The organism is Shewanella marina JCM 15074 (genome assembly GCF_000614975.1).
GTDB classification, from domain to species: Bacteria; Pseudomonadota; Gammaproteobacteria; order Enterobacterales; family Shewanellaceae; genus Shewanella; species Shewanella marina.
Map to the genome: position 1 here is coordinate 1 of NZ_BALM01000034.1, position 40,480 is coordinate 40,480.

Consider the following 40,480-nt stretch of genomic DNA (forward strand, 5'->3'; position numbering starts at 1 on the left):
TTAGCAAGCTATAGCGGCAGTAATGGTGATCGAGATATCGATGTCAGTCATCAAGCCACATGGAGCATCGATGATGCGACAGTCGGCAGTTTAGGTGATAACGGTCTCGTGACCGCGAACAACAAACAAAACAGCGAATTAGTGTTAACCGCTAACTTTGCAGCGTTAAGCGATACCGCTAACTTTAAAGTCAATAATGTGACCTTAGAGAGCATTCGTATCGCACCAGAAGATGTCAAGTTTGATGAGGTGTTGCCGGTTGATTTATCGGTGAACTATTTGGTGTATGGTCAATATTCAGATGGTATTGAGCGGCCAATTAATGCCAGTGAAGTGACATGGAGTGCCTCTGTTAATGGCTTAGTGACCATTAATAATGACGGTAATGTACTGGGCTTAGCGGCTGGTGAGTTAGCCATTCAAGCGCAATATGTAACAGATCAAACCCACAATGCCACAGATGATTTACGAGTCAGTGACTTGGATTTATGGGATATCTATTTAAGCCCGAATCCATACACCACACCAGCAGGTACTAGCGTTCAGTATCAGCTGGTTGGTGCATATTCAGATCATAATTTGTATCCGGTTCCATTAGCAGATGTGGCGCAGTGGGGCTCAAGTATGCCAGAAGTGGCATCGGTATTAGTGGCTGAAGGGCAAGCACAAACGGAGCTGGAAGGTAGCACGGTGATTTCTGCTTGGTATAACGGTTATGTGGCCAATGCCGATCTGCATGTGACCCCTAGCTGTATTCCGGGTACCTTTGGCCGCGCGGCAATAGCCGTCGATACAACACTGTTTACCCCAAAACGTGCTGACTTTAAGGCGAAGTTAATATCGGGGTCTGATATTACGATTGATTGGGGTGATGGTAATAGCCAAGTATGGAATACGGGGACAGCCGTCCATTTATATAATAATGACTATCAAGGTGATGTGGTGTTTACTTGGGACGCTTGTAATCCAAGTCAATTAGAAGATTTAGAATTAAGACATAACTGGACAGGAGATATTAGCCAGCTAAATCAATTACCGTTAGTGGGCGGCGATATATACCTGCAAACAAATATTTCTATAGATGGCGACGCATCACAGCTAAAAGCGCCTGTGACTGGCGATTATTATACTAATACCTCATATACATCAGGCTCACTGGATAAGATTGCCGTAACTGCGACAACAATGAGGGTGTTAGGCAGTGAAACATTGAATGTAAGCGCGATTGGTGAACAAATGCAGTTAATACGTATGTTTGCAAATGTTTCATTAATTGGCACTGCAGCTGAGTTACCACAAAATGCGGTATTGACCAATTTAACAACAGCGCCTAAATCACCAAATAATGAGAATTTTTCTTATCATATGGCTAATTTGCCAAGAACAATTATTAGACAGTTAAATATTACAGGCGGTGCTGTTGGAACGGGCTTAATTGAAGATATCCCTGCTGGTTTTGGTAGTGAGCCTAATCCTGAATTAGGTGGCAGTGTTTATTTAAGATTAAGTTCTAGCTCATTAGGTGAAATTACGGGTGACTGGAATAATTATGATTGGTCGACTTGGATCCAGCCGACTGATCGATTCCAACTTGATGGTGCGGTAATTCCCTCAGGAGATATCGGACAGGTGTTAAGTGCGGGACCTAGTGTCACTCATTTCTATATTCATGGCATCTCTAATGGCCAGTATGCCAATATTTATGGTAATGCCGATAATATGACGATTAGTAATAAACAAAATATGAGAACCTTTCATATATTAACCCAAGGCGAGATTCACGCTACGGGTACTAATGGTCCCAGAGCGACTGAAAATTTTTACTTTAATACCAATCATAGTAATTCGTCATATACAGCAACCACTTTAGAGCTATCAGCAGCTACGCGTGAATTAGTAATTACAACTTCAAATACCCTTGTAACAGGACCCGCGGAAGATATTACTGCCGATCCATCATATCAGTTTAGTATTGAGTTGAATGATCCAGCAGGTAATCTTACTGGTAGCTTTAATGAGCAAGGTAAGAATGCCAGTAACTTATGGCGTATCTTTGGAGCCGGAAATAAAGCAACTGTTGATCTTGCCAAGGTAGGTTTTAATGCCAAACATATCTATTTTTATGGTAATAAAGATGGTGTTAATGGCGGCATTGCGACTATGTCACAAGCGGTCACTTGGTCAAATGTGCAATTTGTTCGGGTTGAAATGATTGATCAAGTATCCATGAGTAATTTACTTGAGTCGATAAAAACTTCAAGTGTTAATAATGGTGAGGTTACATTCTTCCAACCAGTAGCTCCTACAGATACGACTTTAATTAATGAAGTTAAAGCTAAGGGCTGGAAAGTTTTCCATAACAGTACAGAGTTATAAAATTGGATAACTAATAAAAAACCAGTGCAGATAGGCACTGGTTTTTTTATGTTTTTGATTGCTTAGTGACATCAATTAAATTGCTATAATTAAGCGATAATCATTCTGATTACTTTATTATAAAGCCACATAAGAAAGTGCCCGTTTATTAACGGGCGATTTTAGGTATAACCTGAGTGTGATTACAAGACGCCGCGTTTCATCTGATCGCGTTCGATTGATTCAAATAGTGCGGTAAAATTGCCTTCGCCAAAACCTAAATTATTCTTACGTTGGATGATCTCAATAAAAATTGGGCCAAATAGATTTTTAGTAAAGATTTGCAGTAAATAACCATTTTCATCACCATCGACTAGGATCTGATGATGTTTGATTTTTTCTCTATCCTCAGTTACTTGAGGTAACTTATCAAAGATAGTGTCATAGTACTCAGGAATAATATCTAAGGTTTGTACGCTAGTACCTTCCATTGCATCTAATGAGGCGACAATATCACGGCTTCTAAAGGCTAAATGTTGTACGCCCGGGCCATTATATTCATTAAGGTATTCATCGATTTGGTTATTGTTGTTGCCTTTACCTTCATTGATTGGAATACAGAAGCTGCCGTCTGGTGAACGCAGAGCATAAGAGATTAGGGCGGTTTGTACGCCACTTATGTCAAAGTAACGCACTTCGGTAAAGCCAAAGATATCTTTGTAGAAGTTAGCCCAGTGTTCCATGGTGCCTTTGTAGACATTATTAGTAAGGTGGTCGACCTCTAAGAAACCTTTATCTTGAGTTATGACTGGATGGGCTAAATCTTCGAAATCATTAAGGTAGATATTGTTGTTATCACCATAAGTATCGATAAAGTAAATTAGACTATCACCAATGCCATAAATTGCAGGATAAGGCAGATCTTTTGCTGTATCTGGCGCAGGTTTAGCACCACGTTCAACCGCGGTTTTAAAGGCAAAATCTGCGTTTTCGACGCGCCAGCCCATAGAGGTAATGGCTGGGCCGTGGCTTTTGGCAAACTCAGCTGAAAATCCCTGACGCTCTTTATTCAACAGAAAGTTAATGCCGTTTTGTTTGTAGTAGAGAATCTCTTTATCTTTAGCTTTTTTCAGTAATGAAAAACCGAAATCGATAAATACATCATGCATAAAGTTGGCATTAGGGCTTGCAAACTCCGTAAATTCAATACCGGTTAACCCTAATGGATTTTGTGTATCTGCCATGTTGTCGTCCTCTCTAATTTAAGCAGTATTCCGTTATCTGCTTATAAAATGTGTTTGTGCTCGTTGGTATAAGATTATTTTTCTAACCATGAACTGTTGTAATCTTTGCTCATGCATTGCCGCACATGTTCAGTGAGGTGTAATGGTGCAAAAGTATCAACCATTACTGCATACTCATAAGTTTCTGTTTTACCTATTGATGCTTCGGTTTTTCCCGGTTGAGGGCCATGTGGTACGCCTTTTTGATGTAAGGTCATATAGCCAGCTTCAATGCCTGTACGACTCATAAAGTCGCCATCTACGTAATAGAGCACTTCATCACTGTCAATATTGCTATGGTAATAAGGAGCAGGAATAGCTTGTGGATGGAAGTCATATAGGCGCGGTACAAAATTGCATATCACGAAGTTATGGGCGGTAAAAATAAGATGCTCTGATGGTGGTAAGTGAATTTGGCCTACTTTAGGGGCGTAATCTTGAATATTAATCGCCCATGGGTACACAAAACCGTCCCACCCTGCTAAATCAAATGGATGCCATTCTAATTGGCTGATTTGATAACGTTCACCATATTTACTGTAAAGTTGGAATTGTCCTTTTTCTACAATGGCATCTGCGAGTTCAGGGGTACGAATATCTCGTTCGCAATAGGGCGCTGACTCAAGCAGTTGGCCATATTCGTTACGGAAATGCTTCGGGATCTCCACCATAGAGTTGGCTTCTATGACAAATAGTCTGACATCATCATATTGATCAAATTTAAGTTGGTAGGTGGTGCCTCTTGGGATCACTAAATAATCCCATTGCCTGACATCAAGTTTACCGTATTCGCTGAGTAATGTTCCTTGGCCTTGATGCACAAAAACAATCTCATCACTATAAGCGTTACGATAAAACAAGTCGGTATCTTCAGTTACCTTAGCGGTATACATGGCGACATCGTTATTGTAAAAGATTTGATTTCGGCTTGAAAAAAAGTGTCCTGATTTATCGGCTAAACGGGAATCGATTTTATAGTTTTGGATCAGAGTGTCTTGCCATTTATTACCGTGTTCAACATTGACTGCTTCGACAGACAACACTTTAGTCGGCATGTTATGGTGATATTTATTGGAATAAATATTTGAAAAACCGTGGGTTGAAAACAGTTCTTCACGATAAAGTTCGCCATTATCCTTGGCAAAAGTGATATGACGCTTATGTGGAACTTGGCCTTGCTTAACATAAAAAGGCATATCGGCATGTCCTCTATGACAACTGACTGTTATTGTTATGTGAATATAATATCAATTTAGTGGTTCACTTTAATAAAAAAAAGAATAATAATTACCTTAAGATGTTCAATTTTTTAGATTGTATAGATAGCGTTACGGAGTCTAGATGCGAATAGATATTGATAGTTTTCAGTTGCTTCAAGTGTTAGTGGAGGAGGGAAGCTTTGCTAAGGCGGCTGAACGTTTACATAAAGCGCAATCAGCAATCAGTTACCAAATAAAAAAATTAGAGCAACATTTAGGTGTTTCACTATTTAGTCGTGAAGGCTATCGCGCAGAACTTACCGCAGAAGGTAAGGTGATTATGGCTGAAGGACAAAAGCTGCTGCAGCATATGGCAAATATTGAGCATTTAGCCCAGCGTTTTAGCCAAGGTTGGGAGCCGAAGTTGGAGTTAGTCATTGATGGCGCATTGCCAATGGAACCCATTTTAAGTGCGCTTAAACGCATGGCTGAGCTGAATTTACCCACTAAAATTCAATTAAAAGTCGAGTTTTTGACTGGGGTACAGTATCGATTTGAGCAAGATAAAGCCGATATCATGTTGGTTAAAGATTATCTTGCAGGGCCGAGTTATCATCAACAAGCTTTACCAGAAATTACCTGTATGTTAGTCGCTGCACCAAGTCATCCATTAGCGCAAATGCAGCAGATAAGGCTTGATCAAATGCAGCAATATGTCGAACTGACTATTCAAGATTCCGCGCCTGAACCAAGTTACCAAGATGAAATGCAGTTTCATGGTGAGAAGGTGTTTTATTTGTCGGGATTTTCAATGAAGAAGAGCGCCTTATTAATGGGGCTTGGTTATGGTTGGATGCCTGACTTTGTTATTCCAAATGAGATTGCCGCTGGTACGCTACAAAAAATCGACTTTATTGGTGGTAACTTATCACGATTTATTCCACAGTTAGTTTCTAATTTAGAACGGCCATTAGGTAAAGCTGGGCAGCTGTTTACCGAGATCATTATGGATGAGTTTGAAAAGATGCAGCATCTGAGTGCCGAGCTTGGTTAATTATATACCCAAACTACCTGAAGTTGCTATTTTCAGAAGCTTTAAGCAAGTTCAGTTCTAGGCACATCTATGCTGGAATGGTAATTCCCTTTTAAGTCGATGTAACAACGAATTGGGCTTGCTTAAAGCTTTCTTGGATGGGTTTTAACGCTTTTTATGCTGCGTTATTGATTTTGATAAGGGAGTAACCATTAACTTCAATCAATGCCTTGTCTAAAATACGTTAAACTCCCACTGAATCCTGCAACTTCAAATAGCTTGGGTATACTTATCACAAAACATTACAGTATCAGTTTGTATCAAAATGAGTTTAGCCGTAATCTAAACTCATTAAATATAAGAAAGGATAAGATTATGCGCTGCCATGAAGTTGATTATGAGATTATCGGTAATAGTATGCCATTGGTGGAGGTGGAATTAGATCCGCAAGAAACTGTTATTGCTGAAGCTGGTGCCATGGCTTACATGGAAACGGGAATTGAGTTTGAAGCGCGTATGGGGGATGGCTCACAACCTGAAAGTGGTTTCTTTTCAAAATTAATGAGTGCGGGTAAACGGGCTATTAGTGGCGAAAGCATTTTTATGACCCACTTTACTAATCAGGGCATGGGTAAAAGTCGAGTTGCATTTGCAGCGCCTTATCCGGGCACTCTGCTGGCGCTAGATTTATCCCAATATGGTGAGCAAATTACCTGCCAGAAAGACAGTTTTCTCGCTGCGGCCTTAGGGACAGAAGTGACCATGGCGTTTCATCGCAAACTGGGTACAGGCTTTTTTGGCGGTGAGGGCTTTATTCTGCAGCGTTTAAAAGGTGATGGTATGGTGTTTATTCATGCTGGCGGCACCTTGATTAAAAAAGAGTTAAAAGGTGAGACACTACGTGTTGATACTGGCTGTTTAGTCGGCTTCACTGATGGTATTGATTATGATATCGCTCGTGCCGGCTCACTTAAATCGATGGTTTTTGGTGGTGAAGGCATGTTTCTTGCGACGCTTTCTGGTCATGGGCATGTGTGGTTACAAAGTTTGCCATTTTCTCGTATGGCCGATCGTGTCATAGCTCATGCGCCAAGTGTGGGCGGCAGTGATCGTGGAGAAGGTTCAATTTTAGGTGGTATTGGCCGTATGATTGACGGTCGCTAATCCGTATATATGTCCATCATAAATGCCGCATTATGCGGCATTTTTATAGCGATATTTATTGGCATAGTTGGCTAATATATTGCCATTCATCGGTAGTAACAGGTTGTACACTTAAGCGACTACCTTTTTCGACTAAATACATAGTGCTGAGCTTAGGATCGGTTTTTATTTTCGCCAACGTTAAAGGTTTGACAAATTTTTGAGTAAATTTGATATCAACGGCATACCAACGTGGTTTATTGGGATCTGATTTGGGGTCAACATAAGCTGAATTGAGATCAAATGCACTAGGATCGATATAGCTATCGCTAACAACGGTTGCGCTACCGACAATTGCAGGCACTTTACAGCTTGAGTGATAGAAGAAGAGTTGATCTCCTATTTTTATTTTATCTCGGATAAAATTTCGAGCTTGATAATTACGAATTCCTGTCCAAGCTTCAATATCTTTTTGTTGTAAATCATCAATGCTGATTTCATCAGGTTCAGATTTAAATAACCAATAGTTCATTTTTTTACCGTATTAGTTTATGGATCGCTGAATTAGTGGATCTATTTTTGATAAGTTTAATCTAGATCACTGACATAGACCCCTTTAAAAATGAGAAAATAAGGATATTTTAATTATAAAAGATAGGGTTAGTCATATTTTGTACTAACCTCTAGCGTTAATTTACATTAGGGATTATGAATTAGTGAAGCGTTGTTATAACTTCAAATCTTTGTTTGTTGGCTGTAATTTATTGGTGATTTTTGCACTTGCAGGTTGTCAGTCGACACCTAAACAGGCTGCTGAAAGTAAATATATTCCAGAGTTAGCAAATTTGCCGCCATTAGCATTAAAATTTGCTGAAACTCCACAGAAAAGAGCTTATTTATTAGATCATCAACGTGCGTTAAATAAACGTAATTTATATTTGACGATTGGTGGCAATTTAGACTTTATTCAAGGTAAGTGTCCAATTGATGTGGTTGCACATCGTGGTCAAGTCGACCAACCTGAAAACTCTCCTAACGCCTTTATTTACGCGGCATTAAGTAATTTTGATGGCGCAGAAACCGATGTGATGTTAACTCGAGATGGCTATTGGGTCGTGATGCATGATCCTGAAACTGGGCGTACGGTTGCCCGTGTTGATGGGAAGCGATATCGGGTTTCAAAAATGAAAGCCAAAGATTGGGCAACATTGAGATTACGCGATAAAAATGGTGATTTAACCAATCAACGTGCCCCATTTGTAGATGATGTATTAAAGGCATGGCGAGATAGTGCTGGCTTAATGCAACCGATTAATATCGAATTAAAGTCAGATGCAAGCGTGACTGAGATGTATCATTTAGATCAAATGGTTCGTTCATATCTTGCACCCTCTCAATATTTCTATTCATCCATGAACATGGATGCTTTAGTCAAGATGCGGGAAGTTAATCCCTATATTTATTTAGGTTATGCATGGGATGCTGATTCAGAATCTATTGCCATTCTTAAACGAGATATGCGTAAAGCTGCTGCGTCAGACGCATCTTACCGTGCTCATAGATATGATATTGAACGGGCAATGGGCTATGAAAGTCGTTATCGTAGCCGTCAAGCTTCTAAAAAATATAGTGCGGTAACTGTACGTCAAAAGCTGGGCACAAACAGTGGTTTACATGTCGATATTCGTAATTTTGTTCGTCACCCATCCATTTATCAACGTGCTAAAGCGGCAGGTCTAAAACGAGTAGCAACTTATACCATTAATGGTACTGATTACCATCAGCAACAATTAGTCGCGTTAAAACGTATGGGCAGACAGCTACCTGATGAAGCGATTATGGACACCTCTAAATATCAGATTTGTAGCCAGTTAGCGCCAAGTTTAATTAAAGATGCGCCTCAACAGAGTGATTCCATTTATAACCCGGGTAAATTAGTTGATCAATTGCCTAATGATGCCGATTTTAGCCGCTTGGTTGATCAAGTGGATTATGTATTATCTGGCTCATATATCACTATTTCTGGCAAAATTAAACGTCTTCATGCTGCACGTACTCATAGCAAGCCTAAAGCTAAAGTTAAGCCTGTTGCGATAAAGCAGCCAAGTGTCCCTGTGGTTGCAGAAGATGAAACCTTTGATGTGTTACTTGCCCCAGTTGAAATTACCTTGCCAGTGAAACAATAGGAAACATGATGGAACCTACTGAAAATTCAGCGGCACCCGTACGGCCGTTACAAAAGTTGCGCCCTAAATATATTACGCTGATTTTATTTATCTTATCAGCAGTATATTTAATACCCGAGGCAGTATTTAATGCCAAATTAGTTAGCGTCGCCGGTGGTGGTGGTAGTAGCCATGAAGAGTTACATTTAGTTGAGCTATTTGGCCGTACCATTTCAGGTATCGGTGTCAGTTTATTAGTGTTGGACATGTTGCTTAAGGGCGCATTAGTACGCACCAAATTGCGTACATTTATGTGTTCATTATTAATTGTGGCTTTAGTGTGGCCAACGGTGTTTTTTGGCCAGAAATTATTAGTTGATAAATTATTGGTTGATCCAAGTACACCAACGCAGCGACAAGAAGCATTTTTTGCATCCATGTTACGCTCTGGTCTGGCAATCAACGCGGTTAAGATTAGTGGTTTACCATACAATTCTGCTCATGCCGCTTTGCCTGCTGAGATGACCTTTTTGGCGCTGATGGGTGGTTTAGTGTATGCCAACTCTGAGTTTATTGACCATGTTGAAAAACAGCAGCAAGCGATTGTAGGTAATTATATTACTAACCGTGCAGGGTTGGAGTTCCCAAAACACTATGCGCAATATCAGCAATTAAGAGATCAAGTCAATGAAGCTTGGACGCAATATCAAGGCGGCGTAAAAAAGTATAATGCAGCTATTGCATCATCACCTAGCCGAGCAGATAAAGCTTGGCAGCAAGTTGAAAATGAAATTGCCAGTGGTTGGAAAAAATATCAGCAAGCTGAAAAATCATATTTAGCTCGTGCTGAAAGCCGCGCACAAAAAATTGCACCTCAGATTTACGATGCATTTGAAGACAAAAATAGATGTATCGATCGTTACCAAAAAACCAGTAAGCAAAGAGGCAATCCAGAACGTTTACGCAGTTGTATTCGTAATGTTGAAGAAGATTACGCAAGAATATTGAAGCGCTATGACTTACCGTTTAAACCAATGGATTTTTGGTTGATCCGTGAAGAGGGGCGTATTCGCGGTGAAACATCGATTAAAGAATCGATTTTAACTTTAGGTTTATCAGCGTTGCTTGCAGGAATTGAAATTGCCGCAGGTGATGCGGGTGAGCAAGTGGTTAAGATGGTGTTTACCAATAAGGTGAGTCACTATACGCCTAAAATTTTAGCCTTGTATCAAGCGCAATTTAAGCGTGAAACGGGTTACCCAATGGGTATTAACAGCATGCTAGCTTTTAGACACCATGAGGTGACCAGTGCTAAAGTGCGAAAAAGTTTGGCTCAAAAAGATATTATTCTGGGTAAAAGTTGGCATATAACTGACTATAACCAGTTTGAAAAGGCCGTTGCAACAAAAGTCAGAAAAGAGGCTAATCGTCAGTGGCAACAACAAACTGCTGCACAAGGATTAGTGGCTAAACCCAATTTGAATTTTAATCAATTTCAACGTTTGGATAGCATTCAAAATCGTATTAAAGCGAAAATGGGCGAGCGTTATTATGTTAATCCAGTTTTGGCAACGTGGAATAATAAGCAGTTTTATCAACATGTGATAGTGCCTAATATTAATAAAGAGCGTGATTATTGGTTAGCCTACCTTGATGCTTCACTCGCGCAATTTGCTGATGGTGGCCCGTTAGCTGAAGATGGTAAGTCAGCTTTACGATCAGTATTGGTACCGCCAATCTCGATGTCGATTTCGCTATTACTTGTGATTTTAACTGCGCTTAAATTGCCGATAAAGTTTTGGCAAGTGGTTAAGCCGAGCGAAAGCCATTCTCACAAGTGGCTCAATGGCGCAGTGTCATTTGGCTTGATTATTGCAGTGCTATTAGTGCCCGTGACGGTGCTTAATTCAAAATTTACCGAAGAGACAAGTACTACGGGTTACTTCTTTGACAAGGTGTCTGAAAATAGCTCACCTGTAGTGTCATATGCATTAACTTGGGTGATTCATACCCAGCCATTAGTGCAGCCGATTGGTTATGCGATTGATAATCAACTTGGGATCACTCAGTTATTTAAGCAAGTGTTGGAAGCACCAATTAATGAATTTGATAAAGTGGTGATGGCGGAGTTAAATCCACCAATCAGCCATGAAGCATTAAAAATTGCTAAATCTGATATTCTGAATGAGCAAGGCACCATTAAGTTATTACCGTTTACTGTGGATACTAATGTGGCCAATGCCAAAGTTAGGATTATGAATATTAAGCCGAGTTATAAGGCGGGAATGATGTTGCCTCCAAGCAATTATGATGTTGAAATTTCTGCGCCCGGTTATCAAACTCAGCGACTATGGCTGAAGCATAACAGCCAAGGTAGCCACAAAATAAGCTTAACTCGCCAATAATTACTGGTGTGCATTAAAAAGGAGAACTTAGGTTCTCCTTTTTGTTACCTAGATAAAAGCGTTATGGCTAACCAAAGATGTTGATGTGATGTGTAAACAAAAACCAAGCATCGATAAGTCTATTTCTCAGTAAACTCACGACAAATTAATAATGTCTCTTCTTTAAGCAATAGCTCATTAGTTAATTGGCAATGGTAGTGTGTTTGGTCAATCGTTTGGTTATATTGGCAATTTAGACATTGACCAAACATTTTACTGCCATGTTGATGTTGTAACTGTACTAATAAGTTGCTTAATTGGGTAATGATAGGCGATACGTCAGTGTTGCCAATACTGGTCATCAATTTTGATGGCATCAGTTGTTTTACCAAAGACTCACCCGCTGTAGTGACTTGGATATGCGCAATTCTTTTGTCATGAGTATCTTTGTGTTTAACGATAAGTTGTTTTTTCTCAAGTACCTTTAAGGTTTGCGATACAGTGCCTTTGGTTTGGCCTAAATATTCGGTTACTGCCATGGGCGTATCCGAATAACGATTACATTGGCTTAAATAATAGAGTGCTTCTAGCTGCACTGAAAGTAAGCCATGTTGTTGTAATGCCTGTCTATTCTCAGCCCTAATTAGGCTCGACGTTCGCTCAAGTAGCGTTTGAAGTTCAATTATATTCTTATTCATAGCTGAATAGTATCGAATCAACACTAATTTGACAAGTTCAAAAAATAACCGTATACATAGTATTGACTCGAAACTAATTGGAGCGAACTATGAAAATTAATATGGTATCGATAATACTGACGCTATTGTTAGTCAGTTATCAGCAAACCAGTTTTGCAGATGCTAAGCATCAAGGCGGTATTCAAGCTATATCACAAACTCACATCCAACCTGAATTTGATATTGTTCATGCAAAAGTGGTCATGAAAGATAATGTGGCCACTTTCCATATGGCGGTATCGGGTAAGGCGGGGGGCTTAAGCCAACTGCATCGGGGAAACTCGCTGGCGCCAAAGCATATGCTTATGTATGGCCCACTAACATTGATAGCTTTGATGTGGGCTTTGAACGAAAGGCGGGGATCTTAGCGCTGGCGGTGGCGACTCATCCTGATTTTGATGACACGCCATTGTTTGATGAAAATGGCGATAATAATACCAATAATGATGGTAATGTTTGGCACAGCCACTGGGTGGTGTTGGTGCCAGATGAGCGTTGTGGTAAAGGTGCTTTAACGGTTAAAGATATTCCTAAAGGCGCGAAACCGCGTTTACCTAAAACGTGGCCAGGATTACCTATTTTACTGGATAGTCCGGGCTGGCAACCTATCTTGACTGGTGAAACCGTTGAGGTAAAAGTGCCATTTGACTCAGTACAAACCGATCAAGTAATTCATTATGATGGCGTAACGGCAGGACTAAGAGTCAGTGCGAATCTACATGCGCCGCTATTTTGTGTCACCAATGTTTTTGATGTTGCCTCGGGTGATTTAAGCCTTCCAGGCAGAGCTGATCCAAAGGAGAGCAAATAATGAAATTAACTGATTTTGGGAAAAGCCCTAATCTATATGTTAGTGAATGGCTTAATACTGAGACAAAACTAAGTTTAGCGGAGTTGCAAGGGCAAGTAGTGGTGGTGTTTGTATTTCAAATGCTGTGTCCTGCCTGTGTGTCACATAGTATGCCGCAAGCTAAAAAGGTAGCGCAGGTTTTCGCTCATGAAAATGTTAAGGTGATAGGTTTGCATTCAGTGTTTGAGCACCACCAAGCGATGCAAACCGAGGCTTTAAAGGCATTTTTATATGAATATAAGATAAACTTTGCCGTGGCTATTGATGAGTCTTCTGAAGCGAGCTTTATTCCAAAAACCATGCAAGAGTATCAATTTCAAGGCACACCAACACTGCTTTTGATTGATACTAATGGGCATCGGAGGATGCAGCATTTTGGTCATTTGGATGATATGGTGTTAGCGCATGCGATTAGTGAATTACTAAATGAACACTCCAACAGCAATAAGGTAGTCGTTGACTCTGCCGCAAATACTGAACCATTGAATCCAAGTTGTGATGATAATGGCTGTAAACCTTAGTTAGCGCAATGGCTTCGAGGTGTTATTGAAATATCGTAGAGGGTGTTATTGATTAACATCAGTTGTACTGCGATAAGTTTAGTTAATGGTCAATTATTTTTTAAACGGTAACCCATTAAAAAAAGTAAGCCCGAAATTAACCAAGCAAAACTCACTGAGATGGCAACTAGATCCATGAAGTGGGGATGACGTATCCAAAGTTGTATACCAAGTAAGCCTCTAATAATACAAAGTGCAGAAATGAGATAAACCACCCATGTTAACCAAGGTCATGTGCGGATAACTTTTGCAGCAGATAGTGCATATATGCCACATATAATTAAAGAGGCTAGAAATCATAATATTGGCAATAGGCGCGAACATTGTGCCATTTTGCGCAGAAGTTATGATTACTGTAGGCGCCTTTGAGCTGCATAACATTGTGGGCCAAGGATCAAACAAGAAAGGTGGGTCATGGCGGTTACAATACTGATGGCGGCTGCAAGTATCAATAGATAAGTACCAATACGATTGTTCATTATCACTCTCTAATTATTGACTAGGATATTCAAACAACATAACCATAATAATTGCAGCCCATAACCGATTCTTTGATGGGTACCAGCGTTAGTTTTATTTTTAAAAGCTTGAGCAAGTGTATACATAAAATAGATTGATGCTAATAAGCTGATTAATGAGAAAAATTTAAATATTAATGAAAATGAGCTAACAAATAGTGCCGTAATAGGGATAACAACATAATAAATCCAGCCCAAGAATGTATTTTACAATTAACACTTGGTGATTTGGTATAAGGGTCTTTGTCCATGGGAAAGTAGCCTGCTACCAATGTGCCTACACCATGAATAATGATCAATATACCAATAAAAATGATCGCTATTGATGTCTGATTATGCTGAATTAAATAAAAACCGAAAAGACAAAATAATATGGCAAGTGGATAGTTATTGATAGGAGGACTCAGTGTTTCAGTTGGGCTGCCACTTGCGCCCAGTTCACTGCAAAATTGTGTACTGTGATTATATCCAGAGTATTGACTCGCGGTGAAAGCGACGCTAACAGTTACCCAAAGCGTGGCGATAAGCGCAGAATAAGAATATATGAGTTCAAAATAACCATCTCCTTAGTGGTGTTTCTTATCGTAAAATCCCATCTTTAACCGCTTGGTCTAATTTTTGCCTGATTGCAGCCCATAACGATTCACTGCCATTACTAATCGCTTTACCATTTAGTTCGTATACCTGCTGTTTGTCGATGCCATGTTTTTGCCAACTATGACCATTATCATGGAGGTTATGTAACAAAGGCGGCACACGGTCAATGGCTTTGGCAAATTTAGCCTCATTGGTTTTACCTGCCTCAAATTCATGCCAAAGTGATATATATTGCGTTGCCATTTTCTCTGGCAGTATGGCAAATAAACGTTCGACACTTACACGTTCACTGCCTATTTGTTGTGGACAATTACGATCATAAATAATTTTATCACCAGCATCTATTTCACCTAAATCGTGTATAAGCAGCATTTTTATAACGTGTTCAATATTGATAGGGGAGTTTGAATATTCTTTGAGAAGCATTGCACTCAACGCGACATGCCAGCTATGTTCGGCAGAATTTTCATACCGTTTTAATCCTACAGGCCTAGATTTCCTCAATATGTCTTTAAGTTGCTCTATTTCAATAATAAAGAGCAAAATCTGTTCAATATTTTGCAATGATGGCTCCCTATTTAAATTTGGCTCATCTCATTAACAGTAAATGAAGCAACTTTGCCTTCGGTAACGCTAAGGTATTGGGCAATATGTTCGCTTGCCATATGTTGTTGCCATAACTCTCTCGTTTGCCAATTCTCAAAAAATAAGAATATTGCCGGATTGTCATTGTCTTGATGTAAGTCATATTGCAAGCAACCTTGCTCATTTAAGGTCGCTGCAATTAAGTTTTGTAGAGCAGATTTTACAATATCAATACTGTCTTGATGGGCAATGATTTGGGCAACAATAGTTAATGGTCGAGTCATAATAAGACCGTTTATTCGTTAATGAATAACTCAAGATAAAGGATTTTAATGTTAATGAATAGTGTCTATTTTGAGGGTGGAAATCACATTTTAATGATGCATAGAATCAATGATATAAATTTACGACAGTAGAATGTCATTATTGCTTGCTTATACCATGGGTATTATTTGCAAGATTAGCTAATTTCCCCTATGATCCGTCGGTTTTTTATCGCTTACGGTGCCCACATGCTACAAACTTCTCTTTCTGGCAGTTCATCTGAACTGGTTATCAATGTTTTAACCCGCGTTTTGGCCGAAAGTAAGCCACTTGATCGTGCTTATTCTCTTGAATTTTCAGGCTTAAAATTACTGCCTGCAGAGCAAGCTCGTATTACCTTTGTAGTGGGTGATATTTTACGTCGCTTAAATTTATATTGTTATGTAGCTGATACATCACCTGAGTTGATGGAACGTGAAGGTTCTCGTTTACTTAATGCGTGGCATCTATTTCATCAATTACCATTGCCTAAAATGGCGTATTCGTTACAAATGGATGAAGCAAAGCTAAATGACCGTATTGAACAAGCGAAAGCTAACCCTGTGTTGTGGGATGGTTGCCCGCAATGGTTGGAAGATATGGGACTTGAGCAGTTAGGTGATGCATGGCCTGCTGAACGCGCTGCGTTAACGGCTGCACCTAAACGCTACATTCGTGTCAACACATTAAAATGTGACCGTGAACAATTACAAGCCAAATTAGCCAAAGAAGGTGTTATAACCGAAGTTGTAGAGGGCGTTGAAAGCGCGTTAGAAGTGACTTCTGATTCAGCATTATTCCGAACTCAGTGTTTCCAAGACGGTTTATTTGAGCAACAAGATGCTGGCTCTCAAAAAGTCGCTGCAGCACTTGATGCTAAGCCGGGCATGCGCGTTGTTGATGCTTGTGCAGGTGCTGGTGGTAAAACGTTACATATTGCCGCACAAATGCAGGGTAAAGGTCGCTTATTAGCGATGGACGTTGAACAGTGGAAACTGGATAACCTTAAACAACGTGCTCGCCGCGCCGCGGCTCATAACGTTGAAACACGTATTATTGCCAGCAGTAAGACGATTAAACGCTTAAAATTAACTGCTGACCGCGTGTTACTTGATGTACCTTGTTCTGGTTTAGGGGTATTAAAGCGTAATCCTGATTCTAAATGGCGTGATACCGCTGAACGTTTACCTGTGTTGATGGCATTACAAGAGCAAATTCTACAGAGCTATAGCCGTATGGTTAAAGTTGATGGAATTTTAGTATACGCAACTTGTTCGATTATGCCGTGCGAGAACCGTCAGCAAATTGATAAGTTTTTAGCCGCTAATCCACATTTCACTCTACTTGAAGATGAAACCATTACGCCTGCAAACTCTGGCTTTGATGGTTTTTATTTAGCTAAGATGGTACGTACTAGCGAAGCTTAAGCATTGCTTGAATATTAAATGCCGCAAATATTGCGGCATTTTTATTTTTAGCGGGTCGCTAGAGTGATGATACTTTTGTCATGTAACCATTGTTCAATATTGATATCAATATTGGTTGGTAGCGTAAATAATCGGCAACTATATAGTAGGGGTTGCTGTTGTTCGTTTTTCAAATTAATGATTTTTTGATGTACATTATTTGCCTGTAATTCATTAGTGAGAGGCAGAAGTACATATAAACTTGTATCAATAATCTGGGTACATAAGTCAGTATCTCGCAATTGATTCTTTATCTGGTGTTGAACGATTGATTTGGTAGAATCACTTATGTTTGTATTATTATTTAATATACAAACAAGTAAGACATGACTTAAATGGTGTCGAATTGCTAAATTATTTTGCCACACGATCAATCTACAAAAATCTTGAAAATTCAGATCAAAATGGTTCGGTTGATGTGCTATATCGGTATGATCCAGCATTTGTAAATCAGCAGTTTGCTGTGCCATTAATGCTGAGATGTCAGATATTTCATTCATAATATCAAGCACGTAGCTCGGTGGTTCGATGTTGTTCAAATTTTGCTTAACGCGATTGGACAATAACTTTAGCTTGTTCTCTATTTGTTGCTGTTTTTGTATTAAAGATAGTGACATGCGTATACGCCCAACCTATATAAATTACATTAGTTTAATCTATATTAATCGTCACTCTAGGTCATTATTTTGTAGAAGATATAAAAATAAATATGCCTAATTAGGGCATATTATAGTTTATTTTCTTTTTGATGCTTGTAGCGCTCGTTGTCTTGCTCTTTGTTTTTGAGCGCCTTTTTTATTTCGTCTTGGCGTTTCTTCAAATAAACTTAAGTCAGGTTCAAAGCCTGGATACCACTGCTGCGGTAGGCGTTTATCGAGTAAAACCTCTAATGATTCTAATAAACGGGCATCATCATTACTAAAGAGTGTTATTGCTGTTCCTTTATTGCCAGCACGACCTGTACGGCCAATGCGGTGAATATAATCTTCACATACAAAAGGTAGCTCATAATTGATAACGTAATTAAGCGCTTTAATATCAATGCCGCGTGCAGCCACGTCAGTTGCGACTAATGCTTGAATTTTGCCTTGTTTAAACTCATCGAGTAAAGATGCGCGTACTGCTTGAGAGTAATCGCTATGAAACGCTTTGGCATTGATTTGTGCCTGCTGCAATTGTTTTGCTATTTCATCTGCGCCTTGTTTAGTACGGCTAAAAATTAATGTTTGCTCAATCGGTTTATGTTTAATTAAATGGGCAATAAGTGCAGATTTTTTATTGGTATCTACCGCATAAAAAAGTTGTTCAATATCTGCTGCTGCCGTATTACGTTGATCAACTTCAATCAATTTAGGTTGATTGAGTAAACGTTTACTTAAATTAAATAGTGTATCGTTAAATGTTGCTGAAAACAGGAGTGTTTGGCGCGCTTTAGGTAATAGTTTTAAGATGGCCTTAATTTCATCCATAAACCCCATATCAAGCATACGATCAGCCTCATCGAATACTAAATATTGTACGTGTTTTAAATTAATTACGCGGTGGCGCAAATGATCTAATAACCGTCCCGGAGTGGCGACAATGAGATCTACTCCCGTTTTTAAGCGGGTAACTTGAGCCGAAATACTGACACCGCCATAAACCATTGCCGTTTTAATTGGGGTATTAACACAGTAACTGGCAATATTGGCATGCACTTGTTCAGCCAGTTCTCGGGTCGGCACCAAAATAAGTGCTTGGGGCTGTGGTTTGTCTTGTGGTGCTTGTTCAAGCAGATGATGCAGGATAGGCAAGCTAAATGCCGCTGTTTTACCTGTACCTGTTTGAGCGCCAGCCATTACATCATGATGCGCCAAAATTTCAGGAATAGTCTGCGCTTGAATAGGCGTCGGCGATTGATAGCCTAGCTGATTAATATTATCGAGTAGTTGCTGATTAAGCATTAAAGAAGAAAAGGTCATAAAATCCACCACATCATTATTGTGGTGGATTTTAGCAGAATTATGGCGAGTTTTTTACTGTTTATCTTGCGGTGGTTTATTCAAAATCTTATTACCATTGATCATGGCACTGACTAAGCTGACTTTAGTTTTAATCTCTGTGCGCACCACAAAAAAGATATGTAACACAATCATAAACATTAATAGATAGGCTGCCCATAGGTGGACTTTACCAAATGGTTTCTTAAATACTTTAAGTTGCTGCATCTGTTGTGGATTAACGTGAGTTTTATCGTATGGTTGCAGCAGCGGTGCATTGGCTGGAGTATCAGCGACATAATGGCGTACTGCGTCACCAAATGGTGGATAATAAATATCGGTACCTGCACGGACTAAGCCGGTAATCGCTAATGTGATCAATAATAGGTAGATGGCTAACATGGCAAGTTTTGCTAGAGGATTGTGACCTAGATATTGTGGCTCATCTCCAGTTTTACTTAATTGACGAAATTGTGCCAACTGTTTGAAATAGCCTTTTTGCGGCACAATTGCCCGCCATGAGGCAAAGCCTTTTCCAACGACACTCCAAACTAAACGTACAATTAAATTAATCACAAAAATATAACCAATAACAATATGCACGGCTTTAATTGCAATTTTTGCTGGGGTGCCACTGATCCCGAGTTCTGGCTTAAATAGCATAATTAAGCCAATAAAAATTAAGCTAATGACACTTAAAAAATTGATCCAATGGAAAATACGAGTAGGGCGATCCCATACTTTATAAGAGGTTAATAACGCAGACATAAGCAGCTTACTAAATGAATTGTGCTGCTATTTTAGTAGGGATTAGTATTTTTAGCTATTGAGTTTTATCAGGTGAGGGAAAGCAGCAAACGCTTTATAAGCGATGCTGCTTTAATCTGTTTACTTAAAAGGCAGGTTTTATGGTAATTGCACGATATCCGACGCCACCAATACGGTTGGAGTCGATATCAATATCAACAGCAGGCGTGGTGCTGCCGTGTTTCATCTCGACTAGATTTGATTTAACAATCCCTGCGCCTTCCGTATCTTTTGGATTACCTAGGCCACCACCAACACCGAAAATCATTGATGACGCTGAATACACCATCATTGAATCTTTATCATCTTGGTATTCGACGATAGAGGTAATGGGTGAATACCACTGCCAGCCTAAATCTTTACCAAATTCCCACTCTTGGCTAACCGTCAAATCTTGTTCGTTAATCTTATATTCAACTGCTCGGCTGTATTTCTCGTTACCAAACATCGGTTGGCGGTTCGCTCGGCCATCACCGTTATCAAATACAGATAAGGTGCCTTTGGGCGTTAAATAGGCGGTGTGCTGAGTCCAAGTCCAATCAAATCCACCTGAGCAACTACCGTTATAGCAATTTAATTTATTGCCCTGACTGTCTGTTGGGGTAAGCACTTTTTTAGCCAGTTCACCCTTCCAGCCTCGGGGATCAGATAGAATCCATTTTACTTGGTTATCACGACCTATTTTTATTACCGCTGACTGGTGGCGCGAGCTGATGATGATACTGTCATCTTTAGCATCATATTCGATTGAGTTCACATGTGCCCAGTTACGACCCGCACCAACGCCAGGAATATCACCATAAGGCGCATTTTCTAAATCTTCTGCAGTCATCTGCTTACCGGCGGCGTCTAAATTCACATTTAAACATACTGCGCCCATATCAAGCGCTTTTAGGGTGATATCGCGGTGATTGTCTAAAATTGTATTTAAGTCCCATACATGGACCACATCACCATTTGGATCAACTTCAATAATATGGTCACGGATCGTATTTACTTTTTTACCGTTGGGCAGTAAATAATCCTTTTTAGCTACACGTAGTAGGTAGTTACCGTTTGGCATTTGTTGGATTTCGTGAGAAAAGTCAATAAAGTTGCCCGGTAACGGTTTATCAAAAACGGTACGGCCAAGTAGATCCATCTTGTAATATGATTGACCTTGGCCAAAGATCAGTTTGCCATCATTAACTTGATGGAGTCCCATTAAATAACCGGTTTTATAGTAGTTATTTGGGTCATGAATATCAGTATCTAAATACCAACGGATCTCTCCTTGAGTATCTATGGCAAATACTTGCGGAGTTGCATCCCAAGCTAATGAGCCGGTGCGCTTGGGTTATTGTGCGCCATTTTGGCGTCAGCAGCAGTCGGACCTGAAAAGTTGACTAAATAGAGTCTATCTTTAAAAGCTTCATCAACTTTATTGACTTTAACGATAGGCGCTTTAGCCCATTGAGTATCACCGCTTGAGCCAAAATCAACATCATTGGTCCAAATACTATAAGTATGTGAAAGTGCTTTACCGTCAAGTTGGTAATTAACTGTGACTTTATTGGCGTAAGCTGGGTATAGGCCAAATACAGGAATACCGCCATAAGTGGCAATCGTGCTGTTTTTTACCGGGTAATTAATATCCACGCCATTGTTATCTTTACCCTGTACTGTCACCGTTACATTTTTAATGTTTTTACCTGCATCATCAATTACAGCGGTAAGTGGTGCATAGCCAAATGGATTGACTTCAACGACACCGAGCGGACCACTTGAATGAACTTTTAATCCTTCAGGCCCTGCTGCTAAAGCAGAAAACGCAAGTGTTGAACATAGCGCAATGGCTACAGTAGAAAGTCTCATAGATAACCTCAAAATCACTAAATTGCGCTTACTGTATGGATTTTTAAAATAAACAGTTAGGAGCTACCTCACATTATTAATGACAGGTAATTAAGTAAATTCTCAATCTGAGATCATGAGCTAATTCTGTTAATTCTGAGCTTATGCGATGGAACTTTTTAGCTGTAAAAAGATGCAGGATATTAATGGTTATACGGTATACTGCGCCATTATTTTCGATAGGACATAGCATAGTAAAGATGTTAGCTAATTCAGTAGTAGTGCTCGATTTTGAAACCACCGGATTATCGCCAATGCAGGGTGATCGTGCCATTGAAATTGGTGCGGTGAAAATTGTTGATGGTCAATGTATTGATACTTATCAGCAGTTGATGTATCCCGGTCGCCGTGTTAGTAGTTTTATTGAGCAATATACGGGGATTAACAATCAAATGTTAGCGAATGCGGCGCCATGTAGTGTGGTGATGGATGAATTTGCTGATTTTATTGGTGGCTGTAACCTAGTGGCTCATAATGCCTCATTTGATAAGCGCTTTTTAGATGCTGAATTTGACCGTATTGGTCGCAGTTATACGGGCGAGTTTGCTTGCTCATTACTATTAGCGCGGCGATTATATCAAACCATTCCAAGTCATAAATTAGGCGCCTTAGTGGATTATAAGCAGATTGCTACTGATGGTGTATTTCACCGCGCTTTAGCGGATGCACAAATGACAGCTGATTTATGGTTAGCTATGTTGGCCGATATTGAGCAAGATTATCAGCGTAATATGCCTACTTTTAAACTCATTCAAAAATTATGTAAAACACCCAAAGCGGGTATCAGTAAATTACTATCAGCTCGATAAGTATATTTGCTTACATTTTAAGCGTTGAATAAAATCAAACGTAGATTAGCTTGTTCTAAATAAAAGAGGAGCTAATCTATGCGCGTAACATTAATTCTATCACTATGTTTGTTATTCAGTTCATCAACGAGTTATGCCGTAGAGGCACTAACTAAAGCCCAAGCCGAAGAGTTATTTCAGCAACAGCAATTTGATAAATTAATTGATGCCATTAACATCAATATGACCGCTGATGTATACCGATTCAAATTGCTCTCACTCGTGTCGAAAGAGCAAGAAGATGAGGCTGAACAGGCTTATCAAGCTTATATTAATAAGCACACAACTAATGCCAAGGCGTATGTCATTGGCGGTCAAATGTATGGCAAGATTGCAAGCCAAGCTTCAATTTTTTCAGCTTTAGGTTATGCAGAAGATTCGTTAGCGCAGTTTGAAAAAGCCTATCAACTTGCACCTAAAAATCCTAAAATTGCGAGTGGATTATTCCAATTTTATAATAATGCCCCTGATATTGCTGGTGGCGATAGCGACAAAGCTCTGCAATTAGCTCATGAAATTATTGCATTAGATGAAGATATCGGGCAGCAAGCCTTGCTCAGTTATTATGCCGCCGAAGAGATGGATGCCGAGTTTAAACAGCAGTTACAACTTGTACATAAATTGAGTCCAAATGATCCCAACATTAATTTAATTGCTGCGCGTTATGCTGATGATGATCATAAGCAAGCTCTGCAAGCATTATTACCTGCGCTTAAATATCAAGTTGAAACGCCTGAGCAACAACAAGCATTACAAAACGTGCGTTACCAAATTGCTAAGCATACTGTCAAAGGTGAACTTGATTATGCGCAAGCCATTGCCGTATTAACTGATTATATGCAAGCGCCTTTGCCTAAGCATGCAGATTGGGCCGAATTGCGAATGGCGCAGCTATTGTATGCACAAGGAGAATATGCTGCCGCTAAACCATGGGCGCAAAAAGCATTGGATAGCGAAGAAAAAAGGGTGAATAAACCCGCTAAAAAACTATTGAAAAAGATAAACAAGAAATTGAAATAGATTAATTAAAACATTGACTCAGTTGCAGTAAATAAATGCTCAGCTCAATTAATGGAGCTGAGCATTTATTTGTGAATGATATTAATCAATATTTCCTATCCAAAATTGTTGATCCCAATATTTGTAATTACTGAAATCACCATGATTTTGTGGTGTACCATCTTTAATACCAAATTGAGTGAGATGCACTCGTTTGCGTATATCATCAGTTTTAAAGGTTTGGCTGGCTGAACGTACCATATTAAACCAAAATCCTGCGGTGCGATCTTGGAATGAGTTAGTATTACCTAAGGTTTGATCGATCCAGATAAGCAGGGAGCCTCGGGGAACAAAATCATAATAGGTATTCTCACTAATATCACGATAAGGATTTAAACTTAAGCCATAAAAGTTGGCTGTTTTGTTATGTTCTAAATAAGGTGCAACTACATATTCTAAATCTTTAATTCGGCAAGCTGCAGCCATATAAACAATATTTTGAAAATTTACATCTGGGTATTTTGCAATAATATTATTAGCGACAATGCTGCCCATACTATGGCCAATAATATCTATGCTTGAATGGTTAAATTCTTGACTAAAGCGATTGAGAAAGAGTGTGACGGCAGTGTCCGATTCAGGATTGTTATGACCATCAAATCCTGAATCTTTAGTTAACACTAAATCGGTTCTGCGTAACATGGAATCCCAAGCACCCGTGCCTAAACCGTCCACAAATGGCGCGGTGACTAATTTAAATGGATTCCATACCGTTGCCCAATCACCCAAACTATGGCCTGTATCATTGGGGTTATTATGAATAATAAATCCCTGCTTTTTTAGATTAATTAATGCAGTATCAGATGCCTTTTCCTCTTTGGTGTATTTATTAATACGGACTGAGTTTTGACTAAATAACACATTATAAGTTGAGGCAGGTAATCTAGCGACAGAGCGTAAGGCATCTTCTAAAAAGACAAACGGGGATGATAATGGACCTAAGATGGGGGCTTCTTCACCACGGCGTAAATAGAATAAATGGTCACCATAATTAGTGAAAGGGCCTGAGTTCCATGAGATAAACAGTGGATACTTACCTGCATCAAGCATTTCTTGCTTAACACGTTCTAATCGACTGGTTGCCGATTCAAAGGTATTTAAGCCTCCGTGAATGAATATGGTTAAATTTAAATCAGGTCGTTGTAGTTGCTTTTGTTTAAAATTGAGTAAGATGCGATTGACGTAATTACTGTCATTAGTCACTATCTGTTTTGAGGCGGGATTAAGTAAATTACCATGTTCATCAATATAAAGTTGATATAATTTACTCTGTTCAATTTGTTGTTGCTGTTGATTATTCAGTTGTGAGCTACAGCCATTTAGTCCAACCAATATTCCAAGCAATATCATTAGCCAAATTTTCATATGAACGTCCTGTTGATTTCCATTTAACTAGAAACCAGTGTAGTTCATTAATACTTAAGCGTTAGCAAATGTTAAAAATAATCCTCATTATGGGGAACAATAGATCCAAGCTGAGCGACCAGATTGTAACACCACTTTGGTGCGTTGATAGTCGCTGACTTCATATTGGTCAGATTGTAATAACTCATCAGGCATCAGCTCAAAACAGATGCCATAGACAATATCATTAGGATTAGCACTGAGTTTCAGGATCGGGTGGATATCTGTTCCACTTGAAGCTATTACTTTTTTATCAGTTATTTTCAGTTTTGCAATCTCATAGCCTTTTAATACATCAGCTTTGCCAGTTAGCTGACGCCCAAAGGTGTCTTGCTGCACTTGTTCCATTTGTAATGTGCCATATGAGAACAAATTTTCCATATCAAATCCTTGTTAAAAATCAAATGACCCAAATGGCTAAATGTGGTCGTTAATTGACTATTTTTAATTTGTAAACTAATTGTAAAATCATTAAGTTAAAGATTAAAGCATTTATTGCAATTAGTTGAGGTGGTCAATGAAAGGCGATGTAGGTGTGTGGAAGGTTGAAGTCAAGCAGGGACGTTATGTCCCTAAAGGCCGCCAACTGGATTTAAATGTTCAAGCCCAAGTCGAATCGACGATTGCAACTTCGACATGGCAGCGCGATCTATTAATCGAATATTTGCATTTGCTGCAAGACAAATTTGGTTACCTTTCTAATGCGATGCTCAAGGTCGTTGCTGAAAAATTAGCAATAGGTGAAGCAGAAGTTTATGAAGTGGCCAGTTTTTATAGCCACTTTGATATTGTCGCCGATGGTGAGCAAGCTCCTGCACCAATAACTATTCGAGTTTGTAATAGCTTGTCTTGCAAAATGCAGGGCAGTGATCAGTTAGCGAAAGAACTACAATTAGCCACAGAACCTCATCAAATGAGAGTCGTTAGAGCGCCGTGTATGGGACGTTGTCAATCTGCGCCAACAGCGGTAGTCGGTAAACGCCACCTTGATCATGCAACACTTAACGATGTATTGGCATTGCTCGACAAAAATGATTTCACACCGATAATTCCAGACTACCAGCCTTTGTCCTATTACCTAGCCGATGGTGGCTATCAGCAATATCTCAGTATTAAACGCGGAGATAGAGACACTGATGAAGTTGAGCAGATGATGCTTGAGGCCGGTCTTCGTGGTGTTGGCGGTGCGGGTTTCCCCAGCGGCAAAAAATGGCAGTTCGTGCGTGCAGAACCGGGGCCACGGTTGATGGCCGTTAATGCCGATGAAGGTGAACCTGGTACATTTAAAGATAGATTTTATTTAGAAAAACAACCGCATATATTTTTGGAGGGGATGCTTATTGCTGCCCATGCGGTTGAAGCCGAACATATCTATATTTATGTTCGAGATGAGTATCCAGCAGCAATTGCCATTTTAAAACAGGAGCTTAAAGCATTAGTTGAACAACAGATTATTGCTGCAGATTTTGTTGAAATTAGACGCGGTGCTGGGGCTTATATTTGTGGTGAAGAAAGCGCCATGATTGAGTCAATCGAAGGCAAACGAGGTTTACCACGACATCGGCCTCCATTTGTTGCGCAAAAAGGTTTGTTTGGTCTGCCCACCTTAGTCCATAACGTTGAAACCTTATATTGGGTCGCGAAGCTGTGCTACCAAGGCGTTGAGCTCTTTACTTCCGTCGAGCGTAATGGTCGCAAAGGGATCCGTTCCTATTCGGTATCTGGTCGTGTTAAACAACCGGGCTTATACCTGTTACCTGCGGGCTCTACCATTTTAGATATTATTGATGCTGCTGGTGGCATGAACGATGGGCATCTTTTTAAAGCCTATCAACCCGGGGGGCCTTCATCAGGGATCTTGCCCGCCAGTTTAAATGATGTGCCATTAGATTTTGATACTCTGCAACCCCATGGTTCATTTATCGGCTCTGCTGCAGTCATTGTTTTGTCTGATCAAGATAGCGTGCGTGATGCCGCCATTAATATGTTGACGTTTTTTGATCATGAATCCTGTGGGCAATGTACGCCATGCCGCGTGGGTTGTGAAAAGGCATTAAAGCTGATGCAGCAGCCTAAATGGGATACTGCATTATTGGGTGAATTGTGTGAGGTCATGACCGACGCTTCAATTTGTGGCTTAGGTCAAGCAGCACCTAATCCCATTAAGTTAGTCATCAAGCATTTTGGCGATGAGGTGTAACATGAGTCAAACAGTTCAATTTATATTCGATGGTCAACACGTTACAGCGAGTACAGATGAAACGCTATGGCAAATTGCCAAGAGGTGTGACACCCATATACCTCATTTATGCTATAGCGAGCAAACAGGTTATCGAGCAGATGGAAATTGCCGAGCTTGTATGGTGGAGATAGAAGGCGAACGCACGTTGGCTGCGTCTTGTATGCGTAAGCCTACTGAGGGTATGGTTGTTCATAGCCAAAACCCGCGAGCAAAACAAGCACGTAAAATGGTGTTAGAACTATTAGCTGCCGATCAGCCTGAGCAAGCCCATGACAGTGAATCTCATCTGCAGCAGATGTTAAAACAAGCGCAAATTGGTTCAAGCCGTTTTCCTAAATTATCAATCAAACAGCCAGAAACTGATAATAGTCATGTGGCTATGTCAGTTAATTTAGATGCCTGCATTCAATGTAATTTATGTGTTCGAGCATGCCGTGAAGTGCAGGTGAATGAGGTGATTGGATTGGCCCATCGTGGCCGCGAGGCGCAAATTGTATTTGATCAACAAGATAAAATGGTCGACTCCACCTGTGTGGCTTGTGGTGAGTGTGTACAGGTTTGTCCTACCGGGGCGTTAATGCCTGCAACTATGGTTGATAGTCTGCAACTGGGTAATAAGCAAGATTTTGAACATGAAACAAAAACTGTATGTCCATTTTGCGGTGTTGGCTGCCAGATCTCAGTAAAAGTTAAAGACAATAAAGTGCAATATATTGATGGTGTTGATGGGCCAGCCAATGAGTCACGTTTATGTGTAAAAGGGCGTTTTGGTTATGATTATATTCAACATAGCCACAGGCTGACTAAGCCACTTATTCGTAAAGCGGGAGCACCTAAAGGGTTAAATATTGATCCTGCTAATCCTTATAGCCATTTTAGAGAGGCAAGTTGGCAGGAAGCACTTAGCTTTGCTAGCGATGGCTTAAAGCAATTGTCGCAACAATATGGTGGACAAACCGTAGCGGGTTTCGGTTCAGCTAAATGTACCAATGAAGAAGCATACCTGTTTCAAAAACTCATCAGACAAGGTTTTGGTCATAATAATGTCGATCACTGTACCCGTTTATGTCATGCATCATCAGTGGCGGCTTTACTTGAAAATGTTGGTTCAGGCGCTGTGACGGCTAGCTTTAATGATATTAAAGACGCTGAAGTCGCAATTGTAATTGGCTCTAATCCAACCGAGAATCATCCCGTTGCAGCGACTTACTTTAAACAGTTTACTAAACGTGGCGGCAAATTAATTGTGCTCGATCCTCGTGGTATTGCAATGCAACGTTATGCCACGCACATGCTGCAATTTACTGCTGGAGCGGATGTTGCCTTATTAAACGCCATCATGCATGTGATCGTAGAAGAGGGGTTATATGACCAAGATTATATCGATCACTTCACCGAAAACTGGCAGCAACATAAGGCCCATTTAGCCCAATTCATTCCTGAGCAAATGGAGTCAGTCTGTGGCATCAAAGCGGAGCAGATACGCCAAGTAGCCCGTGATTTTGCCAGTGCTAAAGCTGGCATGATCTTTTGGGGCATGGGGGTGAGTCAACATATTCATGGTACCGATAATGCGCGTTGTCTCATTTCACTGGCCTTAATGTGTGGCTTTGTTGGCAAACCTGGAACTGGTCTGCATCCTCTGCGTGGACAAAATAACGTACAGGGCGCATCAGATTCGGGACTCATTCCGATGTTTCTGCCTGACTATCAAACGGTGACAGATGACAAAATTCGACAACAATTTAGCCAAACATGGCAAAGTGATGATTTTTCATCAGAAAAAGGCTTAACCGTGGTTGAGATTATTGATGCGATACATGCTGATAAAATTAAAGCTATGTATATTCTAGGTGAAAACCCTGCGATGTCAGATCCAGATGTTAGTCATGCAAGGGCAGGTCTCGCTAAGCTTGAACATCTTATTGTACAAGACATTTTTATTACAGAAACAGCCAATTATGCCGATGTAATATTACCTGCAAGTGCCTTTATTGAGAAAAATGGTACCGTGACCAATACTAATCGGCAGGTACAAATGGCTCGTGCGGCGGTTAAATCACCGGGTGAAGCGAAACCAGATTGGTGGATTACGACTCAAATAGCCAAGCATCTTGGTTTGGATTGGTCATATACTGGACCGCAAGCGATATTTGATGAAATGAAGCTGCATATGAAATCATTAAATAATATCACTTGGCAGCGATTAACCTTTGAAAATGCAGTGACTTATCCATGCCATGGCGAAACCCAAGCTGGTGAAAATATTGTATTTGGTGATGGTTTCCCTCGTGCTGGTGGTAAAGCAAAATTCACCTCAGCTGCTGTGGTGATGCCAGCGGAGCAACCCGATGATCAATATCCAATGGTGATGACCACTGGGCGGCAACTGGAACATTGGCATACTGTCGATGACTCGACGTTCAACTGTGCTTGATCATATTGAGCCTCAAGCCAACTGCAGTTTACATCCGGCAACGCTGGCTAAGTTGAACGTGGTGTCGGGGGGTAAGGTGAGGGTGATTAGTCGTCGTGGTCAAATTGAGTTATTGGCGCGAGCGGATAGCCGAGTGTCAAAGAATATGGTGTTTGTGCCTTTTGCTTATGTTGAAGCCGCCGCAAATATACTCACCAATTCAGCACTCGATCCAGTAGGTAAAATACCAGAATTTAAATATTCAGCGGTACGCGTTGAGGCCATTAACACAGAGATATAAATGCGTTAACTAATAAATGGTTTATGTCATGGAATGATTGAATATTGAAAGGAATCAATATGGTGCTGTTTAAGTTTAGTCAGGTTAATAGAAAAACCAGTGCAGGTTTTACCCTAATTGAGTTAGTGCTTGTGATCATTATCTTAGGTGTACTCGCGGTGGTTGCCGCACCTAAACTATTAGATTTTTCGGGGGATGCGCGCCAAAGTGTATTACGAAGTAAATATGCTGAAATTAAAACAACGGTGCAAATAGCCAATGCTAAAGCAGTCATAAAAGGAATTGAAACGCTGCCACAAGCTACCATAGAGTTTGAAGGTGGTTTATTGGGATTAATTCATGGTTATCCCATGCCAAGAGCGAACCATAGCCCGCCAGCCATTTCAATTGCCGTGTATTCAAAGATTGGTTATGCCGTTGAGTGGGAATGGAATGGTTATGCCACTGATTCAATTATAGGGCTTAATGGTTGCCCCAATGCCAACTTCTCATTTAGAAGTTCATTAAGAGGCGCACCGGGTAACTGTTTTATTGAATACGTGGGGGCTTGTACCTTGGGCACTAAGCCACAGATGTTTATTGATGACAGCGGATGTTAACAACGATATGACTCAAGGGCGCCGGTATATACTGCGCCCTTGAATAGATACTATTCGCTAATCAAACAATTTCTTTATGCTAATTTTTTGATGATTTTTGCGGGCGTACCACCCACCATACAATCAGCTGGTACATCATGATTAACCACCGCATTAGCTGCCACAATCGATCTGGCGCCAATCGTTACGCCCTGATTAATCACCGCATTGCCGCCAATCCAAACATCATCCTCAACGGTAATCGGCTTACAAAAGGTTTGCCACTGACGACGTTCAAGATGATTTGTTGAATGTGAGGCGGTATAGAACTGTACTGAAGGGCCAATCATCACATTGTTACCAATGGTGATATTGGCGCCATCTAACATGGTCACCCCCATATTGATAAAGCTATGATCACCAATTGATATTTGCTTTCCAAATTCACACAGAAAAGGTGCTTTGACTACAGAGTTTTGGCCAAAATGTTTAAACAATGACTTGATCAACTCTTGCGAGCGGCCAAATTCATCACATTGATTAATTTGCTGGGTCAGTTTCATTGCATGGGCACGTGTAGCATCAATTTCTGCATCGATGCCATCAAAAGACTCGCCGTTGAGCATTTTTTCGTATTCAGTCATAAGGTAATTGTTCATTATAGAGTTGAGGGGGGGTATCTAAATCAGAAATGGTTTCAACCACTTGGTTGTACCTAATGGCGCAGCAGTATAGCCGTAATGACTAATATTTGCTGCTAAATTTGTTGAGACTGTGATTGCTTTGACATTGCTTTGTATAGGCAAGATATTGGCTTATCGTGTTGAGATTCAATCAAACCTAAATTGACAGATGCTGTTTAAAGAACTGTCAGATAAGCTTGTATTAGTGCTTCTTGCGATTGAAACCGTAATCAGTCTTGATTAGATATTTGCTTGTTGGGGGAGAGGCTGTATGAATGGAAGTGATGCTGCTTAAAAAATTAACTCAACCCTTACGGATTGAGTTAATGATATTCGCAATGCGAGGCGGGCTAATTAGCTAAGGTTACTCGTCAGGATAAACCTTATCTTTAAACTCACACAAATCTTCAATGATACAGCTGCCGCAGCGTGGTTTACGTGCAATACAGGTATAACGACCGTGTAAGATAAACCAATGATGCACATCAACTTTAAATTCAGCGGGTACCACTTTTAGCATTTTCTGCTCGACTTGATCGACATTTTTACCCACGGCAAATTTAGTACGATTGGCGACGCGGAAAATATGGGTATCAATGGCGATGGTTGGCCAACCAAAAGCGGTATTTAGTACCACGTTAGCGTCTTGCGTCCGACACCGGGAAGGGCTTCTAACGCTTCTCTGTCTTCTGGTACTTCACCGTTATGCAAGTCGATTAGCATCTTGCAGGCATTAATGACATTAATCGCCTTATTGTTATATAAACCGATGGTTTTAATGTATTGCTTTAAGCCATCTACACCTAGGTCATAGATGGCTTGTGCTGTATTAGCCACGGGAAATAGCTTATCCGTGGCCTTATTCACGCTAACGTCGGTCGCTTGTGCAGACAAGGTCACTGCAACTAATAATTCAAACGGCGAGCTAAAGTTAAGCTCAGTTTGCGGATGCGGATTATTTTCCCGTAGGCGCTCCAATATTAATTTACGTTTAGCTGCATTCATCTATCTATATTTCTCTTGTTGGTGATACGCGGCAATGACTGTCTGTCGGCTGTGCTTGTGGCTGCTGAGCTGGCCACTTTGCATCAATCACATTTTTAAGCGCAATTAATAGTCCCATTCCTAAAAAAGCGCCAGGCGGTAACATGGCTAATAAAAATGAGGTGTCAAAATGGATAACATGGATGGTTAAGCTGCTAGCCCAAGGGCCAAGTAATTGATCAGCACCTGAAAATAGGGTGCCTTGGCCTAATAGTTCACGCGCACTGCCTAGAATACACAGTACCAGTGTGAAGCCTGTGCCCATCATTAAACCATCGAAAGCGGCTTTGACGGGATTATTACGTGATGCAAAAGCTTCAGCTCGACCAATGATAATACAGTTAGTCACAATCAAAGGTAAAAAGATACCAAGTGATAGATATAAGCCATAGGCGTAAGCGTTGACGAGTAGCTGGACACTGGTTACGAGTGCGGCAATAATCATCACGAACACGGCAATACGGATCTCTTTTGGCACATAGTTACGTACCAATGAAATTAAGATATTGGAAAAAACCAATACGATAGCCGTTGCAAGCCCAAGGCCTAAGGCATTAGTTAAGGTAGTGGTGACCGCTAACAGTGGGCAAAGCCCCAATAATTGGACTAAGCCGGGGTTATTACGCCATAAACCTTGCCATGCAATTTCACGATAGCTACTCATCTAATTAATCTCGCAATTGATAGGTTGTTTATAAATGCTGTCTTTATTGGCATTAAAATAAAGTAGAGTCTTTTTTACAGCCTTAACATAAGCTCTTGGGGTAATCGTCGCTCCTGTAAATTGGTCAAACTCACCACCATCTTTTTTTACATGCCATTCTTGCTCATTCTCTGGGGTGATAAATTTGCCGACAAAGCTTTCAACCCAGTTAGATTTACGAATATCAATTTTATCGCCAAGTCCCGGTGTTTCTTGTTGGTATAAGGTTCGTACACCTAATACAACTCCCGCATTATTAATGGCAACAATCATCTTAATATCACCACTGTAACCATCTGGCGCAATGGATTCCATCGCGATAGCGACGGGCTTGCCATCTTTCGTCGCCACATAAGCAGGTAGCGGGTTATCAGTGCCTAACGCTTTTGGTGCATGCACCAGCGTACAATAATCAGTTAATTGATTATCATGAATTTTATCTGGGATGATTTGGTGTAGCACACGACCCAGCTCAAGCTTTTCTTGGGCGACAATTTTATCGGCTGTTAAGTGATTAACCACTGCAACAAGTGCAGTACAAATTAATGCAAACAGTGCCAAAATTAAGCCATTACGTAGCATAGACTTTTTCAAAACAAATACTCCTAACTATCTATGTCCGTATGCGCGCGGTTTGATGTAATAATCAATCAGTGGCGCACATAAATTGGCTAATAACACTGCAAATGCAAACGCATCAGGATAGCCACCGAAATTGCGGATTAAGTACACCAAGACACCGATAATGACACCAAATAAAATTCGGCCGCGGTTACTGGTTGCTGCGGTGACGGGATCAGTTGCAATAAAGAATGCTGCTAACATGGTCGCGCCAGAAAATAGATGGAAAATTGGGCTTGCATGGGTGTCTGGGCTAATTAAATAGCCTGCTGTAGCGGCAATGCCTAAACCTGCAATAACACCTACCGGAATATGCCAGCGAATGGTGCGCAGTTTTAACATAATTAAACCACCGATAAGATAGCCTAAGTTAACCCAAACCCAGCCTACACCGACGCCTGAACTGAATACTGCTTTAGTTAAGCTTTCAGATGTAGTGAGTCCCATAGAAAGGTCAATTTTAAGGGTATCAAGCGGGGTTGCCATGCTTGAACCATCAATACCAAGGCGATACCAATCCACATCTGGATGGCCGAAAGAAAACACCGTTTGTAGGCTTGCAAGCAGATCTGCAGGATGCTGTGCAATCGCATTAGGTACAACCCAACTGGTCATTTGCACAGGGAAGGCGATTAATAACAAGACATAAGCTGCCATTGCTGGGTTAAATATATTATTACCCAAGCCGCCGTAAAGCTGCTTAACCATGATAATGGCAAAGGCAGTACCTATGATGATCACCCACCAAGGTGCGAGTGGTGGAATAGAAACACCTAATAATAGACCCGTTAATAGGGCGCTATTATCAGAAAGTGTCGCTTTAATATCACGCTTACGCAGTTTGACGACAAAGGCCTCACATAAGATGGCCGTTATCATGGCGAGCAACACTTGTATTAGCGTGCCCCAACCAAAAAAGTAGCATTGAGCTAGAAAGCCCGGTATAGCGCACAACAATACTGTGAGCATGACTTTTGAGGTTTGATTGTTATGGGTCACATGGGGTGACGTGGCAACTTTAAAGGCCATGGTTATTCCTTATCTTGCAATTTTGCAGCTTTTTTAGCTTTGGCTTTTGCAACTGCCGCGGCAATCTTAGCTTTTTTGGCCGCTTCGGGATCTTCGCCAGTATTAGCTTCTGTCGTTTGAACCGTTACTTGGGAGACTTGAATATCAGCCTGAGCGAGTTTTTTAGCTTTTGCTTTAGCAACTGCAGCAGCAATCTTAGCTTGCTTAGTCGCTGCCTCATCAAGTTCAGGGCTTGCTGCTTCGACTGGCGCAGGATCCTCAAGCGATTGCGCTTGCATAGCCTTTTTCGCTTTTGCCTTAGCAACAGCGGCAGCAATCTTAGCTTTTTTATCGTCGCTAGAGTCTGTTGTTTCAGGCGCCTTAGTTGCACTTGCATCTGTTACTGTTGCTGAAGCTTGAGCTGCTGCTTTTTTAGCTTTAGCCCGTGCGACTGCGGCTGCAATTTGCGCTTTCTTCGGATCTAAGTCAGCCGATTCGGCGGTAACACTGTTATCTGAGTTTAGGTCATGTTGCTGTGCAGCAGCGGCTTTTTTAGCTTTAGCTCGGGCAATTGCGGCCGCAACTTGATCATTTTTACTGCTACCCGCGGCGCTTGGTTCTGCACTGGCTGCTTTTTTGGCTTTAGCGCGAGCAATCGCTGCAGCAACTTGTGAAGACTTATTCGTATCTTGTACAGCCGCATTTGGTTCAGCAGTTCCAGCTTGAGCAGCAGCCTTTTTAGCTTGAATACGTGCCATTGCTTCGGCTATCGCATCTTTATCGCCAGCATTCATGCTTACTTTACGTTGTGCTGCGGCTTGTTTAGCACGCTCTTCACGATGACGTTTCTCATCTTCAAGGCGTTTTTGTTTCGCCTCAAAATGCTGCTTGGCTTTTTCTGCTTGATGTTTCTCTAGCTCTTGATTACGTATGGCTGATTTAGCGATACGATAATGTTCGACTAATGGGATTTCACTAGGGCAGACATAGCTACAACAGCCACACTCGATACAATCACGTAAGTTGTATGCTTGCGCTTTGTCATACTCTTCTGCTTTTGAATGCCAATAAAGCTGTTGTGGTAGTAACTGCGCAGGGCAAACTTGTGCACATTCGCCGCAGCGGATACAAGCTCTTGCTTCTGCGGGTTCTGCAAATTCAGAGATTGCAGGCGCTAAAATACAGTTTGTCCCTTTTAGCACTGGTACATCAAGCAGTGGTAGGGTATAGCCCATCATTGGACCGCCGACGATAACTTGATTACTGTTGTTAATATCAAAGCCGCATTGTTGTAATAGGTGGCTTACTGGTGTACCAATCGGCACCCAATAGTTGCCCGGCTTACTGACCGCATTCCCTGTTACCGTTACAACACGTTCAATTAACGGAATACTTGCTTGCACGGCATCGGCAATCGCGAACGCAGTGCCTACGTTTTGCACCAAGATACCTTGTGAGGCCGGAATCGCGCCTGTTGGTACCTCTTTACCCGTAATGATTTGGATTAGCTGTTTTTCGCCACCAGACGGGTATTTAGTTGGAATAACTGTGACGCGGGTATTTCCAGCTAATACTGAGTAGCGGCTAAGCGCTTGTCGCATAGCGGCAACTGCTTCAGGCTTGTTATCTTCAATGGCGATAACAATTCGCTGCGGTTTAACTAGGCGCTTAATGATCTCAATACCATCAAGAATCCCCTCGGCATTATCGCGCATCAGTCTATCATCTGCGGTAATGTAGGTTCACACTCCACACCATTGATTATCACTAAATCAATTTCACTGACGGGGTTGAGTTTGATGTGGGTCGGGAATTGAGCGCCGCCCATACCTGCAATACCGGCATCACGGATTAACGATAAAATGGCCTGATTATCGAGTTCTGCAACCGTTTGTGGCGCATGATCAAGCATAAATCTTTACCATCGGCTTCAATGGTACAGGTTAATAACGGCAATGCAGATGCATGGTTAGATGGATGAGCTGCTATTTGAGTAATCGTACCTGATGTCGGTGCGTGTACGGGCAAGTAAAAAGCACCATTACCGTGAGTTAATACTTGTCCCTTGAGCACATAATCACCCACTTTAACCACTAATATGGCATTTTCACCCACTTGTGGTAGCGGCACATAGTATTGTTTTGCCAGCGCTATTTTACTAATTGGGGTAGTATTTGATGCTGATTTTGATTGCGGAGGATGGATGCCACCTGCAGCATGCCATAGCGTTCCTTTGTCTATCTGTTCTAGTAAAGTTAACACAGGTCAATCCTCTTGCAACATCTTCACCGGAATGGCATTTAATTTCCAATCCCATGTTTTTAAAGTCTGCTCTACAGGTATTAAGTCAATACAATCTACAGGGCAGGGAGCCACACATAAATCACAGCCGGTGCAGTCTTGGGTTAATACGGTATGCATTAACTTACCTGAGCCAATAATGGCATCAACCGGACACGCTTGAATACATTTAGTACAGCCAATACATTCCTGTTCGCGGATACGAGCCACTTTTTTGACAGGCACTTCATCACTTGCAGCAACGGGTTGTGGATCAACCCCCATCATTTCAGCAAGTTGATTCATGGTGGCACAGCCACCGGGTGCACAGCGGTTAATATCCTCACCGTTGGCAACAGCTTCGGCGTAAGGGCGACAGCCGGGATAGCCACATTGACCACATTGTGTTTGTGGCAGAATAGCTTCGATTTGATCGACAATAGGGTTGCCCTGTACTTTAAATTTCTCAGCAGCAAAACCCAGCAAAACTCCAAATAGCAGTGCTAGCAGAGTTAATAAAATAATCGCAATAAATATTTCAGACATGTTACTTAACGAGACCTGTAAAACCCATAAAGGCTAGAGACATTAATCCGGCGGTGATCATTGCTATTGCGCCGCCTTTGAATGGCGCGGGAATATCAGCAGCAGCTAATCGCTCACGCATGGCAGAGAAAAGAATTAACACTAATGAGAAGCCTACTGCAGCGGCAAAACCGTAAACACCAGATTGTAGTAGGTTGTGTTTTTCGTTGACATTTAATAGGGCAACACCTAGTACCGCACAGTTAGTCGTGATTAATGGTAGATAAATACCTAAGGCACGATGCAATACTGCACTGGTTTTTTGGACAACCATTTCAGTAAATTGAACCACAACCGCAATAACCAGAATAAAGCTCATGGTACGCAGATAGCCTAATTCGAGAGGGACTAACAGATACTGGTTAACCAGATAACTTAAAATAGAGGCTAGTGTGAGAACAAAGGTCGTTGCCATTGACATACCAATAGCAGACTCAAGTTTGCTTGATACGCCCATAAATGGACAGATGCCAAGAAATTTTACTAAGACAAAGTTGTTTACAAGGATCGTGCCTATTAACAACAGGAGATATTCACTCATCTCGATTCATGATTAACCAAAGGTACTTAATATTATCGACTTTTCAATCGCTATTAACAACATGTAGCTGCATTAGTTAAGCCGTTTTTAAGTAAAATGGATAAGATTTAATCTTTTTGTTCTATTTTTAGTACATTAGCCCTGATTTCTGTAAGGGCTTTGGTGGGGCAGCATAGACACCTTGAATGCCATCGACCAACAATTTTTCTAGGGTATGTTTCTGTTCTATGGTTTCAACACCGGTAGCAATGATGATTCGATGTTTACGTTTACAGATGTCGACTAATAATTTTAAAAAGAATCTATGATTACTATCTGCAACTGATTCAGTCGTAAGCTGTGGGGTGAGCTTGATATAATCAGTTGCGACCTCTGAAAAAAATTTGATTGAAGTAAAACCTTGACCAAAATGTTCTATCGTGACTTTTGCACCAATACCTCGAATAATATGAATTAATTCGATGCATGCCTGTTGGTTTATCTGCAGCGCCGTTTCGTTTATCTCAAACACCAATTTGAACACCGCTGTTGGATGATGCTGTAATAACTGTTTTAACCAAGTATGAAACTTTGGGTTAACTGCGGTTTCATCAGTTAAATTGACGCCATAGTGGTCGCTCTCATTAGATTTCTGCTCAATTAAATCAACAATTTTTCGAGTAATTAATTGGTCTAGTTCAAGTTGCAACCCATATTGATGTGCCATAGTGAAAACGGTATCGGTGGCGAGAGTATTGCCCTGATATTGAAAGCGAGTAAACAGTTCTCTGTATAACTGTTTAGTTCCTCGTAACGGTAAAATTGGTTGTTGATAAAAATCAAAGCTATGGTTATTAATGATGTGCTTAAGGATCTGTTGCCAATTATCTATAGGTTTATCGGTTAATTGTTGAACACTATTGCTGCTATGATATTGATTTGGACCTTTCATTTCGGCCATAAACAGTATCTTTTCTAATTGTTCGACCAACAGGTGTGGACTGCCATTATCAAGATAACCTATAGCAGCGCTGTAAGCACAATTGGTCATTTTTAACCGCTGCTGATATTGCTCAAATTCTTGTTTCAACGCCGCTAAGCTATCTAGTACGGGCTCAAGTTGAACATTATCAATCAATATAACAAAGCGGCTTGCATCGATTCGATAAAAACACTGGCAACTTGAGAAGTGATCGATTTTCTTAAATTCTTGAATAATCTGTTTGGTGAGCGTTAATAAGTAATGATCACCCGCAGTCGTACCAAAATGTTGATTAATATTGATCAATGCTGCGGCTTTAAACATGACGGCGACACCATTAAAGTGCTGATCGTGCGTCGTTAGATCCGATAATTTTTGATTAAATTTATGTCTGTTTTGCAAATGGGTGACAGGATCTAAATATGCAAGCTTAGCGACATTATTAAATTGTTGTTGGTTGTTTTTTAGGTCGCAATCTACTTGTTCTATACAGTTAACTATTGCGGTTGATAGTGCAATTAATTCTTTGTTTGTTAACTGATTTTTAGTAGATTGCAACGTTATAGTCTGGTTTGCTGCAATGGCATCAGTCAGTTGTTGTATTTGTTTGTTTAAGGTACGTCGATGACTGCCGATCACTATCAAAATAAGTAGGTAAGCGACGAGTAAACTGGTTAATGTGAGTAGTAAATCCATTAACCTTATTTGATTTTCATGAGCTTGCTGTAATCGGATTCTAATTTCTACATTCTGCTTATCAAAAACAAAGGTGTGCTTGGGGAATAGCCAGTTTGCTATACCATTGGGATTTATCCAATGACCACTGATCGACGGCAAGCCAGTAATATCGTTATTTTTATATTGGAAAAATTCGATGTTAAATTTTAATCGTAACTCTTGTTCAAGTTGTTGGGGGGAATATTGTTCAGCAATTGCAGCAGTGGTAATTTGATCGAGTTGTGTTTGAGTCACTTCAAGTTGTTGTGCGTAGAAGAATTGCTGAAATAGCGCATTACAGCCAGATAAGATTAAAAATATGCTCGAAACTAATAAAACAATCAATTTACTGTTGGCCATTGTATATCCATATATTGGCGTCAAAATCCATTTAACACTTTTAATTACATTATGAACAATAGCCTTTTATGTAGAACTCTTAACTAGAATGAGTGGCTGATGTAATTACTTTTACAAAGTAGCGATAGCATAGCGTTAATTATATGTAATGTCACACAAACTAATGACGGAAAAGGCAATAGAATAGAATTAATAAAGATAAGGAAATAGTTGAGTAAACAGATTTGATTAATCTAAGAAGATTGTATTGCAAGAGGGAAGGATGACTCAAG

37 protein-coding genes and 2 pseudogenes are annotated in these 40,480 nt (G+C 40.6%); 15 read left to right on the top strand and 24 right to left on the bottom strand.

From position 1 onward, the window contains the following. The coding region (locus JCM15074_RS24440; RefSeq protein ID WP_037469973.1) for a hypothetical protein at positions 1–2,376 on the top strand (2,376 nt) is incomplete at its 5' end. Between the two features lie 182 nt (positions 2,377–2,558). Here JCM15074_RS24440 and hppD read toward each other — a convergent pair. Together hppD and JCM15074_RS17995 are read right to left on the bottom strand one after the other, a co-directional pair. Next, positions 2,559–3,599, bottom strand: coding sequence for a 4-hydroxyphenylpyruvate dioxygenase (gene hppD / locus JCM15074_RS17990; protein WP_025823043.1), 1,041 nt, complete (start codon positions 3,597–3,599; stop codon positions 2,559–2,561). A 74-nt stretch (positions 3,600–3,673) separates the two neighbouring features. After that, entirely contained in the window at positions 3,674–4,834 is a 1,161-nt protein-coding gene (locus JCM15074_RS17995) for a homogentisate 1,2-dioxygenase (protein WP_025823046.1), read from the bottom strand. A 145-nt stretch (positions 4,835–4,979) separates the two neighbouring features. Here JCM15074_RS17995 and JCM15074_RS18000 point away from each other — a divergent pair, with 145 nt between their 5' ends. Then, the gene (locus JCM15074_RS18000) at positions 4,980–5,891 is read left to right on the top strand and encodes a LysR family transcriptional regulator (protein WP_025823048.1); all 912 of its coding nucleotides are present in this window, start codon (positions 4,980–4,982) and stop codon (positions 5,889–5,891) included. Between the two features lie 354 nt (positions 5,892–6,245). Then, positions 6,246–7,034, top strand: a complete 789-nt coding sequence (locus JCM15074_RS18005; RefSeq protein WP_037469976.1) for a TIGR00266 family protein — start codon at positions 6,246–6,248, stop codon at positions 7,032–7,034. Positions 7,035–7,089: 55 nt separating this feature from the next. On the opposite strand, the gene JCM15074_RS18010 is transcribed toward JCM15074_RS18005, so the two are convergent. Then, positions 7,090–7,545 carry an EVE domain-containing protein gene (locus JCM15074_RS18010; protein WP_025823051.1) on the bottom strand — a complete coding sequence of 152 codons (456 nt, stop codon included), beginning with the start codon at positions 7,543–7,545 and terminating at the stop codon, positions 7,090–7,092. Positions 7,546–7,729: 184 nt separating this feature from the next. Here JCM15074_RS18010 and JCM15074_RS18015 point away from each other — a divergent pair, with 184 nt between their 5' ends. Both JCM15074_RS18015 and JCM15074_RS18020 read left to right on the top strand, forming a co-directional pair. Then, positions 7,730–9,199 (top strand): glycerophosphodiester phosphodiesterase, encoded by a 1,470-nt coding sequence (locus JCM15074_RS18015; RefSeq protein ID WP_025823053.1) that lies wholly within the window; start codon positions 7,730–7,732, stop codon positions 9,197–9,199. 8 nt (positions 9,200–9,207) lie between these two features. Then, positions 9,208–11,583 (top strand): carboxypeptidase-like regulatory domain-containing protein, encoded by a 2,376-nt coding sequence (locus tag JCM15074_RS18020; RefSeq protein WP_025823055.1) that lies wholly within the window; start codon positions 9,208–9,210, stop codon positions 11,581–11,583. Between the two features lie 119 nt (positions 11,584–11,702). Here JCM15074_RS18020 and JCM15074_RS18025 read toward each other — a convergent pair whose 3' ends face one another. Then, a complete protein-coding gene (locus tag JCM15074_RS18025) occupies positions 11,703–12,260 on the bottom strand; it encodes a MarR family winged helix-turn-helix transcriptional regulator (RefSeq protein WP_025823057.1) in 558 nt (185 codons plus the stop codon). A gap of 89 nt (positions 12,261–12,349) precedes the next feature. Here JCM15074_RS18025 and JCM15074_RS25085 point away from each other — a divergent pair, with 89 nt between their 5' ends. The 3 genes from JCM15074_RS25085 to JCM15074_RS18035 are packed head-to-tail and all read left to right on the top strand — an operon-like array spanning position 12,350 to position 13,670. Further along, positions 12,350–12,667: a hypothetical protein gene (locus JCM15074_RS25085; protein ID WP_234400272.1), complete on the top strand. Its 318-nt coding sequence runs from the start codon at positions 12,350–12,352 to the stop codon at positions 12,665–12,667. Beyond that, complete coding sequence (locus JCM15074_RS25090; RefSeq protein ID WP_234400273.1) at positions 12,637–13,110, top strand: hypothetical protein; 474 nt, start codon at positions 12,637–12,639, stop codon at positions 13,108–13,110. Before JCM15074_RS25085 ends, JCM15074_RS25090 begins: the two co-directional genes overlap by 31 nt. Continuing rightward, positions 13,110–13,670 (top strand): redoxin domain-containing protein, encoded by a 561-nt coding sequence (locus tag JCM15074_RS18035; RefSeq protein WP_025823058.1) that lies wholly within the window; start codon positions 13,110–13,112, stop codon positions 13,668–13,670. Before JCM15074_RS25090 ends, JCM15074_RS18035 begins: the two co-directional genes overlap by 1 nt. A 389-nt stretch (positions 13,671–14,059) precedes the next feature. Here the strand turns inward: JCM15074_RS18035 and JCM15074_RS25340 are convergent, their stop codons facing one another. The 4 genes from JCM15074_RS25340 to JCM15074_RS18060 all read right to left on the bottom strand — a co-directional run bounded on the left by JCM15074_RS25340 (position 14,060) and on the right by JCM15074_RS18060 (position 15,693). Further along, positions 14,060–14,188, bottom strand: coding sequence for a hypothetical protein (locus tag JCM15074_RS25340; RefSeq protein ID WP_267880202.1), 129 nt, complete (start codon positions 14,186–14,188; stop codon positions 14,060–14,062). A gap of 173 nt (positions 14,189–14,361) precedes the next feature. After that, on the bottom strand, positions 14,362–14,772 hold the full coding sequence (locus tag JCM15074_RS22940) for a DUF998 domain-containing protein (RefSeq protein WP_306302238.1): 411 nt from the start codon (positions 14,770–14,772) through the stop codon (positions 14,362–14,364). 34 nt (positions 14,773–14,806) lie between these two features. Further along, positions 14,807–15,388 (bottom strand): HD domain-containing protein, encoded by a 582-nt coding sequence (locus JCM15074_RS18055; protein ID WP_025823062.1) that lies wholly within the window; start codon positions 15,386–15,388, stop codon positions 14,807–14,809. A gap of 14 nt (positions 15,389–15,402) precedes the next feature. Continuing rightward, a complete protein-coding gene (locus JCM15074_RS18060; RefSeq protein WP_025823064.1) occupies positions 15,403–15,693 on the bottom strand; it encodes a putative quinol monooxygenase in 291 nt (96 codons plus the stop codon). 228 nt (positions 15,694–15,921) lie between these two features. Here JCM15074_RS18060 and JCM15074_RS18065 point away from each other — a divergent pair, with 228 nt between their 5' ends. Beyond that, positions 15,922–17,139, top strand: coding sequence for an RsmB/NOP family class I SAM-dependent RNA methyltransferase (locus JCM15074_RS18065; RefSeq protein ID WP_025823066.1), 1,218 nt, complete (start codon positions 15,922–15,924; stop codon positions 17,137–17,139). Positions 17,140–17,186: 47 nt separating this feature from the next. Here the strand turns inward: JCM15074_RS18065 and JCM15074_RS18070 are convergent, their stop codons facing one another. From JCM15074_RS18070 to JCM15074_RS25095, 5 genes are all read right to left on the bottom strand, one after another. Then, positions 17,187–17,795, bottom strand: coding sequence for a hypothetical protein (locus JCM15074_RS18070; RefSeq protein ID WP_025823068.1), 609 nt, complete (start codon positions 17,793–17,795; stop codon positions 17,187–17,189). A 117-nt stretch (positions 17,796–17,912) separates the two neighbouring features. After that, complete coding sequence (locus JCM15074_RS18075) at positions 17,913–19,139, bottom strand: DEAD/DEAH box helicase (RefSeq protein ID WP_025823070.1); 1,227 nt, start codon at positions 19,137–19,139, stop codon at positions 17,913–17,915. Positions 19,140–19,193: 54 nt separating this feature from the next. Then, positions 19,194–19,925 carry a cytochrome b/b6 domain-containing protein gene (locus tag JCM15074_RS18080; protein ID WP_025823072.1) on the bottom strand — a complete coding sequence of 244 codons (732 nt, stop codon included), beginning with the start codon at positions 19,923–19,925 and terminating at the stop codon, positions 19,194–19,196. 124 nt (positions 19,926–20,049) lie between these two features. Further along, positions 20,050–21,249 carry an aryl-sulfate sulfotransferase gene (locus tag JCM15074_RS22945; RefSeq protein WP_306302239.1) on the bottom strand — a complete coding sequence of 400 codons (1,200 nt, stop codon included), beginning with the start codon at positions 21,247–21,249 and terminating at the stop codon, positions 20,050–20,052. 29 nt (positions 21,250–21,278) lie between these two features. Further along, entirely contained in the window at positions 21,279–21,818 is a 540-nt protein-coding gene (locus tag JCM15074_RS25095) for an aryl-sulfate sulfotransferase N-terminal domain-containing protein (RefSeq protein WP_234400274.1), read from the bottom strand. A 185-nt stretch (positions 21,819–22,003) separates the two neighbouring features. On the opposite strand from JCM15074_RS25095, the gene JCM15074_RS18090 reads away from it, so the two are divergent. Together JCM15074_RS18090 and JCM15074_RS18095 are read left to right on the top strand one after the other, a co-directional pair. Beyond that, positions 22,004–22,666 carry a 3'-5' exonuclease gene (locus tag JCM15074_RS18090; protein WP_234400275.1) on the top strand — a complete coding sequence of 221 codons (663 nt, stop codon included), beginning with the start codon at positions 22,004–22,006 and terminating at the stop codon, positions 22,664–22,666. 78 nt (positions 22,667–22,744) lie between these two features. Beyond that, positions 22,745–23,725, top strand: coding sequence for a tetratricopeptide repeat protein (locus JCM15074_RS18095; RefSeq protein WP_025823076.1), 981 nt, complete (start codon positions 22,745–22,747; stop codon positions 23,723–23,725). A gap of 81 nt (positions 23,726–23,806) precedes the next feature. Here JCM15074_RS18095 and JCM15074_RS18100 read toward each other — a convergent pair whose 3' ends face one another. Both JCM15074_RS18100 and JCM15074_RS18105 read right to left on the bottom strand, forming a co-directional pair. After that, positions 23,807–25,129: an alpha/beta fold hydrolase domain-containing protein gene (locus tag JCM15074_RS18100; protein ID WP_025823078.1), complete on the bottom strand. Its 1,323-nt coding sequence runs from the start codon at positions 25,127–25,129 to the stop codon at positions 23,807–23,809. Positions 25,130–25,216: 87 nt separating this feature from the next. Beyond that, positions 25,217–25,549 carry a gamma-glutamylcyclotransferase family protein gene (locus JCM15074_RS18105; protein ID WP_025823080.1) on the bottom strand — a complete coding sequence of 111 codons (333 nt, stop codon included), beginning with the start codon at positions 25,547–25,549 and terminating at the stop codon, positions 25,217–25,219. 136 nt (positions 25,550–25,685) lie between these two features. Between JCM15074_RS18105 and JCM15074_RS18110 the strand changes: the two genes are divergently transcribed. From JCM15074_RS18110 to JCM15074_RS25345, 4 genes are read left to right on the top strand one after another with little or no spacing between them, the layout of a single operon-like run. Then, positions 25,686–27,368, top strand: a complete 1,683-nt coding sequence (locus JCM15074_RS18110) for an NAD(P)H-dependent oxidoreductase subunit E (RefSeq protein WP_025823082.1) — start codon at positions 25,686–25,688, stop codon at positions 27,366–27,368. 1 nt (position 27,369) lies between these two features. Next, on the top strand, positions 27,370–29,847 hold the full coding sequence (gene fdhF, locus JCM15074_RS22950) for a formate dehydrogenase subunit alpha (protein ID WP_234400276.1): 2,478 nt from the start codon (positions 27,370–27,372) through the stop codon (positions 29,845–29,847). Further along, a complete protein-coding gene (locus JCM15074_RS25100) occupies positions 29,822–30,127 on the top strand; it encodes a molybdopterin dinucleotide binding domain-containing protein (protein ID WP_234400277.1) in 306 nt (101 codons plus the stop codon). Before fdhF ends, JCM15074_RS25100 begins: the two co-directional genes overlap by 26 nt. Positions 30,128–30,186: 59 nt before the next feature. After that, positions 30,187–30,726, top strand: a complete 540-nt coding sequence (locus tag JCM15074_RS25345; protein ID WP_025823084.1) for a type II secretion system protein — start codon at positions 30,187–30,189, stop codon at positions 30,724–30,726. Positions 30,727–30,800: 74 nt separating this feature from the next. On the opposite strand, the gene JCM15074_RS18125 is transcribed toward JCM15074_RS25345, so the two are convergent. The 9 genes and pseudogenes from JCM15074_RS18125 to JCM15074_RS18165 form a co-directional block, all read right to left on the bottom strand. Beyond that, complete coding sequence (locus tag JCM15074_RS18125) at positions 30,801–31,349, bottom strand: sugar O-acetyltransferase (protein ID WP_025823086.1); 549 nt, start codon at positions 31,347–31,349, stop codon at positions 30,801–30,803. A 403-nt stretch (positions 31,350–31,752) separates the two neighbouring features. After that, positions 31,753–32,393: pseudogene (gene nth / locus JCM15074_RS22960) on the bottom strand (endonuclease III). 4 nt (positions 32,394–32,397) lie between these two features. Then, entirely contained in the window at positions 32,398–33,096 is a 699-nt protein-coding gene (locus JCM15074_RS24260; RefSeq protein ID WP_025823089.1) for an electron transport complex subunit E, read from the bottom strand. Then, positions 33,097–33,729 (bottom strand): electron transport complex subunit RsxG, encoded by a 633-nt coding sequence (gene rsxG / locus JCM15074_RS24265; protein WP_199899831.1) that lies wholly within the window; start codon positions 33,727–33,729, stop codon positions 33,097–33,099. Positions 33,730–33,744: 15 nt separating this feature from the next. Beyond that, a complete protein-coding gene (rsxD, locus tag JCM15074_RS18145; protein ID WP_025823093.1) occupies positions 33,745–34,785 on the bottom strand; it encodes an electron transport complex subunit RsxD in 1,041 nt (346 codons plus the stop codon). A 2-nt stretch (positions 34,786–34,787) separates the two neighbouring features. Continuing rightward, a pseudogene (gene rsxC / locus JCM15074_RS22965) lies at positions 34,788–37,026 on the bottom strand (electron transport complex subunit RsxC). A 3-nt stretch (positions 37,027–37,029) separates the two neighbouring features. After that, positions 37,030–37,590: an electron transport complex subunit RsxB gene (gene rsxB, locus JCM15074_RS22970; RefSeq protein ID WP_037469981.1), complete on the bottom strand. Its 561-nt coding sequence runs from the start codon at positions 37,588–37,590 to the stop codon at positions 37,030–37,032. A gap of 1 nt (position 37,591) precedes the next feature. Continuing rightward, entirely contained in the window at positions 37,592–38,170 is a 579-nt protein-coding gene (gene rsxA, locus JCM15074_RS18160) for an electron transport complex subunit RsxA (RefSeq protein WP_025823094.1), read from the bottom strand. A gap of 127 nt (positions 38,171–38,297) precedes the next feature. Then, positions 38,298–40,208, bottom strand: coding sequence for a bifunctional diguanylate cyclase/phosphodiesterase (locus tag JCM15074_RS18165; protein WP_025823095.1), 1,911 nt, complete (start codon positions 40,206–40,208; stop codon positions 38,298–38,300). Positions 40,209–40,480: the final 272 nt, after the last annotated feature.

Excerpts from the sequence above, each read along its gene's own strand:
- hppD (WP_025823043.1), bottom strand. The coding sequence starts at position 3,599 with ATGGCAGATACACAAAATCCATTAGGGTTAACCGGTATTGAATTTACG.
- JCM15074_RS17995 (WP_025823046.1), bottom strand. The coding sequence starts at position 4,834 with ATGCCTTTTTATGTTAAGCAAGGCCAAGTTCCACATAAGCGTCATATC.
- JCM15074_RS18000 (WP_025823048.1), top strand. The coding sequence starts at position 4,980 with ATGCGAATAGATATTGATAGTTTTCAGTTGCTTCAAGTGTTAGTGGAG.
- JCM15074_RS18005 (WP_037469976.1), top strand. The coding sequence starts at position 6,246 with ATGCGCTGCCATGAAGTTGATTATGAGATTATCGGTAATAGTATGCCA.
- JCM15074_RS18010 (WP_025823051.1), bottom strand. The coding sequence starts at position 7,545 with ATGAACTATTGGTTATTTAAATCTGAACCTGATGAAATCAGCATTGAT.
- JCM15074_RS18020 (WP_025823055.1), top strand. The coding sequence starts at position 9,208 with ATGGAACCTACTGAAAATTCAGCGGCACCCGTACGGCCGTTACAAAAG.
- JCM15074_RS18025 (WP_025823057.1), bottom strand. The coding sequence starts at position 12,260 with ATGAATAAGAATATAATTGAACTTCAAACGCTACTTGAGCGAACGTCG.
- JCM15074_RS25085 (WP_234400272.1), top strand. The coding sequence starts at position 12,350 with ATGAAAATTAATATGGTATCGATAATACTGACGCTATTGTTAGTCAGT.
- JCM15074_RS18035 (WP_025823058.1), top strand. The coding sequence starts at position 13,110 with ATGAAATTAACTGATTTTGGGAAAAGCCCTAATCTATATGTTAGTGAA.
- JCM15074_RS25340 (WP_267880202.1), bottom strand. The coding sequence starts at position 14,188 with ATGAACAATCGTATTGGTACTTATCTATTGATACTTGCAGCCGCCATC.
- JCM15074_RS18060 (WP_025823064.1), bottom strand. The coding sequence starts at position 15,693 with ATGACTCGACCATTAACTATTGTTGCCCAAATCATTGCCCATCAAGAC.
- JCM15074_RS18065 (WP_025823066.1), top strand. The coding sequence starts at position 15,922 with ATGCTACAAACTTCTCTTTCTGGCAGTTCATCTGAACTGGTTATCAAT.
- JCM15074_RS18070 (WP_025823068.1), bottom strand. The coding sequence starts at position 17,795 with ATGTCACTATCTTTAATACAAAAACAGCAACAAATAGAGAACAAGCTA.
- JCM15074_RS18075 (WP_025823070.1), bottom strand. The coding sequence starts at position 19,139 with ATGACCTTTTCTTCTTTAATGCTTAATCAGCAACTACTCGATAATATT.
- JCM15074_RS18080 (WP_025823072.1), bottom strand. The coding sequence starts at position 19,925 with ATGTCTGCGTTATTAACCTCTTATAAAGTATGGGATCGCCCTACTCGT.
- JCM15074_RS25095 (WP_234400274.1), bottom strand. The coding sequence starts at position 21,818 with ATGAGACTTTCTACTGTAGCCATTGCGCTATGTTCAACACTTGCGTTT.
- JCM15074_RS18090 (WP_234400275.1), top strand. The coding sequence starts at position 22,004 with ATGGTTATACGGTATACTGCGCCATTATTTTCGATAGGACATAGCATA.
- JCM15074_RS18095 (WP_025823076.1), top strand. The coding sequence starts at position 22,745 with ATGCGCGTAACATTAATTCTATCACTATGTTTGTTATTCAGTTCATCA.
- JCM15074_RS18100 (WP_025823078.1), bottom strand. The coding sequence starts at position 25,129 with ATGAAAATTTGGCTAATGATATTGCTTGGAATATTGGTTGGACTAAAT.
- JCM15074_RS18105 (WP_025823080.1), bottom strand. The coding sequence starts at position 25,549 with ATGGAAAATTTGTTCTCATATGGCACATTACAAATGGAACAAGTGCAG.
- JCM15074_RS18110 (WP_025823082.1), top strand. The coding sequence starts at position 25,686 with ATGAAAGGCGATGTAGGTGTGTGGAAGGTTGAAGTCAAGCAGGGACGT.
- fdhF (WP_234400276.1), top strand. The coding sequence starts at position 27,370 with ATGAGTCAAACAGTTCAATTTATATTCGATGGTCAACACGTTACAGCG.
- JCM15074_RS25100 (WP_234400277.1), top strand. The coding sequence starts at position 29,822 with ATGACTCGACGTTCAACTGTGCTTGATCATATTGAGCCTCAAGCCAAC.
- JCM15074_RS25345 (WP_025823084.1), top strand. The coding sequence starts at position 30,187 with ATGGTGCTGTTTAAGTTTAGTCAGGTTAATAGAAAAACCAGTGCAGGT.
- JCM15074_RS18125 (WP_025823086.1), bottom strand. The coding sequence starts at position 31,349 with ATGACTGAATACGAAAAAATGCTCAACGGCGAGTCTTTTGATGGCATC.
- JCM15074_RS24260 (WP_025823089.1), bottom strand. The coding sequence starts at position 33,096 with ATGAGTAGCTATCGTGAAATTGCATGGCAAGGTTTATGGCGTAATAAC.
- rsxD (WP_025823093.1), bottom strand. The coding sequence starts at position 34,785 with ATGGCCTTTAAAGTTGCCACGTCACCCCATGTGACCCATAACAATCAA.
- rsxB (WP_037469981.1), bottom strand. The coding sequence starts at position 37,590 with ATGTCTGAAATATTTATTGCGATTATTTTATTAACTCTGCTAGCACTG.
- rsxA (WP_025823094.1), bottom strand. The coding sequence starts at position 38,170 with ATGAGTGAATATCTCCTGTTGTTAATAGGCACGATCCTTGTAAACAAC.
- JCM15074_RS18165 (WP_025823095.1), bottom strand. The coding sequence starts at position 40,208 with ATGGCCAACAGTAAATTGATTGTTTTATTAGTTTCGAGCATATTTTTA.